Genomic DNA, 57,332 nt, shown 5'->3' with positions numbered 1-57,332 from the left:
TGGGTGATCCAGCCGATCGAGGCCGGGCCGGCCAGACCGCAGACACTCGCCAGGACTAGGCCGAACAGTGCCAGGAGCAGGGCACCGCGGTGGCGACGCAGCAGTGGCCGCACCACGGCGAATACGGTGCGGACATCGGCCACGGGCAGGAGGGTGGTGGAGGTCATCGCAGTACCGCCTCGAGGTAGCGGGCATTGGAGTCGCCGAGGGAGCCGTGGGTTCCCTCGGTGGGTGCGGTATCGGCGGGTAGGAAAATCACGCGATCACAGCGTGTCAGCCAGGCCGGGGAGGAGGTGAAGACCGCCGTGCCTCGGCCCGCGCGCAGGCTCGCCACCCGCTCGGCAATGGTCTGCTCGGTTGCCGCATCCACCGCGGTGGTGGGATCGTGCAGCACCAGGAGGTCGGGGTCGGCGGCGAGAGCCCGGGCGAGCGCGAGTCGCTGGCGTTGCCCACCGGAGAGGGCCCCGCCGCGCTCGCCGATATCGCTGTCCCATCCGGTCGGGGCCTGCGCGGCAACCTCCTCGACGTGTGCGGCGTGCGCGGCACGGGTCGCGAACGTCGCGGGGGAGTCGTGGACGGCGGGCTCGGCGGCGGGCTCAGCCTCGGATTTGGGAGCAGACTCGGCAGCATCAGCATCAGCATCAGCATCAGCATCAGCATCAGCATCGGCGGCGGACTCGGCCGCGGGGTAAGGCTCTCGGGTGGCCGCATCAGCGGCAGCGGCAGCGATACCGGCAGAGGCAGAGGCAGAGGCAGAGGCAGGGGCGGCGGCCTCGGTGAGGGCGGCGCGCAGCGAACCGGCAAACAGTGCTGCATCGTGCGGTGACACCAGGACGCGACGCCTGAGGAGGCGGGCATCCAGATCGGGGAAGGGGATGCCGCCCAGCCGAATGCTCCCGGACTCGGGATCGCTTTCCCGCGCCAGCAGTGCGATCAGTGCGTGGGCCGTGCGTGGATCCTCGGTAACGATCCCGGTGAGTTTTTGGGTATCGAGTCGCAGGCTCAGCGGGGTTGTGCGCCCCGGAAGTGGGCCTACCTGGATCAGGTCTAGGACGGGGTCGGATCCCGCATCCGCGCTGCCTAAGTTTTCGTGGGCGACGGGTGTGTTCAGGATCGCGGCGACCCGCTCGGCCGAGGCGCGGGCACGGGCAATCGCGGTCCCGGTGAAGGCCAGCGTGTCCATCGGGCCGATGACAAAGCGGGCGAGACCCAGGGCGGCGACCAGCTCTCCCGGGGTGAGGCTGCCGGTCAGCGCGAGGTAGCCACCCAGAACCGTGATCAGCGCCAGATAGGTTCCGGTGAGTGCGGCTCCGACGGCGGTCAGGCTTGCCGCCCCGGCCGTCGCATGCAGGGTCGTCTGGAGGGCCCGGGCGCTAGCCTCGGCATACTGCCGAGCACCGGCACCGCTGGCCCCGAGGCCGCGCAGCACACGCAGTCCACGTACGAGGTCTTCGGCCAGGACGATCACCCGGCCGCGATCGTCCTGTTCGATCCGGCTGCGTCGCTGCACCGGACGCGAGGCGAGACCCAGCGCGATCAGCAGCAGCACGGTGCCCACCATAATCACGATCCCCAGCGGTAGCGAGGCGATCAGCAGCATGATGGTGCTGGCGATCAACACCAGGGCGGCGGCGATGCAGGTTGCGAGCATCCCGGCAAAGGCACCGATGCGGCCGGCATCCGAATCTGCGCGGGCCAGGAGGTCTCCGGGGGCCTGATCCACCCCGCCGGCCGGATCCAACACGCGTGCACTCAGCATCATGCGTACCGAGTGTTCGCCGTGCTGCTTCGCGCGCATGCTGGCTCGGGCCCCGAGCCGGTAGGAGAAGGAGAGCAGGAGGAAGTCCGCGGCGAGAATGCCGATCCACATCAGCAGGGCACCCGGATCGGCGGCCGAGATTGCGGCACCGATCGTGGCACCGATGATCACCGGGACCAGGGCTTCGCCCAGTTGATGCAGTCCGTAGAGGATGGTCGCCAGGACAAGATCGGTTCGTCTGATGGCGAGGGTCTGGCGGATGAGGGATTGGGGTGAAACGGATGACGCGGGCACTAGATCAGATTAGGATAACCTTAGTTCTGTCGTAAAGATGGCAGCGCGCCAACCTCTGTCGTGGATCGGCCACGTCGCGGATTGGCACCGGAAATCGACGGGCGAATGGGAGCCAGAGTGGGTGCAGCAAGCGTGATCGGGCTGGAGCGATTCGAAATGGATCGTGGCCAAAAATTCCGCACCCACGTACACCGCTACCACCAGCTGGCCTGGGCCAGCTCGGGGGTGCTGATGGTTGATGTCGAGGATCACTACTGGGTGCTGCCGCCGAGCCTGGCGCTGTGGATCCCCGCGGGCACCTGGCATGCCGCCGCCGCGCTGCAGCGTTCGGTGATGGAGGGGATCTACCTGGACCCCGCGGGATGTCCCCTCGCCTGGGCGCAGCCCACGGTTCTCGAGGTGTCGCCCCTGGCCGCCCAGCTCATCGGATACCTGGCCGGGGACCTTGCCGAGGATGCGCGGATTAGTGCCGAAACCGTGCTGCTTCAGGTGCTGGCCCCGGTGGATAAGGCGACCATTGAACTCCCGCTGCCCGTGGATCCACGGGCGCGAGAGGTGGCCGCGATCCTGCTGGCCGATCCTGGGGATCAGCGCGGTTTGGACGCGCTCGCCCGGCAGGTGGGATCCAGCTCGCGTACCCTGCTGCGCCTGTTTGTCGCCGAGACCGGGTTGACCTTCACGCAGTGGCGGGTCAACGCCCGATTGCAGGCGGCGATGGCCTATCTGGCGGCGGGGGAGCCGGTGGGACGCGTGGCCGACCGGGTGGGATACGCGACCGCGAGTGCGTTTGTGGCCGCGTTTCGCCGGGTCACCGGGCATACGCCCGCCGCCTACTTTGCCGCGGCCAGCGGGGGACGCCGCGAGGGCGCCGGTGCGGCGACGGCTGAACCCGGCACCGTAGACAGCGAACGGGTGATCGACGCAGCCTAGGTGTTGTGCTCGGCGTCGATTTCCTCAGCGTCGATTTCCTCGGCGTCGATTTCACCAGGGGTGATCGGGGTGAGCAGCACGGCGCCCGCGCCCTGAGCCGCCAGAGCGTCGTTGGGGTTGATTACGCGGCAGGAGCCGAGCGACACGCAGCCACACCCAATGCACTGGTTCATCTCGGTTTCCAGGCGCTCCAGTTCCAGCTGGCGTGCGGCAAGCTGCCCGCGCCAGGACGCGTTGAGGCGGTTCCAGTCGCGCAGTGAGGGCATTCGATCCTCGGGGAGGGCCTCGAACTGTTCGGCAACTTCGGTGAGTGGGATGCCCAGCCGTTTGGCGGTCTGGATGATCGCGATGCGCCGCTCCACATGGCGCGGATACAGCCGGTGGCCGCCCGAGCTTCGCTCGGAATGGATCAGGCCGCGACGCTCATAGAAGTGCAGTGCCGAGGCCGCGACCCCGGTTCGGCGCACAATCTCACCGATCGATAGCAGATCGGTGGGGCTGCGGCGGGGTTCATCCGGCGACGCGGATTTGATCTCAACCATGGTTGAGATTTTACCCTGAAGTAATGCATACCGAGACTTCCGAAGAACACGGCACCTGGGCGGACCTTTTCCGCGGCGGCGCCGGCCCCATCTCCCTGGTTCTAGCCGGCGGCGTCGCCCTCTATGCGGTGACCGTGTACGTCACCGGCGCGTTGCTGCCCGCCCTCAGCGCCGAACTTCACGGGGTGGAGCTGTATGCGTGGGTGAACACCGCGTACCTGACCGCGTCGGTCCTGGCCTCGGCCCTGTCCGGCCGTGCGTCGACTCGGTTGGGCACACGCGGGGCGTACCTGATCGGGTTTGGCCTATTTGCACTGGGGTCGCTGATCATCATGCTGGCACCGTCGATGCTGGTGGTGGTGGCCGGACGGCTTGTGCAGGGTCTCGGCGGCGGCTTCCTCGCCGCGCTCGCCTACGTATCTATCAGTGCGCTGTTGCCGCGGCGAGTGTGGACTCGGGCAACCGTGCTGATCACCGCGATGTGGGCCATCGGTGGGATCGCCGGTCCCGCGCTCGGTGGGGCGTTTGCCTCGGCGGGGGTCTGGCGTGAAGCCTTCCTGATCCTCACCATTGCCTCGATTCTGCTCGGTGTGATGGCGCTGATTGTGATTCGCGCACCCCGCCCCGAGGGAGCCGGTGCGCCGGGCCTGGCCGTGGGCTCGCTGGTGCTGGTGGTGATCGCCGCGGTGCTCTTTAGCATCGCGACCGTGGTCACCGGCGGCTGGCAGATTTTCGCCGTGGCCCTGGGAGTGCTTGCCCTGGTGCTGTTTGTTGTGGTGGAAAAGCGTGCCGGGTCGCCCCTGCTCCCGGCGATGACGTTCCGCCGCGGCTCCAACCTCAAGTGGGTCTACCTGGTCGCGGGTATGATCGGTGGCTCGGTCATGATCGAGTCGTTTGTGCCGCTCTTCGCGCAGGAGATCGGGAACGTGCCCGCCCTCCCCGCGGGCTACCTGGGGGCCGTGCCGTCGCTGGGATGGACGGTCGCCGAGATCTTCAGTGCGATGATCGTCGGGACCCGCGCGCGACTGCGGGCACGCACCATCGCACCGTTTATCACCGTGGCCGGGCTGGCCGGGTTCGCGCTGGTGTCGGGCACGTTGGATGGGATCGGCGTACTGATTGGTTGGATCGTGACCCTGTCCCTGATCGGCATCGGCGTGGGCATCGGATTCCCGCACCTGAGTGTCGCGGCAATGTCCTCGGTGGAGGGCGAGGAGGAGCAGGCGGCGGCCGCCTCGGGCGTGGCCACCGTGCAGCTGCTGAGTAACGCGATCGTGACCGCGCTGGCCGGAATCCTGCTGGGAACCTCGGTTGCCGGACTCACCTCGGCGCAGGTCGTGTCGGGCGGATTGGCCATTCTGGTGGCCGTGTCGATCCCCGCCGCCCTGGTGGTGGCCCGCCGACTCCGGACTCGGTGATTCCGCTCGCGGTAATACCGGTTTGGCACATTGTTAACCATTCTTTCGAATGATGTGAATGATGCGTGGGATGGATGATTTTCACGGATCCGGACCCTAACGTAGGAGCATGACACGTATTCCCGCTCGGATTTTGGCCCTCGCCGGTGCCGCTTTGGCCCTGTCGATCACGGTCACCGGCTGTGCCGGTTTTGACGAGATGGTCACCCGCACCAAGGCCGCGAGCTTTCAGGACCGTGACGCCCTGATCAAATCGGGCATCACCGCCGACTGGGTTCCCGCCGATGCGCACCGTATCCGCGGGGCGCGTTCGCTGGACAACGCCGACATGTCGGTACTGATCAGTTCGAAAACCAAGCTGGATCCGCGTAAGTGCCCGCGCAAGCAGCGCCAGTCCACACCCTCGTTTGTCCTGGCCGGTGCGCCCAACGCGTATGCGGCCAAGGAGGTGTACGCCTGTGGCGAGTGGAGCGTCATTCCCACGCGTAACGGGTGGTTTGGGTGGACCCCGAACCACCCGCAGGAATCCGGGAAGAAGGATGGCCCCCGCCTGGGTCACCACCCGGTCCTGCGCACCGAATAGCGGCTACTCCGGTAGGTTTTCGGCGATCCCCAGTGGCAGCACGAGCGGGGTTTGTGGTCCCTGGATGCCGCCCCGCACATAACCCACGCGCAGGGTGATCGCCCGATCCAGGTCCGAGTAGCGCACCAGGACGGTTCCCCGCCCGCTCGCATCCAGGGTGCCGGTGAGTCCCAGTTTTGACTTCGAGGTGTCCCAGGTAGCGCCGGGCCAGCCGCGGAGGCTCCACTCGACCCCGCGCAGGGTTAGTCGCGGCGTTCCCGCCACCACCGGCGCGAAAGAGGCGTCGGTGGAAACCGGTGTGGGCGCGGATTCGCGACCGTCGGCGAGTCGCTCGGTCACGGTGATGGTGATGCCCACCGGCGTCATTCCGGCCAGCGCGGAGCTCTCCCAGGAGCCGTCGGCGGCGACCCGGGCGCTGGCAAGCAGTGTGGGGGAGACCCGCTGGAAGGTTCGCAGGGAGGCGGCATAGGAGCCGTGAACGAGGATGTCGGCACCGGGGGTGGCCGCGGTGCCGGACAGGCTCAGGCTGCCGGCCGCGGTGTCAAAGTGTGCGTCCGGCGCGGTCGGTGGCTGCGGATCCTCCGGGGTCGGCGTGGGATCCGGTGTCGGTGTGGGGTCCGGGGTCGGAGTGGGGTCCGGGGTGGGCGTGGGGTCCGGAGTGGGAGTGGGCTCGGGGGTTGGTGTGGGATCCGGAGTGGGTGTGGGTGTGGGGGTAGGTGCCGGAGTGGGCCGGGTGGGCTGCGTCGGTATCTGCGCGGGGACGTCCACAGCCGGTGCCGCGGGCACCTCCGGTGCCGGAGTCGAAACCGGGGCCTGCGCGTCGGGCCGCGTGATCCTCAGCGGAACAAAGGAGGCCTGGACTCCGAGGTGCGTGGATCCGGAGCCCGGGTCTGTCGCGGGCGCATCCGCTTCGGGATCCGGAGTCGAGGCCGACGGAGTCTCCTCATCGCGTGAGTCTTCGGTCGAGGAGCCCGGGTCTTGTGATGCCGCCGGCGACGCCGCAGGCAGAACAACCAGCCCCACCGCGAGGGCGGCCCCGGCAACGGCCACCCCGGCGCCGGCACCCGCGATCACCTGCGTGGTTTTGGAGGGGAACAGCTTGCGGGGCACCAGGGTGATCAGCCCGGTGAGTGCGAGCCCCACCGAGGCCGCCTGAATACCAAACAGGAACCACTGCTCGCGGCAGCGCTCGCACCCATCGATATGGCCGAGCAGTCCGCCGCGAATCGGGTCGGGGATCTCCGACCAGCGCAGATCCGCGAATCTTCCCACGGTCTGAGCGCAGGTGTCATCGATCACGGGGCCGGTAAACGCGGCCACGACCCAGGCCTTGCGCAGTCGGGTGCGGGCGCGGTGCAGCGCGACCCGGGACTGACCGGGATTCATCCCCTGGACGGCACCGGCGTCGGCCACGGAGGATCCGTTGATCTCCACGGCGGTGATCAGCTCGCGATCGCGTTCGGACAGGGCGCCCAGGGCATCGGCCAGGTGTGTGCGGGTTGCCAGGTCACCCAGATGGTCGCCGGGTTCCACCCGCAAGCCGGGCAGATCCTCCGCCTCGGCCACGAGGACTTGACGTCCCGCGGAACTCCAGGCCGATCGCACGGTGTTCTGGATGGTGCGGGTTAAATACCCGCGGAACTCGCCGGTGGGTCCGCCGCCCGCACGCAGCGCATCGTAGATCTTGCTGAAGGCATCGGACACGGCGTCCTCGGCGAGGTCCTGATCCATCGACCGGGCCAGGCGGAGGGCGAACTCGTGATGGCGCTGCCACAGCGTACCGATGGCCTCGGCTTGACCGGCGCGCACCTGATCACACAGGGTGCTATCGGGTACGACGGACATAGACTGCGGCCTTTCGGGTGGCGCGCACCCCCGATCTCGGTGAGGGTGCACCGAAAGGGGGACGGGTTGTGGGTGTTTCGGGCTGGGTGGGCCCGGGCTGTGGGAAAGCCGCCGTCTAGCTTACCCCAGGGGTATCTGCGGTGCGGGTTCCGCATCGTCGCGGCGGATTCGGGTCGCGCCGCGACGATGCATCCGAGCGCGCGAGAGGGTAGCTCGCCTGGCTCGGCGGGTAAGACCGGGAGGTAAATCCCGGCTGGGGGGAGGGTATGCCCACACCATGACCACTGCCCACCCCTGCCGGGTGTTACACGACGCGCCGAAACTTTTTAGTTTGTGTTCCGGAACCGATCGAGCGCCGCCGCGGCATCCTCATCCACCAGGTGTGCGTTGGCCACGGCACCGGCCCGGACCCCGGCGGCCGCCGCGGCACCGACCTGCGCACCCAGATCGGTCGCGTTGCCGGCGACCCAGACGCCGAGAACGCTCGCCTGACCGGTGGCGTCGGTCTCGATGGCACGGCCCATCGGGTTCTCGGTGATCGCGAGGTTGAGGCTCGCTACCGGATCCAGGTTCGCCACCATATGGGGTGCCACCACAACCGCCGTGCGTGGAATGAGTGTGCCATCGCTCAGTCGGATGCCGCGCAGCGTGTCCGCGTCGATATCCAGCCCGGCCACGGCACCCTCGATGATCCGGATGCCCAGTGCCGCAAACTCCTCCCGGGTGTCCGCGGCCAGTTCGGTCTCGTTGGTGAAGAAGGTGAGATCGCGACTCCACTGGTGAAACAGGCGCGCCTGGTGGACCGAGCCCGGACCGCTGGCCAGGACGCCGATGGGCTGATCGCGCACCTCCCACCCGTGGCAGTACGGGCAGTGCAGCACCTCGCGGCCCCAGCGCTCGCGGACCCCGGGGAGATCGGGGAGCTCGTCGGTCAGGCCGGTGGCGATGATGATGCGGCGGGCGCGCAGGGTCGAGGGTTCCCCCGCCGAATCGGGGGTGACGTGCACGGTAAACCCGATGCCCGTGGGGTCCGCCACCACATCGGTGACGCTGCCGAGCAGCAGTTCGCCGCCGTATCCGGCCAGTTCGGACCGGCCGCGCGCAACCAGCTCCAGCGGCGGGATTCCCTCGAGTCCCAGCAGGTTGTGGGCGCCCTCGGCGGGGGCGTTGCGCGGGACACCGGCGTCGATGACCAGGGTACGGCGGCGTGCCCGGCTGAGGGTTACGCCCGCGCCGAGGCCGGCCGCGCCGCCGCCGATGATGATCACGTCGTAGGGGGTGGTGGTGGGGTTCATGAAGGCTCCGTCTCGTGGATGTTGATTCCATCCTGAAGCGCAGCGCAATAAAACAGCAAAGAGTTTTGCTGAATGGAAAATTCACGGGTGGTGTGTAGCCACCGGCGGCCGGTCTGGTGTCAGACTGGAGCCATGACCGATGCCCGACACACCCTCGATGCCCTCGGTGCGCGACTCAACCGCCTGCGCACCGGGCGTGACCTGACCCTCGCCGAGCTCTCCGAACTCACGGACATCTCGATCAGCACCCTCTCCCGGCTGGAGAGCGGCGTGCGACGCCCGAGCCTGGAACAGCTGCTCCCGCTGGCCCGTGCCTACGGGATGACCCTGGACGAGCTGGTGGACGCCCCCGAAACCGGGGATCCGCGCATCCACGTCAAGCCTCACGTGCACCGGGACGGAACCAAAACCATTCCGCTGACGCGGCGTCCCGGCGGGATCCAGGCGTTCAAGATGGTGCTGCCGCCGGCGCGCTGCACGCCGCCCAAATCGCTCATGGTGCATGAAGGGTACGAGTGGGTGTACGTACTCTCGGGCCGGCTCAGGCTCCTGCTGGGGGAGCGCGACATGGTGTTGGAACCGGGGGAGGCGGCCGAGTTTGATACCCGGACTCCGCACTGGTTTGGTCCGGTGGCCGGGGGCACGGTGGAACTCCTCAGCCTGTTTGGCAAGCAGGGGGAGCGGGCGCACACCAAACTGGCCCCGGGACGTGAGTCCCCGGGCCAGGAGGCGGGTAATGCGTAGGGCGTTTTAGGCGGTGACGCCGGGGTTTGCGAGGACCGCACGCGAGCGCAGCGCCCCGTCGGCCAGCGAGCTCAGCACCTCGGTGGCGCGTGCCATCTCGAAGCTGTCCACCACGGTGCGGATCTTGCCCGCGGCCGCCAGTTCCAGAACCTCACGCATCTGCTCCCGGGTGCCGATCACCGAGGCCTGGATGGTCTGAGCCTTGTTGAACGGGAACTCGGCCAGGGTCAGCGGCACGCCGTTGACCAGGGTGCCACCCCACTTGAGCACGCCGAAGGCCTGCTCGGTGACCACGTCGGCCGGGGCGAAGGTGATGACCGCATCGGCCGAGTCGGCAATCGCGGCCAGGGCCTCGGGGTCGCGGGAGTCTACGGTGTCGGCGGCGCCGAGCTCGCGGGCCACCTCGAGGTGTTCGGGGGTGCGACCCACCGCGATCACCCGGGCGCCGGTGAGCGCGGCAAACTGCACGGCCATGTGGCCCACGCCGCCGAGGCCGAAGATCGCTACGGTGTCGCCGGGGCCCACAGTGAGCTTGTCCACCGCGGCAAAGGCGGTGATGCCCGGGCAGAACAGCGGCGCGCTCTCGACCAGGTCGAGGGAGGCGGGAACCGGGTAGGTGTGGGCGGCGGTCGCGATCATATATTCCGCATAACCGCCGTTGACGTGCTCGCCGGTGATCTTGCGATCGTGGCAGAGGTTTTCGCGTCCACTGGTACAGAACTCGCAGGTCTCGCAGGAGGACCACAGCGGCTGAACGCCCACCGGGTCGCCCACCTGGAAGTCGGTGACACCTTCGCCCAGGGCGCTGACGTAGCCGGTAACCTCGTGGCCGGGGATGATCGGGCTGATTGCAGGCACGCCGCCATCCACCCAGTCACCCTCGATCATGTGCAGGTTCGAGCGGCACACGCCACAGGCCACCACGTGGATTTCCAGCTGGCCCGCGGCGGGGGCGGGACGCGCGGTTTCGCGCCAGGTCAGGGGTGCCTGCGCGATCGGCGCGGGCTGGTCAAGTTCTTGTGCAAACATCGAAGTCATGTCTCAACGCTAAAACCGGACCTGAGAGCGCGTCCAATAAGAGATCCGTATGGATGGGTTTTAGCGGCCCAGCGCGGCGGCGAGTTCCCCGCGCGTGGTTTCGATCTGCGGGGTCCCCACAAAGGTCTCGGCAAACGCGCGGGCGGTCTCATCCGCGGTGTCGGAGAGGACCAGGCGGATCTCCCAGCCGAGGGAGTCATCCTCGATGATCGCGCGGGGAAGCTCCGCCGCCTCGAGCTTCGCCGCCATCGACTCGGGCACAATCGCGACCCCGCCGCCGCGGGCGACCAGGCGGATCAGCATGTGCACGTCTTCCAGGGTCATCACGCTCTGCCGGGTGATGCCCCGGCGCGCCCACGCCTCATCCAGGATGCGCCGCGCCGCCCAGGTGTCGGCGAAGTCGATCGTCGCGACCCCGTCCAGTTCCTCGGGACGAAGACTCTCGCGGGTGGCCAGCGGGTGTCCCTCCGGGCCGAGCAGTACAAAGGATTCCCGGCGCAGCGGGATCGAGGTTGCCGAGACCTCCTCGGTCAGGCCGTTGGCAAGCAGCGCCAGGTCGATCTCGCCGGTATCCAGCTGGGAGTGCAGCGACTGGGTCGAAGCCTGGGTGAAGTGCATGCTGGTGTGCGGATGGGCGCTGCCAAAGGCGGTGATCAGATCCACCAGGTCCACAAAGTCGCCCAGGCACTGTTCGGCACCGATCCGGGTGGTGCGCGGGCTCGCGCTCGCCGCGCGCAGCAGTGCCTCCTGAGCCCGGCGCGCCTCGCCCAGCAGTAGCGCCGCACGTGGACGGAACGCGTCGCCCGAGGCGGTGAGGGTGGCACCCCCGCGTCCGCGGGTGAACAGGCTCACGCCGAGTTCGCGTTCGAGCGCGCGAATCGAGGAGGACAGGCCCGGCTGGCTGACAAAGGAGCGCTCGGCGGCGCGGGTGAAGTTCTCCTCGGCGGCCACGGCCAGGAAGAATTCAAGCTGACGCAGATCCATTAGCGGGGCTCCTCGGTGGACATGGCGGTGGCGGTGGCGGTGTTGGGGCCGGCGGCGGTGGCCGTGCCGGGCGCGGCGGGCCAGTGCGAGAGGGCACCGTCTAAGACGTCGATCAGGCGCTGCCAGGACGCGGCGGTTTCGGGGTCCGAATGGGAAAACCCGCCGGTGTCATCGAGTCCGATGAACCCGCCGATGCTTGATCCGATGATTCGCACCGCGTGTGGAACCTCGGACGCCGGAAGCCCGTAGCCGCGGATCACCCCGCCCAGGATCGCCGAGACCCGCCGACCGGCGGCCACAAACTCCTCACCGGCGAAGTGTGCCCGGCTGGCCTGCCAGAGCCCCGGGTGTCGGCGGGACATCTCAAGCATCGCCTCGGCAGCCGCGGCGAGGGCTGCGCGCGTGTGTAGCCCGGCGGTCGCGCGGGTGAGGTCGGCGGCCAGCACCGCGTGGGCGCGGGTTCCGATGATCTCACGCAGCGCATCGAGCCCGCGCACGTGGGCGTAGAGGCTCGCGGGCTTGACGCCGAGTTCGCGGGCGAGGGCCGACACGGTGACCCGGTTAAAGCCGAGACGGTCGGCAAGCTCGGAGGCAACGGTGCCCACGTGTTCGAGGGTAAGCCCAACGGTCGCGGCCATGATCTCCTCGCGTTTGGTAACGGTGTCCTCTCTGGATTATAGGCGTCGGTGGCGGCCCAACGGGTGGGCCGGGCCGCCGCCGCACGCCGGGGTTTGCTAGTGGGTAGCTTCGCCCGCGGCTTCGGACACGAGGGCGGAGATGGCCGTGACCTCGTCCTTGCCGAGGACCACATCGAGGGCCGCCATGTTTTCCCGGAGGTGTGCACGGCTCGTTGTGCCGGGGATGGGAAGGATACGGTCATCGAGGTGCAGGAGCCAGGCGAGTGCCAGCTGTCCGGTCGTGATGCCATGCTCGGCGGCGATCGGGTCCAGCACCGCATAAATCGGCGTCGCATCGTCGATGCTCTTGCGCAGGCTCATCGGCCACCAGGGGGAGAAGACGCCGCCATCGGCAAGGGTCGCCCGCATGAGTGCGCCGCCGGTGCGGTTGGCGGCGTTGTACATCGCGGTGGTGGCGGCAATCGGGGCGATCTCCCGGGCGATGGCATACTGCTCGGCAGTGACGTTGGAGAGTCCGATGTTTTGGATGAGTCCCTCGTCGCGAAGATCCCGTAGCGCTCCCACCTGATCCTCAAACGGGGCATCGGTGGCATAACCATTGTGGAGGTAGTACAGCGGGAGAGAATCCAGGCCGAGTCTTCTTGCGCTCATGACCGCGCTCTGGCGCAGGTAGATCGGATTGCCGACCCATCCCAGGGTGTCGTAGTCGAAGCCTCCGCGAACAAAGCCTCCCTTGGAGGCGATGGTCAGCTCGGGGTAGGGGTGCAGGGCCTCGCGGATCAGGGTTTCATTGTGGTGTGGACCATAGACATCGGCGGTGTCGATGAAGTCCACCCCCTCTTCGCGCAGGGCGCGAAGCAGGGCCAGGCCGCCCGCATGGTCGGGGTAGGGTCCCCATACCTGTTCGCCGGTGAGCTGCATGGCACCAAAGCCAATCCGGGTCACCGTGTGGGAGGAGCCAATGGTGAGTGTTCTGCTGGTCATTGAAGCGGCTTTCTCGTAAAATGGGGAGCATCCCCGTAAAAGTGGGGAGTGTCCCCGATTCTATCTGGGGAGTGTCCCCGTTTTCAAGCGAGAGTAGTGAAATGACCGATCCACTGGTATCCAAGCGGCCGGCGCGAGCCGATGCCGCAAGAAATTTTGATGCGATCGTCGCCGCCGCTCGCGAGGTGTTTGAGCGCTCGGGTTCCCAGTCGAGCATGGATGAAATTGCGCGGATTGCCGGGGTGGGAAGCGCCACGCTCTACCGGCATTTTCCTCGCCGAGACGATCTCGTGGAGGCGCTCTATGCGCGTGAGGTCGCCCTGGTCTGTGAATATGCCGAGAGCGTCACGGGGGAGGGTGATCCCTTTGAGGCGTTGACGCTCTGGCTGCGTCGCCTGATCGTGGCAATGGGGACCAAGCGCCTCCTCATGGAGGGCTTGGCATTCGAGCCCAGTCGTTACCCCACGCTGATTGAGGCGCTGTATGCGGCCGGGCGCGTGGTTTTGGAGCCGGCCAAGGAGGCGGGTGCCGTCGCGTCCGACCTTGAGGCCGATGATGTGATGCGCCTGGCCATCGCGGTGAGCGCGGCCGTCTATCGGGATGATGCGCAACGGGAGCGCGTTTTTGCCGCCGCGCTGCGGGGTCTGCGGCCCGCGAACTGAGCGGGAATTGGGAAACGCCCCGAGGGAAATCCTCGGGGCGTTTTTGCTGCCCTCAGCAAAATGTTTGCACTGATATCAATCTAGTGTTATCGTTGCTATCAGTTCGAGGGAATCGACGATCACCACCCGGTCGCCTCCTCGACACAGACTCAATCGGGAGACATCATGACCAGCACTTCGAACACCACAGCCTCGGCGAACACCGCCACCCAGGGCCGCGTTGCCCTCGTGACCGGCGGATCCGGCGGCATCGGCCGCGCCACCGTCGAACGCCTCGTCGCCGACGGCTACTCGGTGGCCGTGCACTACTCGGGCAACCGCGCCGCCGCCGAGGAGACCGTGGCCGCCGTGACCGCCGCCGGTGGATCCGCGATTGTGGTGGGCGGGGACGTCGCCGATGAAACTGCGATGGCCACCGCGTTTGACCAGACCGAGGCGGCCTTTGGCGGGATCGACGTGGTGGTCAACACCGCCGGCATCATGATCCTCGGTCCCATCGCCACCCTGAACCTCGATGACCTCGACCGCATGCACCGCACAAACATCCGCGGCACCTTCGTGATCTCGCAGCTGGCCGCGAACCGCCTGCGCTCGGGCGGCGCGCTGATCAACTTCTCCACCTCGGTGTCCCGTACCAAGTTCCCGACCTACGGCGCCTATGTGGCCAGCAAGGCCGCGGTCGAGTCGATCAGCCTGATCCTGGCCCGCGAGCTGCGGGGCAAAAACATCACCGTGAACGTGGTGGCCCCCGGCCCCACCGCAACCCCGCTGTTCCTCAACGGTAAGGACGAGCAGACCATCGAAAACCTCTCCAAGGCCGTCCCGCTGGAGCGTCTGGGTCAGCCCGAGGACATCGCCGAAACCGTGGCCTTCCTCGCCGGTCCGGCTCGCTGGGTCAACGGCCAGGTCATCTACACCAACGGTGGACTCGCCTAAGCGCGGCCCACGGAAACACAGGGAAAAATCATGACCACCATCGTCTTGATCACCGGTGCCTCGAGCGGTTTTGGGGCACTCACCGCACGCGCACTCGCCAGCGCCGGACACACCGTCTATGCGGGCATGCGCGAAACCACCGGCCGCAACGCCCCGCAGGTTCAGGCGGCCGCGGACTTCTCCGCCGAGCACGGGGCCGATCTGCGCGCCATCGAACTCGACGTCAACAGCCAGGACTCGGTGGATGCCGCCGTGGCTCAGATTCACGCCGAGCACGGTCGGATCGACGTGCTCATCCATAACGCCGGCCACATGGTCACCGGACCCACCGAGGCGTTCACCCCCGAACAGCTGGCCGAGCTGTACAACGTCAACGTGCTCTCGACCCAGCGGGTCAACCGGGCCGCGCTGCCAAATATGCGTCATCGCGGCAACGGACTGGTAATCTGGGTATCCAGCACCTCGGTGCTCGGTGGGACCCCGCCCTACCTGGCCCCGTACTTTGCGGCCAAGGCGGGCATGGACTCGCTCGCGGTGTCCTATGCCGCCGAGCTCTCGCGCTGGGGTGTGGAGACCTCGATCGTGGTCCCCGGATCGTTCACCAACGGAACCAACCACTTTGCACACTCGGGTCGCCCGGCCGATCAGGAAACCGTGGCCGAGTATGAGACCCGCTATGCGGGGCTGATGGAGCAGGTGTCACAGAAGCTGGCCGAGCTCTCCCCACCGGATGCGAATGCCTCGATGGTCTCCGACGAGATTGCCCGCATCGTGGCGCTGCCCGCCGGGACGCGTCCGTACCGGGTTCACATCGACCCGGCAAACGATGGATCCGAGGCGGTCGCGGCACTTTCGGATGCCAATCAGCAAGCATTCCTCAACCGTGTGGGCCTCGGTGACCTGCTCACGGTGACCCCGCGGGCCTAGTTTCCCTCGAATCGAACGGAGTAGTCATGACCCCCACCCTTCCGGAACCGATTGCTCGGTTCATCGACACCACCAACGCCCAGGACTCCGCCGGCTTTGTGGCGGCCTTCACCGAGGACGCCCTGCTGGATGACTGGGGGCGCGTCTTCCGCGGGGCCGGCGGCATCGCCGACTGGAACCGCACCGACAACATCGGGGTCAACGCGCACTTCGATCTGGTGAGTGTCGAGCAGGCACCCGCCGGGGAGGAGTGGATCGTGACACTCAGGGTCAGCGGCGATGGCTATAACGGCACCGGCCCGATGCGCTTCCAACTCGCGGGCGACCGGATTTCTCGCCTGCGGATCACACCCAACTAGGTTCTAGCACAACGGGGCCCCTTCTCCCGCGGGAGAAGGGGCCCCGTTGTGTTGTTGAGCCTGCGTGTGCCGGGTACGGATCTAGCGGGCGCCGAGTTCGGCGACCAGGCCGGTGATGCGGGCGAGTAGCGCCGGTTCCTCCGTGAGCGCGGGGTCGAGAGCGCTCAGGATCTCGGGCAGGGTGCGTTCGGCGGCAGCCTCGGCGGCAGCCTCGGCGTCCGGTGCGGCGGCCGGGGCGGCGAGTTCGAAGGCTGCCCAGGCGGCCACGGCGCGGGCGGCGGCCTCGCCGGTGCGCCCGGCCTCGCGTTCGGCGCGCAGGACCGGGAGGATGCGCAGCCGGATCTTGGTCACGTTATCCAGCGCGATCTGCGCCAGGTTATGCCGGATGCGCGGGTTCTCGAATCGCTCGATCAGCTGTGCACGGTAGCGGGGGAGTTCCAGCTCGGGGGCCGTGAGGTGGCGGGCAGCCTCGTCCCAGAATGCCTCAACCCAGCCGCGGCAGGCGGGATCCGCCAGTGCCTCGGCGACGGTCTCGTGTCCGCGCAGGCGTCCGGCCGAGGCGAGCAGGGTGTGCGCGCCGTTGAGCAGCCACAGCTTGCGTGCCTCGAAGGGCTCGATGTCCTCCACGAAGCGGGCACCCGCGTGTTCCCAGGCGGGGCGTCCGGCGGGGAAGTCTCCGCTGAGAACCCAGTCGAAGAACGGCTCGGTAACCACCGGGGATGCATCAGCGAACCCGGTCAGCTCGGCGGCGGTCTCGACATCCTCGGGGGTCGTGCGCGGGGTGATCCGGTCGATTGAGGTCGAGACGCTCGACACGTGGGCGGCGATCCACTCGGCCAGGCCCGGGTCCACCGCGGCGGCGAAGTCGGCGAGCATCGCCCGCACCAGCTCGCCGTTTCCGGGCAGGTTATCGCAGGAAACGATGGCGATCGGCCCGGCACCCGCGGCTCGGCGCGCTGCCAGGCCGTGCACCAGGCGGCCGGGAGCGGTTTCGGGATCGCGGTGCCCGAAACCCTCAATGTCCGCGCGGACCGCGGGATCGGAGGTATCCAGCGCGCCATCGGCACCCAGCCGGTAGCCCGCCTCGGTAATGGTCAGGGTGATCAGGACCGTGGTATCGGCGGCAACCAGGGCACTCCAGGTCGGGATATCCGACCCCGGATACACCGCCACGATGCTGTCCACGATCTCGGCCCGGTCGCCCTCGGCGGCGCGGGTGATCAGCGTATACAGCCCGCCCTGCGGTGCCAGCTCATCGGCCACGGTGGTACTGCGCCCGGTGAAGGCGGCGATACCCCACTCGCCTGCGGTATCGGCCAGGCCGGTGAGCCACGCCTGGTGGGCGCGGGCAAACGCGCCGATGCCCAGGTGGACGATGCGCACCGGCGCCGCGGTGCCGGGGTCGCGGGTCAGACGGGGAGCGGTAGTCGTGGACACTAGAGGGCCTCCTCGGAAGACTTGGATGAGGCGGTCGAAGCGGCGGAGTCAGTCCCAGCCCCCGAGCTCTCACCCGTCTCAGCGCTCAGGCGCAGCAGCACCTTGCTGCTGCCGGTGGAGCGATCCGCGGCGGTTTCGAACGCGGCCAGGGCATCGTCGAGATCGAACTCATGGGTGAGCAGCGGCTCGACGTTCAGCCCGCCTGCCAGCAGCTCGATCGCCCGATCAAACTCCCCGGCAAAGCGGTAGGTCCCGCGGTAGTCGATCTCGCGGCTGACCAGCGCCCCGAGTCCCACCGATACGTTGCCGGTGGGCAGGTTGCCCACCTGGACCACGATGCCGCCGCGCGCGGTCGCGCCGAGCACATCGCCCACGGTGGCCGGAACCCCGGACGCCTCGAAGGCAACGTCCACATCCTCGGGCAGTGCCTCGCCCTGGGCGCGATTGATGAGCACGTGGGCACCCATCGCGCCGGCGATCTCCAGTGAGGAGGCCGCCACATCCGAGGCATAGACCGTGGCCGCGCCGGCGGAAACCGCGGCGGCCACCACCAGGGCACCGATCGGCCCGGCACCGTTGACCAGAACCCGCTTGCCCGCGAGGGAACCGGCCCGGGTGATCGCGTGCAGGGCGACCCCCAGTGGCTCGGCCACCGAGGCGGTCCGGGTGGACACGCCCGCGGGCAGCGCCCGCAGCTGATCCACCCGGACCACGCGCAGGGTCGAGAACCCACCCTGGGTGTGTGGGGTAAACGCGGCCGAACCGAAGTAGCGCACCTTCGAGTGCAGGTTGTCGCGGCCCGCGAGTTCGGGGGCCAGGGTCGATCCCTCGGCGATGCTCGCCGGGTGGATGGTGACCGGTGTACCCACGGGGATCGAGGATCCACCATCGCCAAAGGCGACCACGGTTCCGGCCACCTCATGGCCGAGAATCAGTGGTTCGGTCAGCACCGCGGTCCCCGAGATTCCCGAGCGCCAGTAGGCGATATCCGACCCGCAGATCCCGCCCCACTCCAGTCGGACCAGGGCTTCGCCCGGTCCGGGAACGGGGTCGGGCACGGTGTCGATCCGGAGGTCTCCGGCGGCGTGAACGGTAACGGCTTTCATGCTGATTCCTTGTGTAGGGCGATGGTGGATCGAGGGATCCGGGTTAGGCGGCGTCGCGCAGATCGGTCAGGTCGCGGCCACGCGTCTCGGGGGAGACGATGGCGGCAACCAGGGCCACCACCGAGTAGCCGATCATCATGGCGGCAATCGGCCACCAGGATTCGGTGAGCGCGACCAGCCAGGCGGCCACAACCGGACCGATACCGGCGGCGATGATGCCACCGAACTCCTTGGCCAGGGCCAGCTGGGTGTAGCGGTTGCGAGCACCGAACAGCTCGGGCAGGAACGAGGACTGGACCGAGAACATACCCAGCACCGACACCGAGAGGCCGATGATCAGGGCGAGCGAGATCAGGAAGGTGTCACCGGTGTTGATCATCAGCATCGCCGGGACCGCAAACAGGGCCTGGAAGATGGTGACCGCGATGTAGATCGGGCGGCGGCCGAAGCGGTCGCCGAGCCAGCCGAACAGCGGGACGGTCGCGAAACCAATGACCGAACCGATCATGATCGCGGTGGTGCCCACGGCGCGATCCACCAGGATTGCGGTGGCGATGTAACCGATCAGGTAGGTCTGGATGATGCCGGAGTTGCCCGACTCACCAAAGCGCAGACCCATCGCGATCAGGAACGAGCGGCCCTTCTTGGAGTGCAGGGCCTCACCCAGGACGTTGCGGTGTGCGGGCTCAGCCTTGAGCTCGGCCTTGGACAGGGCGACGCCATCAACCACGTCTGCGCGGCCCTCGAAGACCGGGCTTTCCTTGAGCTTGAGGCGGATCCACAGGGCGAAGAACATCACCAGGAACGAGGCGATGAAGGGGACGCGCCAGCCCCAGTCGAAGAGCATGTCCTCGGGCATGAACGCGACCAGCGCGGCCCAGATACCCGAGGCGAGCAGGGTTCCCGAGTTGGTGCCCAGGGCTACCAGCGAGGACACCAGTCCTCGACGCGAGGTGGGCGCGTACTCGGCCAGCATGACCGAGGCTCCGGCGATCTCGGCACCGGCACCGAATCCCTGTGCCAGTCGCAGGATAACCAGCATGATCGGGGCCCAGATGCCGATCACGGCATAGGTGGGCAGGAAGCCGATCAGGGTGGTGGCACCACCCATCAGGGCGATCGTGATGACCAGGACCTTGGTGCGACCGATCCGGTCACCCATCCGGCCGAAGTACCAGGCGCCCAGCGGGCGGGCGACATAGCCCACCGCGTAGGTCCCGAGGCTGGCGATCAGGGCGACGGCGGGGGAGGCGTCGGGGAAGAAGATCTTGTTAAAGACGAGGGCGGCGGCGAGGGAGTAGAGCTGGAAGTCCATGAACTCCAGTGCGGTTCCGAGCCAGCCGGAGACGGCTGCGCGACGGAGATCCGCGAAGGACCGCTTCGCCGGGGCGGCGACGGTGTGTGCCATAACGACACTCCTTACTTCGTTGTAGGGCGCTAATACGTTGGGGGTTCCACGTTGAAACCCTGCGCAGACACTAAGGTAACACAAACCTGTCAACCTGTCATATAGGTTGGATGAACAGGAGAATCAACGGCGTGTCTGCCGGGGTGGTGTGGACGGGCCGCGCCGTGTTTCGCGGGGGCGAGAATCGGCCGTTAGGCGAGACCCGGTCGTGCCTCGAGCGAGGTCACCAGCGCCATCGTCGACGCCATATGCGCCTCCATGGCCGTGCGCGCGGCGGCCGGGTCGTGGGCGCGGATCGCGTTCACGATGCCGCGGTGCTGATCCTGCTCGGAGCCCACCAGGCGGTTCTGTTCGCGATAGCTGCGCACCTCCACCATGGTCTCGAACAGCTTGGCGCCCACCGATTCGGTGAACCAGGTGAGCGCGCTGTTATTGGCGGCGCGAGCGATTTCTAGGTGCAGTAGGGCGTCCAGGCGCGGATACAGGTCGGTGTCGCCGAGGGCGAGTTCCATCCGCTCGATTAGGGCTCCGAGGATCGCGATGCTCTCCTCGCTGGCGCGCTCGGCGGCGAGGCTCGCGGCCTGCACCTCGAGCGGGACCCGCACCTCCATCAGGGCGGTCAACGGGGCGGCCTCGCGCTGCAGGGCGCGGCCGAGAAAGAGCGAGATCAGGTGACCATCCAGCTCGCGGACCACCGCGTTGCGGCCGCTGGCGATCTCCACCAGACCGATCGCCTCAAGCGCGCTCAGCGCCTCCCGAACCACCGGTCGGCTGGCCCCAAACTGCTCACCCAGCGCCGCGGTGGAGGGCAGCGAGTCGCCGGGGTTCAGCTCGTTACGCGAGATGTACAGCACCAGGGCGTCGAACATCTGCAGGCTGAGCTTATTGCGCGACACGGGTTCGAGCATGGGGGCCTCCTGGGTGCGAGGGTGCGGGGATGCGCGTGCACGGGGTACGCAGCGCCGAGAATCCGGGCCGCGGCGGTGTCCCGAGTCTATCGCCGGGGCACCGCCGGGCGGCGCAGGAGGGGCGCGTGCCGTGCGGATCTGCGCGGGTTCGCCCGGGTTAGCTGGTCGACAGAGCTTCCGTCGGGGGGAGCCGGGCGGCGCGAATCGAGGGGTAGACGCCGGCCACCGCGCCCACCAGCACCGCGCCGACCAGTCCGCCGGCCACCGACTCCGGGGGGATGACCACGGGCCAGCCCTGCAGCAGCGTATAGCCGAGTGTTCCGGCGAGCCCCAGCAGCGTCCCGATCACCCCACCGGCCCCGGCCAGGAACACGGCCTCGATCAGGAACTGCACACGAATCTGCCCGCGCGCGGCCCCCAGGGCGCGGCGCAGACCGATCTCGCGGCGGCGCTCCAACACCGAGACGATCATCGTGTTGGCCACGCCGATTCCGCCCACCACCAGGGCGACCCCGGCGAGCCCGAGAAACAGGCCCGAGAAGGTGTTCTGGGTGTGCCGCTTGGCCAGCAGGGCCTCCGAGGGGCTGCTCACCTGAATCAGTCCGGGCGTCTGCGGATCGAGGGTTGCCGGGAGGACCGCGCGTACAGCCTCGATCTGTGACTCCTCGGCGGTCAGGTACACCACGCTGGATCGGCCGTCGAACCCGAAGGTGCTGCGGGCCGCATCCCAGCCGATGAACACCGCCTGTTCCAGCTCGGGGGTCACCGGCATCGCGGCCAGGATGCCGATCACCGCAAAGCGGGTGCCGCCCACATCGATCAGCCGCGCGGGCCGATTCGGGTCCACCTCGGCGATGCCCAGCCAGCGAGCCGCCTGCGATCCCAGCACCACGGTGGGATGGGCGGCAGCGGAGGGATCGAGGAAGCGTCCCGAGGCGATCCTCCCGTGCACGGTGGTCAGCAGGTTATCGGGGGCGGCGAGGGTGGTGATGCCGGTGCTCAGGGTGTCTCCGACGTACTCGGTCCGGCGCACGGTCTGGTGCACGTTGGCCACCGCCGAGACGTGTTCCACCGGCCCGATCCGCCCGGCCATCGCCGGGGCCCCGGGGTCCAGGGTGATCGGATTATCCGGCGAGGAAGCGGGCTGCGCCACCAGAATATTGGTGCCCAGCGCCGAGATATCGTCCAGCAGTTTTTGCTGTCCGGACGCGGGAATCGCGGTCACCAGGACCAGGGTCGCGATGCCGATCGCGATCCCCAGCCCCGAGAGTGCCGCACGCCCGAGACGTCCGCGTACCCCCTCCAAGCCGAGGCTCAGCACGTCGAGCGGACTCAGCCGGGCGCGCGGACTCAGGCGGGCGCGCGGACTCGGGCGGGCGGGCGCGGCGCTCATGCGGCCACCCGCTCGCTCAGCCGGCCGTCGTGGATTTCGACCCGGCGGGGCAGCTCGGCGGCGATCTGCCGATCGTGGGTAATCAGCGCGATCGTGGCACCCTCGCGGTTGAGCTCAAGGAACAGGTCGAGAATCCGGCGCCCGGTGACCGAGTCCAGCGCGCCGGTGGGTTCATCGGCGAGGATCAGCGCGGGGGAGTTGACCAGGGCCCGGGCGATGCCCACCCGTTGCCGCTCCCCGCCGGAGAGCTCGTGGGGGCGGTGGGTAAAACGGTCGGCGAGGCCCACCCGATCCAGGGCCTCGCGGGCCAGGGCCGGACGCTGGCGACGCGGGACGCCGGCATAGAGCAGGCCCGTCGCCACGTTGTCCACGGCGGAGAGACGCTCGTTGAGGTGCGACTGCTGGAACACAAACCCCAGGGTGCTTGCCCGCAGCGTCGAGAGCTCACGGTCGTTCATCCGGGGAACCGAGCGGCCCTGCAGCAGCACCTCGCCCGAGGTCGGGCGATCCAGGGTGCCACAGATGTTGAGGAGTGTGGACTTGCCCGATCCCGAGGGGCCCACGATCGCCAGACACTCGCCCGCGTGGATGTCGAGGGAGACCCGATCCAGCGAGGTCACCCCACCCGCATAGCGCTTGGTGACCTCGCTCAGGGAGAGGACCGCAGTCGGACGTTCCGGCTGAGGCTGTCGCCGGGACTCTGCGGTCACGAGGCCACCACCACCCGGAGACCCTCAGTGACGCCGTCGCCGGAGATCTCCACGTTTCCATCGGCAAAGAGGCCGGTGGTCACGGCGATGAGTTTCCCGGCCGGGGTCTCGATGGCCTGCGCCCCACCCTGCACGGTGATCAGCGCGGTCACCGGGACGATCAGCACGCCGGGGTGAGTCTGCCCGATGAAGCGCACCCGGGCACCCCCGGTTCCCGCGGCGGTGAGCTTTTCGGCGTCGGCGGCCTCGGTGGTCAGGGTGACGGTGATGCTGGGGGTGCCGCCGCCCGAATCCCCGGCGGGCGGGTTCTGGAGTGCGGAAATGGTGCCGGTGAGGGTCGAGCCATCAGGCAGCGTGACCGGAGCCTGTGCTCCCACGGCGATCCCACCCGCGCTGCCCGCGGGTACCGGGACGGTGATGACCCGGGTGGTGTCGGTCACGGTGAGGACCGGCCCGGAGGCGGGGTCGCCCACCCGCGCGCTGATCGCGTTGATCCGCAGCGGACCGGGGTTCACCAGGAAGCGTTCGGGACTGATGATCCCGGTCTGGTCGAGCCCCTGCTTTTTCTGCCAGCGCTTAATGGCCGCCGAAAGCGCCGGGGTGAACACGCGATCCTCGCCGCCGCGCTGGGGTCCCACCGTGTAGCCCAGGGCCGCTAAATTATCGGCGACCACGGCCACGTCCTTGCCGTGCGGCGGACGCGGCGGGGTGGGGGGAGTCTGCGGCGGTGTCGCCGGGGGAGCACTCGGGTCGTCGGAGTTGCCCGTGTTGCCGGAATCGCCGGTATTAGCCGTGCCGCCGCCGGTCGTCCCTCCACTGCTGCCGCCGCCGGTCGTCCCTCCACCGCCGGAAGGCGTCCCAGCGAGCGAGAGCTCGCGGTAGAGCGGCGTGGTCCCGATCAGCAGCGTGACCGGCTCATCGTTGACCCGATACAGCTGGTCGCCCTGGTTGATCACGGTGCCGGCGGCCGGCAGCAGGGTGATGATCCCGGTGCCGGGACCGGTGACCGGATGAGCCGCCCCGAAATCGATTGTGGCCGGATAGTCGGTTCCGGTGGCAATATCGCCGCGGGTCACGGTCGCGGTGGGTCGGTGATCCACCTTCGCGGGCGGCGGCGCAGTGGGGGCCAGGGTCAGCGCGAGCCCCGTGGTCGCGGTGCCCACCAGCACAACCGCGATCCCGGAAATCCAGAGGGTGCGTTTGCCCGGGCGAAAGCGCCGCGTCACTTGCCGCTCCCGAACGCCTGCAGGGTGCACTTCTGGTCGATGTCCCCGGCGTTATCGGGGATCGAGGTCATACTGTCGTCGTAGTTGGCATCGAGGTTTTGCGCGTTCAGCAGGTGCATAAAGATTCCGTGATCGCGCAGGCAGGAGATCCACGCCACCGACTGATCGCGGAACTTCGGATTGGTGGCGGCCTCCAGCTCCTTCGGCATCAGCGGGAGGAGGTTCGTGCACGCGGCCTTGGCGGTGTCGGGCACCGGATCGGCGGCCCGCGGATAGGTGTCGGACTTGGTGCCCGACTGCCCGGCGGCCCCCGGTGCGTTGCGGCCGTTATCGGCGGTCGCACCGTGGGCGATCAGGCAGGCGTTCCACGCACCGATCAGCTGGTCGCGCCGCTCGGGGGAGTCGTCCAAACGCATCTGCGGGCGGCCCGAGCCCTCGCCATCCGCGGTGTTCCCGGTGGGTGCATTCGAGGTTCCCGCATCGGTCCCGGCACTCGAGGAGACACGCGGAAGCTCGGCGACCCGGGTGATCCCGGTGTCCGGGTCCTGGGCGCAGCCGCTGAGGACCGCGGCAAGAATCAGTGCCGGGACCAGCAGGATCCGCGGCGTCAAAAACGATCGTGAAACAGTCATGGCGGCCACGCTAGGCACATAATGTCAGGCAAATGTTAGGAACGTGTGTGCGTTTGCCCCAACGAGCGTGATCCGCCGGTTTTCCGCGGATTCCCGGGCTTAGACTACCGTCATGGCCGAACTGTTAATTGCCGAGGATGACCCCGCGCAGGCCGAGCTGATCCGGCTCTATGCGCAGAATGAGGGGCACCACGTGACCGTGGTCCCCGATGGGCGTGCGGCCCTCGACGAGGTGCGCCGGAAGACCCCGGATCTGCTGATCCTCGACGTGATGATGCCCCGGTTGGACGGCCTGGACGTGTGCCGCATCCTGCGTGCCGAATCCGCGGTCCCGATTCTCATGGTCACCGCCAAAACCTCCGAGGATGACCTGCTGCTGGGCCTCGATCTCGGCGCCGACGACTACCTCACCAAGCCCTACAGCCCGCGCGAGCTGATGGCCCGGGTCCGCGCGCTGCTGCGCCGCGACGCCCGGGGAACGGTGGCACAGGTGATCCGCGTGGGGGCGCTGGAGATTGATCCGGGCCGCCATGAGGCGCGGCTCGGGGGCACGGTTTTGGACCTGACCCCCGGTGAGTTTGCGTTTCTCGCCCAGCTCGCGCAGGCCCCGGGCCAGGTCTTTACCCGTGAGCAGTTGATCCGCAACCTGCACGGGGTGGACCGCTATATCTCCCGGCGGACAATCGATGTCCACGTGTCCAATGTGCGCAAGAAGGTTGAGCAGAACCCCGCTCATCCGCTGCTGATTCGCACGATTTACGGGGTGGGTTATAAGCTGCTGGATCCCGATGCGTAGGCCGGTGGATCCCGGCCACCGGGTGCCGTGGCCGCGCAGCCTGGTGGTGCCGCTGTTTGTGATGACCGCGGCAATCGTGGCGGTGTCCGTGGCCGCGGCCGTCTGGATGACCGTGTCGGCCACCGCGACCGCCGTGGAGCAGAAGCGCGATCAGACGGTCACCACCGATACCGCCGTCTATAACGACCTGGTGGGCTACGCGGCGACCCACACCCATTGGGATGCCGTCGGCCCGGTGCTCAGGCGACTGGCGAGCGAGAACGAGGTGACCCTGACCCTGATGGATGAGTCGGGGGACCTGATCGCCACAACCGCTAAAAAGTCGGCCCAGCTGCCCCGGCCCGACCTGGCACGCGCGATCCTCAACCCGCTGGCGCTGGATCCCTCCCTTGCCCCCTCGGCGCGGATCACCGCCCCGGAACCGGATGAGGACCCCGATCCGGGCGAGTCTGCGGCACCCAGTTCGGCCCCCACCTCGGAACCCTCCGAGAAGCCCGGGCAGGCATCCGGGGGCGCGTTCCCCGCGCCCTCCCGCGACGGGACGACGGCCGGCGGGCCGCCGAGCTTCTCGGTCATCGACCCGCGGGCGGTCGGCCCGTTCCGGCTGAACGATGAGGAACGGGATCAGAAGATCGCCGAGGCGAAAACCCTGGTCGCCTGCCTGAGTACCAACGGCGTGCCCGACGTGCTGAGCGATACCGCCCCCAATGGACGCCCGCTCGTCCAGCTGCCCACGGGCACCCAGACCCCGCGCCCCTGCCTCGAGGACGAGGGTCTTCTGCGCAAGCCCACCCAGAGCGAATACACCGCCCTCCAGGCGCTGGACACCCTGGTCAACGACTGCTTGGCCCGCTCCGGTGAGGATCCGATCATCCTGGACACCGACCTGAGCTGGACCTCGGTGGACAGCGACCGGGAATCCAACCGGGGCGTGAGCGGCTGCATCGAAACCTCGCGTCAGGAACAGCTGGCCTCGAGCGTGGCCGAACCCGCGCGCCTGTTTATTCAGGGACAGGATCCCACGGCCCGCGTGTTTTGGGACTTCTCCGGGGAGAATCAGCTGCGCCTGACCCTGCTGATCGCCGGACTCCTGGTGCTGACCCTGGGCCTCAGTCTGTACGGTGGACTGCGGCTGACCCGTCCGCTGCGCACCCTGGCGGCCGCGGCCGCCCGCGCCAGCGACGGTGATCTGCGGGCCCGTGCCGACGTGCGCCGTCGCGACGAGGTGGGCGCCGTGGCCACGGCCTTCAATACGATGGCCGAGCGCCGGGAAACCCTGGAATCCTCGCGGAACGCGATGATGAGCGACATCTCCCACGAGCTGCGCACCCCGATCGCCACGATGCGCGGATGGGTCGAGGCCGCCGAAGACAACCTGGTGACCCCGGACGCCGCGTTCCTGGCCACCCTGCACCGGGAAACCCTGGTGCTGCAGCGCCTGGTGGATGATCTGCACCAGCTCTCGCTGGCCGAGGCGGGGGAGCTGTCCCTGGAAATCGAAGATATTCCGCTGCGGGAATTCCTCGATCAGTTCGAGGCCACGGCGCGTGGACTCAGCGATCCGGCGGGCATCACCCTGACCGCAATCGCCGACCCGGCTTTGCCCGCCGACGCGGTTGTGCGCGCGGACCCCTTCCGCCTGCGTCAGGCCCTGCTCAACCTGGTGTCCAACGCGGTGCGGCACACCCCGGAGGGCGGCCGCATCACGATCTCCGCCGAGCGCCGCAGCGACGCAACGCTGGGAGAGGATCGCAGTGCCGAAGCGCGGTCGAGGGATGAGCGCCGCAGCGAGGTCCGAACGAGGGATGAGCGCCCGGGCAACGAGGTTTCGGGTGGCGTGCCCGACGGTATCGCGTTCACCGTGACCGACACCGGTTCGGGCATCCCCGCCGAGGAGGTCCCGTTCGTCTTCGACCGGTTCCGCCGCGCCGATAAGTCACGCACCCGCGCCACCGGCGGCAGCGGCCTGGGCCTGGCCATCGTGCGCGAAATCCTGCGCCTCCACGGCGGCGCCGCGACCCTGTCCAGCACCCAGGGCACCGGCACCGCGGTCACCCTCTGGTTCCCCGACGCGCCGCCCCTCTCGGACCTGGGCGTCAGGCCATCCGGATGAACCCAGGGGCCGGGCACCCACGGGCCTTTACGGAGGTGGGTCGTTTTGACACGTCAATTACGTGTCAAAACGACCCTTCGCGAAAAAGCGAGTACCCGCCAGGCCGTGCCATCTCCAGCACGCACGCTCCCGGCATTGGCATTGGAACCGAACAGCGAAAAACAGGCGGCACCCACTCACTTGAGTGGGTGCCGCCTGTTGTATCGCCCGGCACGAGGCCGGAGAGTGACTAGCGCTAGCGCCTAGTGGCGGGGCTTGCGGTCGAAGCCGCGGTCTCCGCGGTCGCCACGATCCTCGCGCGGGGCGCGGTCGCGGTTCCAGCTGCCACCGCGGTCGCCACGGTCCTCACGGTTGTCGCGCTCGAAGCGGTTCTCCCGGCGGGCGGGGGCACCGCGGTCGGCGCGGATCTCGATCAGCTGACCGCTGATGCGGGTGTTTGCCAGGCGGTCCAGGGTGTCCGCGGGCATCGAGGCGGGCAGCTCCACCAGGGAGAAGTCCGGACGGATCTGGATCGCGCCGAAGTCCTCGCGGTTCAGTCCACCCTCGTTGGCCAGGGCACCGACGATCTGACGCGGCTCGACGCGGTGACGACGACCCACGGCGATGCGGTAGGTGGTCATCGGCGCGCCCGAGTTACGCGGGCGGCGCTCCTCGCGGTCAAAGCGGTTGCCACGGTCTCCGCGGTCGTCCCGGTCAAAACGCGATCCGCCACGGGTGTCACGGTCGCGACCGCCACGCTCGTCCCGGCTGAACTCGCGTGCCTCACGCTCGCGACGACGGGCGTCACGCTCGTCCTCGGCGTTGAGCAGCAGCGGGGTCTCACCCTGGGCAACCACGGCGAGGGCCGCGGCAACGTCTGCCTCGGGAACGTCGTGGTGCTCAACGTAGTGGGCGATGATGTCGCGGAAGCGATCGATCCGGCTGGTCTGCTCGAGCGCCGCGGTGATCGAGTCATCGAAGCGGCTCAGGCGGGTGGTGTTCACATCGTCCACGCTGGGCAGCGACATCTGGGTCAGCGGCTGGCGGGTGGCCCGCTCAATCGCGGTCAGCAGACGACGCTCGCGCGGGGTGACAAACGAGATCGCGTCACCGGTACGACCGGCACGGCCGGTGCGGCCGATGCGGTGCACGTAGGACTCGGTGTCCACCGGGATGTCGAAGTTGATGACGTGGCTGATGCGCTCCACGTCCAGGCCTCGTGCGGCCACATCGGTGGCAACCAGGATGTCGAGCTTGCCCGACTTCAGCTGGTTCACGGTGCGTTCACGCTGAGCCTGAGCAATGTCACCGTTGATCGCGGCGGCGGAGAATCCGCGAGCCCGCAGCTTCTCGGCCAGGGTCTCGGTCTCGTTCTTGGTGCGGGTGAAGATGATCATGCCCTCGAAGTTCTCGGTTTCGAGAATTCGGGTCAGGGCGTCAACCTTCTGGGCGTAGGACACCACCATGTAGCGCTGGGTGATGTTGGCAGACGTGGTGGTCTTGCCCTTGATGGTGACCTCTTGGGGATCGTTCAGGTACTGTGCCGAGATGCGGCGGATTGCCTGGGGCATGGTGGCCGAGAACAGGGCCACCTGCTTGGAATCCGGAGTGTCCGCGAGGATCGTTTCCACGTCCTCGGCAAAACCCATCTTCAGCATCTCGTCGGCCTCATCGAGCACGAGGAATCGCAGCTCGGAGAGATCCAGGGTGCCCTTGTTGAGGTGATCCATGATCCGACCCGGGGTACCCACAACAACCTGTACACCGCGACGCAGCGCGGAGAGCTGAACGCCGTAGCCCTGGCCACCGTAAACGGGGAGGACGCGGACGCCGCGCTGGTGGGCGGCGTACTTTTCGAACGCCTCACACACCTGCAGCGCGAGCTCACGGGTCGGCGCAAGCACGAGTGCCTGCGGGGTTTTCTGGTCCGGGTCGAGCCGGGAAAGGATCGGCAGCGCGAACGCTGCGGTCTTTCCGGTTCCGGTCTGGGCAAGGCCTACGACGTCGCGGCCCTCGAGCAGCGGGGGAATCGTGGCGGCCTGAATTGCGGAGGGGGTTTCGTACCCGACGTCCTTCAGGGCCTTCAGGACCGAGTCACTCAGTCCGAGTTCGGAGAAGGGAATGGTATCGGAGTCGGGGGAAGTCATAACTTCCAGAGTACCCGTTTTTGCCCGTGTTAGTTGACCGAAGTTTGAACGCGTGTTAGCGTTCCGGGGTGATAATCGACGAGATCGACAGGGCCTAGCCTCCGCTTCGGTGGTCGCATGTGCGCGCAGCCCCAGGGTTGATCCCCTTTTTCTGAGGGATCCCCGGGCTCATCATCCGCGCCCGTTTGAGAATTCCAACGGGTGCGCACTCTAGGGAGTGTCGCGGGGTTTTACCCACGCTAGGGCTCCTCTTTCTCTTCTGCTGCCCGGGCGCTGTGTGTGCGCTCGGGCAAACCGAAAGGACAACGTATGTCCCAGCACCCTCAACCCGCCATCTCGCTGTTCGATCTGAACCTGACCCGGCCCGATGGGACGGTGACCCTCGACGGACTCTCGGGCACCATCGGAGTCGGCCGCACCGGGCTGATCGGCGCCAATGGGTCGGGAAAATCCACCCTGCTTCGGCTCATCGCCGGGGAACTGACCCCGACCCGGGGTCGGGTGGTGACCGGGGGAGCGGTGGGATACCTGCCGCAATCCCTGACCCTGGATACCGACGCGACTCTGGCCGACGTCCTGGGGATCGGGCCGCAGCTGCGAGCCTTCCGCGCGATCGAATCCGGGGATGTGGATCCCCACCACTTCGACATCCTCGGCGACCGCTGGGATGTTGAGGCCCAGGGTGCCCGCGCCCTGACCGAGTGTGGACTGCCCGAGACCGACCTGGACCGGAGGATTGGCACGGTGTCCGGAGGCGAGGCCATGCTCGTCGCGATTGCCGGGCTGCGCCTGGCCCGGGCCCCGATCACGCTGCTCGATGAACCCAGCAACAACTTAGACCGTGATGCCCGGCACACCCTCTATCGGATGGTCGAAACCTGGCCGGGCACCCTCGTGGTGGTCAGCCACGACACCGTGCTGCTGGATCGGATGGAGCAGACCGCCGAACTCTTCGCCGGTTCCCTCACCGTGTTTGGCGGACCCTATTCGGCCTGGCGGGCACACCATGAACAGGAGCAGGCGGCCGCGATCCAGGCCGAGCGCAGCGCCGACCTGGCGGTCAAAAAGGAGCGGCGTCAACGTCAGGAGGCCGAAACCCTGCTGGCCCGACGGCTCCGTGCGGGTAAGAAGGCCAGCGAGCAGCGCCGCGGCGACAAGATTGTGATGAATCAGCGCGCCTCCGAGGCGCAGGAGTCGGCGGGCAAGCTGCGCGGTAACCTGGAAAACCGAGTGGAGGCCGCCACCGAGGCGCGCGACCGGGCGGCCGAGCGGGTGCGCCGGGAGGAGAGCATCCACCTGGAGCTGCCCGACCCCCGGGTGGCACGGTCGCGGCGGATTGCCGAGTTCGAGCTGTCCGGGCGCACCCGGGTCATCCAGGGACCCGAGCGGGTTGCGCTGATCGGCGGCAACGGGGTGGGGAAAACCACCCTGCTGCGCGAGCTCCTGGATTCCGGTATCCGAGTCGATCCGCACGCCGCGGGCCCGCATGGCTCGGTGTCGACCGGGGTGACAGCGCCGGGGGAGCGGGCACGTCTCCTCACCGATCGCGTGGGATATCTGGCTCAGCGTCTCGACGGCCTCACCGAGGGGGCGAGCGCGCTGGAGAACCTGCGTCAGGCGGCCCCCGAGACTCCGGACGGGGAGATTCGCGGCATCCTGGCCCGGATGCTCCTGCGCGGGGACGCGGTACATCGTCCGGTGTCCACCCTCTCGGGAGGGGAACGCTTTCGCGTCTCGCTGGCGCGGCTGCTGTTTGCCGAGCCTCCCGCCCAGCTGCTGATCCTCGATGAGCCCACCAACAATCTCGATCTCGCGAGCGTGGATCGACTGGTCGAGGCGCTGAGCGAGTATCGCGGGGCGCTGCTGGTGGTGAGTCACGATGACGCCTTCCTGGCGCGGATCCACTGCGATCGGGTCTGGGAGCTGACGACCGAGGGCGAGCTGAATGAGCGGGGAGATCTCTTCGCCGACGAACCGGGAGATTTGGGATTACCCCTTGTGCGAGAGGACTGAGTCGCGTAGGCTGATCTATTGCTGCGTTATGTGAACGCGATCTACGCCCCCTCTAGCGTGATCGGCTCCATCCGGCCGGAGTCCCGTTGCAGGATCCCGCCGACGCTTTCGGATCGTGAACATTCCGATCAATCGAAATACCCGATGTATTTCCGATTGCTCCACATCCGATATCGCGAGTATTCACACCCGGCAGGCGATCCCCGACGTGATCCGCCCGACGCCGCAGCCACCGCCATTCGGCCAGCCCGCCCCCGCGAGGCTCCGCCCCGGCACACACAAATTCGGGAGGGTGCGTTGTCGCACGCCCGGCACAGACATAAAGGAAGTAATCATGAACACCAACACCCGTATTCACCAGAGCCCGCCGACCGCGTTTTTCCTGGACGGATTCCACGCGGCCACCCGTGCCCGCAGCGTTCGTCCCGGCCACTTCGCCGCTACCCGCGCCGCCGCACTGCTGGACTGGCGTAACACCCACCTGCACCTCGGTTACCCCGAGCAGACCCGCGGCCTCGCCGAGGTTCGCCGTGGTTGGGACACCGCCGTATCCCTGGGATCCGACGTCGCCCTAGCCGCCTAGACATGCAGAGCTAAAGGCCCCGTACACGCCGTACGGGGCCTTTGTTGTACCCGGGCCTAGGACTAGGCCGCGGGCACGGTCTGGATGGTCACCCGATCCTGGTTGATGACCTCGCCGGCATCGTTGACATAGGCCACATGCACGGCCTCATGGGTGTCGGTGGTGACGTTTTCCAGGGTACGGCCGGCGGGGATCGGCAGGTATTCGGTGCCCCACTCGACCAGTGCCGAGAGCACCGGGAGTAGGGCCATTCCCGCGGGGGTCAGGTGGTAGTCGTCGCGGGCGCGTTCACCGGCCTCGCGGTAGGGGCGACGCTCCATCACGCCGGCGTCCACCAGGGAGGTGAGGCGCTTGGTGAGGATGTCGCTGGGGATGCCGATCGCGCGGAAGTCGGCAAAGCGGGTTGCCCCGGCCACGGCCTCGCGGACGATCATGAGTGACCATTTTTGTCCCAGCAGATCCAGGCTGCGGGCAATCGGACACAGGCTTTCGGGGTACAGGCCGGTCGGATTCATGACTCCAGAATACATCACGGTTTGATTTTCCAACACAGCATGCTAGGTTTGGTTTTCCAAGTGAGCGAGATGGTCTCGCCCTGATGTATCGGAGAACCCCATGACCACCCTGACCAATGCCGTAGTTCTCGTGACCGGCGCCAACGGAGGCCTCGGCATCCACTTTGTTGAGCAGGCCCTCGCCCGCGGCGCCGCCAAGGTCTATGCCACCGCCCGTACCCCGCGCACCTGGGACGACGCCCGCGTGGTGCCGCTGCGTTTGGACGTGACCGATCCCGCCTCGATCGCCGACGTGCTCGCGCAGACCGGAGACACCACCGTGCTGATCAACAACGCAGGAATCGAGAAGTTCGGCACACTGCTCACCACCAGCCCCGAGGACGTTCGCGCCATTTACGAAACCAACGTGTTCGGTCCGATCGCCCTGGTCCAGGCCTATGCGCCGGTGCTCGCCGGCCACGGCGGCGGCGCGATCATCAACGTGCACTCGGCGCTGAGCTTCTTCAGCATCCCGGGCGTCTACTCGTCTACCAAGTCGGCTTTCTGGGGTGCCACCAACTCACTCCGGGTGGAGCTGGCGAGCCAGGGAACCCAGGTTCTGGGCGCGCACCTGGGCTACACCGACACCCCGATGATCCAGGCGCTGGACGTGCCCAAGGGTGACCCGCGCGACGTGGTCAACAACATCTACACGGATCTGGAGGCCGGTGCTCACGAGTCCCTTGCCGACGAGATTGCCCGTGGCGCGCACGCCAGCCTGAGTGCTCCGATCCATGAGCGCTACGCCGCTCAGGGGATCACCGCGGCCTAGGTTCGTACCCGTGCCCGGGGTGGGGCCGCGCTGGAGTCACCCCGGGCACGCTCGTGTGCTCGTGGACCGTCAAACCTGCGGGAGAATGGGGGAATGCGCAAGAACCGTTCCGAGCTGTCCCGATCCGATGCCGCCACTCGAATCTCCGCCTATGTCTACGGAAACCTGCTGGTTCTAGCCGCGCTGGTGAGCCAGCATCCCGACGAGGTTGCGCACGGACGGGCGGCGGTCATCGTGCTGGCCACCGGATTCACCACCTACCTCGCGCACACCTTTGCCGAATCGCTCGGCGAGCGGGTGCGCTACGACGCCAAACCCAGCCGCGAGATGGTTCGGCACGAGCTGCGCAACGCCCTGCCCATCGTCTCGGCGACCACAACCCCCGCACTGCTGCTTGCGGCCGCGGCCTGGGGCTGGATCTCGGCGCCGCTGGCGCTTGGTCTGGCGATCGCAGTGACCGTGGTGCGGATGGGCTTCCTCGGCCTGGTGTTGGGGCACCTCCGTAATAAGAAGGCGTCGCTGCGCTCGCTGCTGACCGGGATCGGACTCGCGGTCGCGTGTGCGGGGATCGCGATCCTCAAGGCCGTGCTGCTGCACTAGCCCGCGTGCCGAGCGGTCGGCACGGTAGTCACCTTGGGCGTCGAACCGCAGGGTCGGAACTCGCCCCGCGTGCCTCACCGCCGGCCCGACCCTAGCCCCGCGTGCCGCGGAGCCGCGCGGGGGAGTGTCCCGTCCAGCGCACGCACGCACGGCGCAGCGAGCGCTCATCCGCGAACCCCAGCTCCGCGCTGATCTGGATCAGCGGAAGCACGTTTTCCTCCAGCAGGTGCAGCGCGCGTTCGCGGCGCACCCCGTCGACAATCTCCGCGAAGGTGGTGCCGAGCTCGGCGAGTCGACGCCGAAGGGTCCGCTCGGTCAGGTGGAGCGCGCGGGCGGCCGCGCCGATTGCCGGAATGTCCGGCAGTGCGCGGGCGATTCGGGCTTCCAGGAGTCGATAGAGTTCCTGTCGATCTCCGATGCGGGTGGTCAGCTCGCTCAGCAGGGCGCGCATCTGGGCATGGACCCAGGGATCGGCACCGGGGAGCGCGCGCGAGGACCATCCGGCGGGCAGCGTCCACTCGGTGTGGGGCGCGTCGAAGGTCACCGGACAGCGAAAGAGCGCGCGATACTCGGCGGCATACGGGGGCTGTGCACAGGCAAAGCTCACCCGGGCCGGATGGAAACCGGGGTCGAGAGCCGTGCGCACCATTCGGGTGATGTTGGCGATGCCCTCCTCGATCAGAAAGCGGCCCACCGGATCGTCCGCCGAGACCGCCGTGAGCTCGGCCCGGACGTGGGTGTAGGTCCCGTCTTCGCGCACACTCCACACCACCATCGATCCGGCCAGGTTTTGAAACTCGATACCCAGCCGGATCGCGTCGATCAGCGTGGGGGCCGTCATCATCCCAAACCCCACAGGTCCCGAGGCGGCGATGTGCTGCGCGGTGCCCACCAGGAGGCCCAGGTCCGCGCGTGGGCTGCGCGTAAGCGCCGCGCGAATGACCGCGTCCCCCTGGCGAAAGGAAACCCGTAGCTCGGGACTGTCTAGGAGGTCCGGGGTGAGGCCGACGCGGTCCAGGGCGTCACCGAGGGTGACGCCGAGCTCCCCGGACACCCGAGCCAGATAGCGCAGGATATTGGGCGCGATGGCGGCCGAGATCGCGCCTGCGGGTGGGGTTGGCGTGGTGCCCCTGGAGATCAAATCGGCCATGAACAGACAATAGCACTGGCCGCTAGAGTCCGCTATTGGTCCGTCGGGGCCCGCGAAATCGAGGCATCGCGGCGATAGCGTGGCTGCAGGCGTCCACGAGGACGTGGCCGCCGGTCCGATTGGAGTCACGATGAGCACCGCAGCCCTCCCCAAGAATCTGCATAACACCTGCGTGATCGGCGCGGGCCCGGCCGGCCTGGCGGTCGCCCGGGCCCTCGCCCAGCACGGGCTCCCGTATACACAGATCGAGCGCCATACCGCCACCGGTGGGGTCTGGGATATCGATGCCCCGGGCACCCCCATGTACGAGTCGGCGCACTTTATCTCCAGCCGTACCCTCTCCGGGTTCGACGGTTTTCCGATGCCCAACACCTATGCCGACTATCCGCCCCACCGCGACATCCTCGCCTACCTGCGCGCCTTCGCCGACGCGTACGGGCTGACCGAGAGGATCGAGTTTGGGGTGACGGTGAAAAACATCACCAAGCTGGAGGACGGATCCTGGCTGGTCGAGCGCGCCGACGGCACCGCGACCAGACACGACAACGTGGTCTCCTGCACCGGTGCCCAGTGGTTCCCTAATGAGCCCGAGATCCCCGGCACCTTCAGCGGCGAGGTGCGTCACACGCTGACCTACCGCAGCCCGCACGAGTTCGAGGGCAAGCGGGTGCTGGTGGTGGGCGCGGGTAACTCCGGCTGCGATATCGCCTGCGATGCCGCCCGCAGCGCCGACCGAGCGGTGATCAGTATGCGCCGGGGCTACTGGTTTATCCCCAAGCACATCTTTGGCCAGCCGGTGGACGTGTTTGCCGAAAACGGACCGCACCTGCCCAAGCGGGTCGAGCAGGCGGTGTTTGGCACGATGCTGCGCCTGCTGATGGGCAAGCCCGAGCGGCTGGGCCTGCAAAAGCCCGACCACCGGCTGTTTGAAACCCATCCGGTGCTCAACTCGATGCTCTGGCACCACCTGCAGCACGGGGATATCGAGGCGCGGCCGGGGATCAAAACCACCGCGGGCAAAACCGTGACCTTCACCGATGGGCGCAGCGAGGACTTCGACCTGATCCTGCTGGCCACCGGCTACCGCCACCTGGTCCCGCACGGGCAGGAGTATTTTGGTGATCCCCAGCACCCCGACCTCTACCTCAGCTCGTTCTCGCGCGAGCACGCCGGGCTCTTCGGGGTCGGGTATGTGGAGACCAACAGCGGTGCCTACCAGGTGTTTGACCTGCAGGCCCAGCTGATCGCCAACTATCTGGCCGCCCGGGCGAACGGGGCCGACAGCGCCGCCCGCTTCGCGTTCCTGATCCGCACCGAACGGCCCGATCTGAGTGGCGGGGTGAAGTTTGACCGGTCCCCGCGCCACCGCGGCTATGTGGACTCCCACGCGCTGACCTCGCACCTGCGCAAGCTCTTCACCCAGATGGGATGGGACCCGAGGGCGACGACCCCGACCGGCGGATCCGCGGCGAAATCGGGGCGAACGGCCCGGGAGCAATCGGCCCGGGAACGGGTGCGCTGAGATGGCCTATAACTATGCGGGCAAGGTGATCGTGATCACCGGTGGAGCCGGGGACATCGGCATGTCCCTGGCACGCCGAATCGCGCCGCTGGGGGCCCGGGTGGTCCTGGTGGATATTCGAGCTGAACGCGCGGTGACTCAGGCGGCCACCCTCCCCGTGCATCCGGCCGCCGGGGGTACCCACGTGGGACTCGGCTGTGACCTGACCAAGCGGGACCTGGTGGAGGAGCTGATCGCGCACATCGAGGCTACCTTTGGCCGCATCGACGTGCTGGTCAACAACGCCGGGATGACCTCCTCGGAGCGCTTTGCCGAGCGCAGCGTGGAGAGCATCGAGCGCGAGCTCACCGTAAACCTCACCGCACCGCTGGTGCTCACCCGGCTGGCCATCCCGCTGCTGGAGCGTGCGGGCGACCCGCGGATCATCTCCACGGTGTCGCTCGGCGGAGTCTTCCCGCTCGGGGAAACCCCGATCTATACGGCCTCGAAGTTTGGATTGCGCGGGGCAATGCTCTCGATCGGCCTCGACCTGGCTGCCCGCGGGATCCGGGTCGGCTCGGTGCTGCCCTCGGCCACCGACACCCGGATGCTGCGCCAGGAGGCGATCGAGGGGGGCAACTCGCTCCAGTTCCAGGATCCACCCCAGCCGCCCGAACGCGTAGCCCAGGCCATGATGAGCCTGCTGGATCGGCCGCGGCTCGAAGCCTATCCGCGGATCGGTGAATCGCGACTGCTGCGCGCGGTCATGACGATGCCCAACGTGCTGCCGCGCCTGCTGCCGATGTTCCGCAAGCGCGGGGATCGGGGCATGGCCAAATTTGTCCGGGAGCTCGCCGCCCGCGGTGACATCGTCCAGACCGAGACCGGCTGGCGGCTCGCCGAGGGCGAGGCTCACCCCGAACTCACCCAGCCGTAGCGTCAGCCCGGCACCCGCACCGGCGCCCGCATCCGCACCCGTTACCCAGCCCCGGCCCGCTCCCACCAACCCGAAGGACCCCTCCGTGACTCAGCCCGCCATCCTGCCCCTTCTGCGCCCCCGCGACGGATCGACCGGCGATACCCCGATCCCCGCGGTCTCGGCCGCCGAAGTTTCCGAGCATGCCCGCGACGCCGAGCGCGTCTATGCCTCCGGAGTTTGGTCGGGCCTGGAACCTCGGGACCGGGCGGCGGTGCTGCTGCGCCTGGCCGACCTCATGCAGCGCGACGCAGACGTGCTGGCCCGGCTCGAGTGTGAGGACGCGGGCAAGCCGATCCGCGAATGCGTGGAAAACGACGTCCCCGGGGCGATCGAATCGATCCGCTGGTTCGCCGAGGCCGTGGACAAGCTCACCGGTCAGACCACCCCGGCGGGCCCGGGCGTCATCGCCCTGACCGAGCGCGAACCCTTCGGCGTGGTCGCCGCGATCCTGCCCTGGAACTATCCGTTGGCGATGGCCGCCTGGAAGATCGCCCCGGCGCTCGCGGTGGGCAACTCCCTGATCCTGAAGCCCGCCGACACCACGCCGCGCTCGGTGCTGCACGTGGAAAGGCTCGCGCTCGAGGCGGGGATCCCCGCCGGTGTGCTGCGGGTACTGCCGGGAACCGGGGCCGAAACGGGGGCGGCGCTTGCCCGGGATCCGCGCATCGGCGCGCTCTCCTTCACCGGGTCGACCCGCACCGGTCGGGTGATCCTCGCCGCGGCCGCCGAAACCAACCTCAAACGGGTCTCGCTGGAGATGGGAGGCAAGAGTCCGCAGGTTATCTTCGCCGATGCGCTGGGCTACGGGGAGGACCTGATTTCCCAGGCCATTGAGTGTGCGTTTGTGACCGCCGGGCAGAACTGCACGGCCGGATCGCGGATCCTGGTGGAGGCGTCGGTTGCCGAGGAGTTCACCCGCCGGTTTGTCGCCGCCGCGCGTGCGCTGCGGGTCGGCGACCCCGAGGACCCGAACACCGATATCGGTCCGGTGATCAACGGCGATGCCGCCCGGCGGATGCTCGCGGTGATTGAGGAGGCCCGGGCGGGCGGTGCCCGTGTGCTGCTCGGCGGCGAGGAGGTCCAGGTGATTCCGGGTGGGCATTATGTAACCCCCACCGTCTTGGACCAGGTTCCCGCGGATGCCCGCATCCTGAGTGAGGAGCTGTTCGGGCCGATCGTCACGGTCCAGACCTTCACCACCGAGGCCGAGGCGATCGCGCTGGCCAATCACACTCCCTACGGCCTGGCCGCGTCGGTCTGGTCCTCGAACATCGACCGGGCCCTGGGCGTGGCCCGCTCGATCCGCGCCGGTGTGGTCTCGATTAACTCCTACAGCGAGGGGGACCTCACCAGCCCGTTCGGTGGCTGGGGCGAGTCTGGCTTCGGCGGGGTCGAGAAGTCGCTGCGCGCGTTTGAACAGTGGACCCGGGAGAAGGCGATCTGGGTGCAGCTGCACCGCTAGCGGTCCCCTCGGCCCAGCCGCGCCGGTCGCTCACGCCCGCCGTGCAGCTTGGCTCGAACTTCCCGGCTGGCCGAGCAGCCCCTAGCGGATGCTCTTCAGCCGGGTGATCATCCACACCCCGCCGAGCGCGAACACCGCCGTGGCCGCGAACAGCAGGGTGTAGCCGCCGCTGGTGGTGATCAGGATCGCCGCGATCAGCGGCGCAATCGTGGTGGGCACCACCAGGCCGATGTTCATGATGCCCAGGTCCTTGGCCCGGTTCTCGGCGTCGGGGAGTACGCGGGTCACCACCGCCTGGCCCACCGACATCGACGCTCCGAAGCCGCCGCCGATAAACGCGGCGGCGATGATCGCCATCACAAAGCTCGGGGCGAAGACCAGCAGCGCCGCCGCGAGGGCCTGGGCCAGGCCGGCGATGATCAGGACCCCGCGTTGGCGTCCGGTCCGGTCCGAGTAGAGTCCGGCCAGGTAGGTGAAGGCGAGGGCGGCGGCCAGATACACCAGGGTCACGATGAGCAGGGCGTCCTCGGGGCTGTCCAGCTGCAGGCCGTCGGTGAGGAAAAACAGCATGTAGCAGGTGCCCAGCGAGTTGGCGAGGTTGACCAGCGTGCGGCTCCCGAACGCCCAGGCAAACTCGGGGTGCCGACGCGGGTTGACCCAGAGTCCCGAGGCGATCGCCGAGAGGGTCAGCGGGGGTGTGCGCATGCCGCGGCGCTCGCGGTGTATCCAGACAAACGGGATCGCGCACAGCACCAGGGCGATCCCCAGCAGCTGATACGCGGTGCGCAGCTGCAGGGCAAACAGGGTCACGGCGGCGATGCCGATCACCACGCCGAGGGCCTGCGGTCCATAGATCGCACTCGAGAGGATGCCGCGCTGGCGCTCGGGCACCCGGTCGGCGATGACCGCGGTGAGACCGCCCATCATCGCACTGGCCCCCGCGGTGGCCACCGCCCACCACAGGACCACCCCGCCGGTGCTCGTCTGCTCGCCCACCAGGGCCACGGCCAGGGCACCCACAAACGCGCCTCCGGCGATCCACAGGCGGCGCCGGCCAAAGCGCGAGATGGTGCGGTCGCATAGCGCTCCAAAAACCGGCAGGGTCACCAGGGCCACGACCCCGGCTACGCCGTTGGTGATGGCCAGATCGCGGACCTTGTCACCGGGGTTCAGGGCCTGAAACTGGCTGGGGAGCAGGAGCTGAAGCGGCACCAGGCTGGCCATCCAGTATCCGAACCAGGCCAGCGTGAACGCGGCGATCCATCGCCTGGAGACCGGGGCCTCGGGGATGAGTGCGCCGGGATCCGGGGCGGTGATGGGGGGATGGGGCATCATCGTCTCGCAATCGTCTTGAGCCATCTCACCGCGCGGGCGAGACCCGGTCAAGACCCCAACCGGGTGCCTACCAATTGGGGGACACCCCCGGCTAGGCCTGCACGGTGGCCAGCGCGAACTGGATCAGCAGCATCGTGATCACAAACCCGGTGAACTGATTGAGCAGCAGGAAGCGTCGCCAGCCACGGTTGGCGCTCTCGGCGGTGGCATCGGTGATGTTCCAGGAGGGCAGGGTCACGATCAGATACGGGATCACCAGGAGCGCCGAGAGCCGGCCCCAACCGGGAATGCCGAGGGCCGCGATCCCCGCCGCGAGATAGAGCAGCACGGACACCCGCGCCGCCGCCCGGGCACCCCAGGCGGTGGCCGAGGAGGAGATCCCGGCGGCGCGGTCAGCCTCCACATCCTGGACGGCCCCAAACAGGTGGCTGGCGGCCCCCCAGAGGAAAAACGCCACCAGGAGGCAGATCAGCGCCGGGGTCCACTGGGCACCGGCGAGGGCCAGACCCACGATCGCCGGGCCCACAAAGTGCAGGCTTGAGGTCACCGAGTCGGCGACCGCCCGCTCCTTGGTGCGCAGCGGCGGCACCGAGTAGGCGAGCACGCCGGCCACACACAGGATCAGGAGCAGCCCCGAGAGGGGACTGCCCACCGCGAGCAGGTACACAAAGCCCGGCAGCGCGAGCAGCGCGCCGGTCCACAGAACCGGCCGGTGTAGTCGGCGCTCGAGCACCGCGCCCTCGATGCCACCCTTGCGCGGATTACGCAGGTCGGACTCATAGTCGAAGACGTCGTTGACCCCGTACATCAGCAGGTTGTAGGGGATCAGGAAAAACAGGGTGCCCACGATGAGTTCGCCATCCACGGTGCCGCGGGTGATCAGCATGGCCGCCGCAAACGGATAGGCAGTGTTGATCCAGGACACCGGGCGGGAGGATCGCAGGATCGTGCGCCAGTCGGCGTTGCTGAGCTTTCCCAGTGCAAGCCAGACCCCGGGCAGGATCAGCAGCGCGAGCAGCGGATAGGTGAAGTCCTCGATCGGGGCGTTGCCGATGTTGAGACCGAGCAGGGTGTCCCGGTCATAGTCGAAGAGGCCCAGCGCGATCATGATGTTGTCAAAAACCGCGGTCGCCACTGTCAGCCCGGCCAGGGAAATGGCCGCCGCACCGAGTGAGACTCGGGCACCTCCGGATCGGGTGAGGGCAAACACCCCCAAGCCACCGGCCAACACGATCGCGCAGATCTGCCAGTACATCATGCGGCCGCGCTCCGACGGGTGCGGATGCGGGTGAGCAGTCTTGCGCCCAGGGTGTAGAGGATCATCGCCGAATAGCACAGCAGGGTGAGGAACAGGATCTCCTCGACCGGGAACTCGGGGGCAAGGTTCCAGTGCAGCAGCAGTGGGCTGTCACCACGGAAGAAGATGCCCGCGTGGATCGCCCACAGATCCCAGGCGATGAACGCGACCAGACCGGCGGTCAGGGTCAGCGCGGCGCGAATCGGGGAGGCCCAGAAAAACAGTTTGTGGCGCAGGTCGATCAGGGCGAGGCCGCCGATCGAGATCAGCAGCGCGAGGGCATAGCCGCCGGTCATGCGGTGTCACGATCGCCAAGTGCGGGGGCAGGCTCGGGCAGCGGGGCACTGCTACGGTCCCCGCGCAGGCGCTTGAGGACCAGCTCGGCACTGATCAGGCACATCGGCAACCCGATGCCCGGAACCGTGGTGGCGCCGGCGTAGTAGAGTCCGGAGACCTTCGAGGACACGTTTTTGCCGCGGAAGAACGCACTCTGCGCGGTGGTGTGGGCAAGGCCCAGGGCGGTTCCGCGCCACGCGTTGAAGTCCCGTTCGAAATCGCGCGGACCGATGCTGCGGCGTACCACGATTCGCTCACGCAGATCGGGGATCTTTGCCCAGGCGGCGATCTGATCGATGGCCGCATCGGTGATCCGCTCAACCTCCGCGTCGCCCTCGCCGCCCAGATCGGGATTGGAAGGCGCGGGCACCAGCACAAACAGGTTGCTGTGTCCGGGCGGTGCCACGCTCGCATCCGAGGCCGAGGGATGACACACATACAGCGAGGTCTGATCGGGCAGCCAGGGCTCCCCGGGCGCGGGTGCCGGGGCGTCGATGCGTTGGAAGTTACCCTCCCAGTCCTCGGTGAACAGCAGGGTGTGGTGCGGCAGCTCGGGAATCTCCCCGCGGATCCCGAGGAACACCAGGACCGTGCCGGGACCGGGCACCGTGCGCTTCCAGGAGCGTTCGGGTCGAGACTGCAGTGCAGGCGGGAGAAGTCGGGTTTCGGTGTGGTGCAGGTCCGCCGCCGAGACCACGATGTCCGCCTCGATCCGGGAGGTCACGCCGCAGCGCTCGGTGATCACCCCGGTCGCGCGAGCCCGGCGTCCGGCAGATTCGGTGGTGATTTCCTGCACCCGGGTTTCGGTGAGGATCGTGACTCCGGCCGAATCCGCCAGCCGGGCGAGCGCCTGCACCAGCTCGGTGAACCCGCCGCGCGGATACTGCACTCCGCCGTTCAGATCCAGGCCGCTCATCAGGTGATAGATCGCCGGGGCCCGAAACGGCGAGGACCCGAGGAACACCGCCGGGTATCCGAGGATTCGCAGGATCCGCGAGTCGGTGAAGTGGTCGCGCGCAAACGCGTGCAGGGATCGGGTCAGCAGGTGCACGAGTGTGCCCGCGCGCGCGATCACCGCGCGGCTGGAAAAGGCCGAGAGGTTTTCGAAGTTGGTATAGAGGAAGGAGCGCGTGGCGAGGTCCAGGGTTTGCTCTGCCGAGGCCAGATAGCGGTCAAACGCGGGGCCGGATCCCGGTTCCAGCTGCTCAAACAGTGCCCGGTTGGCCTCGCGTTGGGCGCGAATGTCCACGGCCTCGTGATCCTTTTCGAAGATCACCCGATAACCCGGGTCCAGGGTTTCCAGGTCGAGCTCGGCGGCGGTGCTGGACCCCATCATCGCGAAGAAGTGATCAAACACCTCGGGCATCAGATACCAGGAGGGCCCGGTGTCAAAGCGGAATCCCTCGCTGCTCCACGATCCGGCGCGTCCACCCACCTCGGGATTTTGCTCGACCAGGGTGACCCTGTAGCCGTCACGGGCCAGCAGCCCCGCGGTGGCCAACCCGGCCACGCCACCCCCGATCACCACGGCATGCTGGGGGTGCCCTGCGGAGGTGTCGGGCTGTGCGGTCTCGGACAAGAACGGATCCAATCGTTGGGTGGTGGCGGATGGCCGAGGGAAGGGGAGCGGACGGCCGCAGGGATGCCGGGCCCCGGGTACCGTGCTCGGGGCGGATGCGGCGCAACCGAGCGCCGGGGCTACCGCCCGCCGCGGGAGGGCAGGAACCTGCCGACGATCAGCGCGCGCAGGGCAATCACCACCTTGTGGGGGGTGCTCACTCGGATGCGACGGCGCAGCAGCTCCCGCGCGGGAATGGCTCCCATCTTGCGGGTCAGGGTGGCAAACAGCTCGGTCGCGCAGATCACCGCCGGGCGGCTCACCCGCGGGAGCAGGCCAATGCCCGCCCGCGCGCGGGCCAGGTCGCCATCGATATCGGCGATGATGGTGTCACGATCCCGCGCTGTCAGCAGAGCCACATTGATCCCCGGGAAATAGTTACGCCCCAGCGCGTCCAGATCACTGCCCAGATCGCGCAGGAAGTTGATCTTCTGGAAGGCAGAACCCAGCGCGCGGGCGGCATCCACAATTTCGGGGCGCTGCGGATCCACTCGGGAGTCCTGACAGAATACCGCCGTGCACATCAGCCCGATGACCTCGGCCGAACCATAAATGTAGGCATCGATACTCGCCTGATCGTGCACGTTTTGTTCCAGGTCCATGCGCATCGAGGCGAAGAACGGTCGGGTTAGTTCGGTCCCGAACCCGGCCGCGCGGGCGGTCTGGGCAAACGCGTGTACCACCAGGTTGCTGGAGAATCCGGTGGCCAGGGCGTGTTCGGTCTCGGCCTCCAGGGCGTCCAGGGTCTGCGCACACTCGGCTGTGCTGAGTCCGGCGCTCTCGCCGGGACCGTCCACAATCTCATCGGCCACCCGCACCAGCGCATAGATCGCGGCAATCCGGGTGCGCATGCGACCCGGAAGGAGAAGGCTCGCGGCACCGAAGGAGCTTGAGTAGCGGCTGAGGAGGTGCACACTGTTCTCGGTCGCGACCCGGTTGTAGAGGTCGAGCCCCGTCTCTGGGGCGCGCGCGGGCACGGACGGACGGCGGCTTCGCGGTGCCGCGGTCGAGGTCGCTGCGGGCTGAGGGCCGCTATCTGAGTGTTCGGAGGTGGGGGTCACGGGCTCAATCTGGGTGGGAACGGGCGCTGTTGCCAGGAGTCGCAGACTAAACATCACGTCCCCCGAGCTCGATAATGACGGATGTAAGGTAACTGCGCAACCGTGGCGGTAACGCGGGGGAGAGGGTTGCGGCATGGGCCCGTCGGGTGGCATCGGCCACCAGCGCATCATGACGCTCGCGCACGCCGGTGCGCACTAGCTCGGAACGCACGTGCTCCCACTGGGCGGCGCTCGCCGATTCGGGGGCGTGTTGCAGGGCGACAATCAGTGGCCAGGCGGTGCTGTCACGGGCGAGCGAGACCAGCGCGGTGTTCTTGCCCGAGGACAGATCGGCGGTGATGCTCTTGCCGGTGCGGGCGCTCTCCCCAAACACCCCGAGGTGATCATCCTGCAGCTGGAAGGCCAGGCCGAGGGCCCGCGCGACCTCATCCAGTGCGCCCAGCAGGTTTTCATCGGCCCCGGCGAGCACGGCCCCGGCCCGGAGCGGCACCGAGAAGGTGTAGCTGGCGGTCTTGTGCTCGGTCATGCTGAGGATGCGGGTGATGGTTGGGGAGCCGGATTCCAGCGCGGCGAGGCTCACATCGGCGTGCTCCCCGCCGGCGGTGATGTGTACGGCCTCGTCAAACAGATCGAGCAGGCGGTGCCGGATCCGGGTGTCCACGTCGAGGAGCGCGATGTGTCGCTGGGCGGCGCTGAGCAGTAAATCTCCGCCGATGATGGCCGAGGACTCGGCGTCGCGCCGGGCCCGCGCCGGATCGGACTCGCGCAGCGGATGCTCGGCGAGGATGGCACCGGTCAGGTTGGGCTTGCCGCGCCGCAGCAGATCGCCGTCGATGATGTCGTCATGCACCACAAATGCCCCGTGCAGCAGTTCCTGCGCGGCGGCCGTCGCCACCAGGGCGCTCAGCAGCGAGTCGGTGGCAGTGGCAGTGGCAGCGGCAGTTGCAGCGGCAGCGGCAGTGGCGGTGGCAGTGGCAGCGGCTGTGCTGGCGGCCGCGGGCCGTGTCTGGGTTGGGTCGCCGGCGACGCCGGTCTGGTGTGCTGGTTCGGCGCCCTCCGACACGGCGTCCTCTGCGGCCAGAGCCAGATAGGCACCGAGGACCAGGCGCGGGCGGATGCGCTTGCCCCCGGTGAGCGCCTGGGTGAGCCCCGCCCAGAGCGGAGGATAGGAGACGTCCATCCGGCGACTCTTGGCCAGACCATCCTGCAGGAAGGCCGAAAGAGTGGTTTCCACGCGGCGGCTCAGCTCGCTCACCCGTGGCGGGATGTCGCAGGTGCAGGCGCTGTCGAGCCCGTCCTGATCGTAGCCGGCGTCGAGCAGCGCACCCAGCTCGGAGTCCGAGGGGAGCGCGTGCTCGACGCGTGCTGCGCCATCGGTGATGGCGGTCTGGGGGGAGGGGATTCCACCGTCCACGGAAACGAGCAGTGCACGTTCATCGTGATTCTGGATCGCGCCCCCGGGGAGGTGGCTGTGTCCATGACGTACATTCGGGTCGCCAGTCACGGACCTAATCCGGGCGAGTCGATGCCGTTCGCGCGCGGACGACGCGGCGGTTGACTCCTCCTCCGTGGACGATGCCGTGGGTGCGGCCGTCCCGGCGGGTGTTGCTCGAACGAGGGTGTGACCTAGCGGTGCATTCATCGTTGTGCCTCCCGGATTAAATAACTAGCTAGGCTAGCTAATGAGTTGACGGTATCATGTGATCAGTGCATCTCGCATCCCGTCCCCAAAACTTTTGGACATCATGAACGCCCCCTACTGGTACCTGCCGGACGAGGATTCCGGTGCGCCCGGGACGGAGTCTGCGGCGACCGCCTCCGATCTGGAGATCGCGCTGGCGGCCTCGGATCTGGAGCCCGTACTGTCCCTCTCCGAGGTGGGTGCCGGTACGAATGCGGATGGGGCGGAGATCGCGCTGGCGGCCTCGGATGTGGAGGTCCGGGGGAGCGCAGCCGGGACTGATGCTCTCCCGCAGGATCAGGATGTGGAGCATCGGTCGGATGGCCCCGGCGTTGCGCCGGGAAGCCCGAGAGGCGCAGACGCGGCACACTCGTCGGAGGTGGGGCCCGTTGCGGTCCTGCGGGCGTTGCGCCGCTGGCGAGAACGGGACGAGGCGATGCGGCGAGAAACCCGACGCGAAATGGGGATGGGGGAGACCGATATGGCGGCTCTGCGATTCCTGATCGCCGCGGCCGGCCGCGATGAGCCCGTGACGGGCAAGCGCTTGGCCGATCACCTGGGGATTTCCTCCGCCTCAACCACCAAGCTCACCGACCGGCTGGTAGCCTCGGGGCATCTGCGCCGGCTGCCGCATCCGGTGGATGGCCGGGCGATCCTTCTGCAGGCGAGCCCTCAAACCCATCGTGAGGTGCGCGGTACCCTGAGCGGCCGGCATGAACGCATGCTCGCCGCCGCAGAGTCATTGAACGCCTCTGAGCGTGCAGCTGTGGTGAGCTTTCTCGATCGAATCGGGGAGAGCATTGGCCCCGATGTGACTGCGGTGGCCGCAGATGCTTTACCTGACGGCGCTGTCACTTCGACTGACAGGGCTGCGCGGAATACCGGGTTTCCTCGGCACCGTTAGTCGGCGAGGAGACCCTGGTGTTCGGGATGGTTGGCAAACCACCCGCGGACGTATCCGCAGGTCGGGGTGATCTTATGGGTGGGGTCCTGGCTGATGTCTTCGATCGCAAACTCGACCAGTTTGGCGGCGAGCCCGCGACCGCGCTGTGTGGGCTCGGTATAGCTGTAGGTCAGGAGTGTCACGCCGTTGCGCTCGGTGAAGGCAAGGGTGGCGTGCACCTCTCCTTCTTCGCGGAGTTCGTAGCGGGAATGCTCGTTTGATCGGGTGATCTCCATGCCCTCAGCCTAGACCCTGTGCGCACATCGATCAACGGGTTCGGGGCCTGAAATCCGGCATCTCGGCTCAGGAAGAAGTGCCGTGCAGCTGGTCCAGATAACGCATGATGACTCCCTCGCGCAGGGCCCAGGGTGAGACCTCGAGGGCGGATGCTCCCATGGTCCCCATGGCCTCGCGCAGCACGATTCCTCCGGCGGCAATTTGGAAGGCACGGTCCTCGGTAATGCCGGGAAGTGCGTGTCTTGCGCTGGCCGGGATCATCGCCAGGCGCGGGACCCAGTCGGTGAGTCGCTTGAGACTGAGTCGGGTGCGCCCGTCGGTGTTGTCGCCGCTGCTGCCGGCCAGTTTGGCCAGGGAACGAATGGTTTTTGACGAGCCAACGATGTGGTCGGGCGCTCCCTGCTCGGAAAACAACGGGAGGGCCTCGCCGAGAATCCGGCGTGCGTGGGCGGCCAGCTCCTCGGTCTGTTCGAGGGTGGGTGGGTCGTCATGAAGGTGGGAGACGGTGGTGCGTCCGGCGCCCAGAGGCAGGCTCACGGCCACATCGGGCATCTCATCGGACCCCTGTGAGATTTCCAGGGAGCCGCCACCGATGTCAAAGACCAAAATATTGCCCGCGGACCACCCGTACCAGCGGCGAATCGCCAGGAAGGTGAGTCGGGATTCCTCCTCCCCGCTGAGTACTTGAAGGTCCACGCCGGTGTGGGCGCGAATGAGCTCGAGGGTCTCGGGCCCGTTGGCAGCCTCACGTATGGCGGATGTGGCCATGGGCAAAAAGGCGTCCAGCCCCGCCGCATCGGCGATCCGCGCTGCCGCGCTCACCGCGTCGATCAGGGCGGCGACGCCCTCATCGCTGATGCGCCCCTCCGCGTCGATGTAGCGCATCAGGCGCAGCACCGATTTGTGATCGGTCATCGGGATGGGACCCGCGCCGGGGTGAGCATCCACCACGAGAAGATGGACGGTATTTGAGCCAACATCGAGTACACCGAGACGCATGTGATCACAGTAACCGATTTGGCCCCACTCACCAACGATCGCGGACCACTCACCTCGGCCATCGTGATGTCCTCGGTATTCCGTATAGTGCGACAGAGGCTGTGAACATCAGCCAAATGATGGACGCTAAATCGACCTAAACCGCGTTAGCATGAGTGCTCAGCGGGTTGCGTCCGCTAGAAGCTCTCTTGTTTACACTCCATACCAGGATGGATCCCATGCTCTTACGGCTCTTACTGCGATATTCGCGCCCGTATGTTCGGTGGATCGTGGCCGTTGTTATTTTGCAACTGATCGCGACTCTTGCCGCTCTTTATCTGCCCAGCCTGAACGCCCAGATCATTGATCAGGGCGTGGCTAAGGGCGACGTCAACTTCATCTGGGCCACCGGTGCCACCATGCTGTGGGTGTGCCTGGTCCAGGTCGCCGCCGCGATCGGCGGCGTTTATTTTGGTGCCAAAACCGCAATGGCCGTGGGTCGCGACCTGCGTCGCAGCGTCTACGGTCGTGTTTCTAACTTCCGCGCTCAGGAGCTGGGCCGCTTTGGTGCACCGACGCTGATTACCCGCGGAACCAATGACGTTCAGCAGGTGCAGATGCTCCTGCTGATGACCCTGAACTTTATGGTGTCTACCCCGATCATGTGCGTGGGTGGCATCGTGATGGCCCTGCGCGAAGATGCGGGCCTGTCCTGGCTGGTGTGGGTCTCGGTGCCCCTGCTGATTGCCGTTGTTGGTTACCTGGTCACCCTGTTGATGCCGCTGTTCCGGTCGATGCAGGACAAGATTGACGGTATCAACGGCGTGCTGCGTGAGCAGATCATCGGCATCCGCGTGGTGCGAGCCTTTGTGCGTGAGGATTTTGAAACCCAGCGCTTTGGCGATGCGAACCATGCGCTGACCAAGGTTTCGCTGAAGGTCGGCTCGATCTTTGTGCTGATGTTCCCGCTGATTGGAATGATCCTGCACCTGGCCACGGCCGCCGTGCTGTGGTTTGGCGGTCACCGGGTTGATACCGGTGACATGCAGGTGGGCTCGCTGACGGCATTCCTGCAGTACCTGCTGCAGATTCTGGCGGCGGTCATGATGGGGACCTTTATGGTCATGATGATTCCGCGTGCCGTGGTGTGTGCCGAGCGAATCGGTGAGGTTCTTGATGTGGAGCCGACCATGGCCGAGCCCGAGGAACCGGTGGAGGTTACCAACCCGCGCGGTGTGGTGGAGTTCCGCAACGTCGGCTTTGGCTATCCGGGTGCCGAGAACCAGGTTTTGGAAGGGCTTTCGTTTACCGCGGAGCCCGGGAAAACCACGGCCATCATCGGCTCGACCGGATCCGGTAAGTCGACCCTGCTGAACCTGATCCCGCGCCTCTACGACGCGGGCGAGGGCGAGGTTCTCCTGGACGGAGTTCCGGTTTCGCACTACACCCGCGCACAGCTTTCGGATCGGGTGGGAATGGTTCCTCAGCGTCCGTTCCTGTTCTCGGGCACGGTGGGCAGCAATCTTCGTTTCGGCGATCAGCATGCCGAAGATGACAAGCTCTGGCAGGCTCTGACGGTGGCACAGGGTGCCGGCTTTGTTCGGGAGAAGGAACACGGGCTGGATAGCCCGATCTCGCAGGGTGGCACGAACGTCTCCGGTGGACAGCGTCAGCGTTTGTGTATCGCGCGCACCCTGGTGGCAGAGCCCAAGGTGTACCTGTTTGATGACTCGTTCTCCGCCCTGGATGTGACCACGGATGCCAAACTCCGTGCGGCTCTCAAGGACGAAATCCGTGATGCCACGGTGATCATCGTGGCCCAGCGGGTCTCCACAATCACCGATGCGGATCAGATTCTGGTCATGGACGACGGCAAAATTGTGGGACGGGGCACCCATGAGGAGCTGCTTGAGTCCAACGAAACCTATCTGGAAATTGTGAATTCCCAGCTCAGTGCATCGGAGGTGGCGTAACTCATGGCGCGCAAGAAAAACGATTCCCTGGAATCTGAAACCCCCGAAGCCGTTCTGGAATTTGACGAGCGTGAGCTGGCGGCGGGTTCCAATGACGACATGTTCGGCGGCGGGGCACCGCCCAAGAAGGCTAAGGCTTTCTGGCCCTCGGCCAAGCGCCTGATGGGTCTGCTGGCACCCGAGCGGGTAGGCGTATCCATCGTTGTGGCGATGGTTGTGGTCTCCGTTGTTCTGGGCGTGATCGCACCCAAGATTCTGGGCCAGGCCATGGACGTGATCTTCGGTGGGGCCATCGGCGCAGGCATGCCCGCCGGGGCCACCAAGGAGCAGGTCATCGCTGGACTGGTCGCCTCGGGTGATCAGTCGCGTGCGGACATGCTCGAGAAGATCAACTTCACCCCCGGGCAGGGAATTGATTTCGTCAATCTGAGCCGACTGATCTTTATCGTGCTGGCCATGTATCTCATTTCCTCGTTCTTCATGTGGGCCCAGGGCTACATCCTGAACAAGCTGGTGATGAAGGTTGTGTACAACCTGCGTCGGGACATCGAAACCAAGCTCAACCGTCTGCCGCTGAACTACTTTGATACCCGTCAGCGTGGCGACCTGCTCTCGCGGGTGACCAACGACGTGGATAACATCCAAAACGCCCTCCAACAGGCGTTTGCGCAGATGATCCAGGCGGTGCTGACCATCATCGGCATCGTGGTAATGATGTTCATCGTGTCCTGGCAACTCGCGCTGATCGCGCTGATCGCCCTGCCGCTTTCGGCAATTGTGGCCGGCGTGATCGGCTCGCGCTCGCAGAAGCTGTTCGCCGCTCAGTGGAAAAACACCGGTGTGCTGAATGGGCACATTGAGGAGTCGTTCTCCGGCCACGATCTGGTAACCCTGTTCGGCCGTCAGAAGGACATGCTGGAGGGCTTCGACGAGCGCAACCAGGGGCTGTTTAAGGCATCGTTTGGTGCGCAGTTCATCTCCGGCATCATTATGCCGGCGATGCAGTTTGTGTCGTATCTCTCGTATGTCGGCATCGCGGTTGTGGGCGGGCTGCGTGTGGCCACCGGGTCGATGACCCTGGGTGATGCCACCGCGTTCATTCAGTACTCGCGTGAGTTCACCAGCCCGATCGGCCAGCTGGCCGGCATGGCAAACATGCTGCAGTCGGGTGTGGCCTCGGCCGAGCGGACCTTTGAGCTGCTCGACGCCGAGGAACAGAGCGAGGATGACACCACCGGTGCCCTGCCCGCTCACACCGATGGGCACGTGGAGTTTGAGCACGTGACCTTCTCCTACAACGAGGAGACGTCGCTGATCGAGGATCTGTCCTTCGAGGCAGAACCCGGACACACGGTGGCCATTGTGGGGCCCACCGGGGCGGGTAAATCCACCCTGGTGAACCTCGTCATGCGCTTCTACGAGCTTCAGGGTGGACGCATTCTGCTGGACGGCACGGACATCACCACGGTTCCGCGTCAGGAGCTGCGCTCCAAGGTGGGCATGGTGTTGCAGGATGCGTGGCTCTTCGAGGGCACGATTCGTGACAACATCCGCTACGGACGCCTTGATGCCACCGATGAGGAGGTCATCGCCGCGGCTCAGGCCACGTTCGTGGATCGTTTCGTGCGTCAGCTCCCCGACGGTTATGACACCATTCTGGACGATGCCGGATCCAACGTCTCGGCCGGCGAGAAGCAGCTGATCACGATTGCACGGGCATTCCTGGCATCCCCGTCGCTGCTGATTCTGGATGAGGCCACCTCCTCGGTGGATACCCGCACCGAGCTGTTGGTCCAGCAGGCGATGGCCGCGCTGCGCACCGACCGTACCTCGTTTGTGATTGCGCATCGACTCTCCACGATTCGTGATGCCAACACGATCCTGGTGATGGAGTCGGGCCGAATTGTTGAGCAGGGCTCGCATGAGTCGCTGCTCAAGCAGCGGGGCGCGTACTACAACCTGTACATGTCCCAGTTCTCGGGCGGTCATGAGCTGGAGGAGTCCTCGGACCCGCTGGCCTTTGACGCCACCGGGGCGATTCCCACTCAGCCCACCAGCTAGGAGTCGGGCTACGGTTCGTGTTTCCGGGGCCGCATGGTGTGTTTCGCACACCATGCGGCCCCTCGCCGTCTGCCCGTTCATTCGTCAAACACCCCCTCATGCGTGAGGAGGGCATGTTTGACCCAGGTCCCGGCAATATGGCCGCCCAGGCTCCCATCGGCGTGGATAACCCGATGGCAGGGAAAGATGATCGGCACCGGGTTGAGGGCACACGCGGCGCCGACCGCGCGCATGGCCAGCGGGCGCCCGGTTGCCGAGGCCACCTCGCCGTAGCTGACCGTGTGGCCGTAACGTAATCGAGGGAGAAACCCGAGTACCTCTCGATGGTAAAGCCCAAACGGCCCGAGATCGATCGGGAGATCGAAACGCCGCCGCTGATGCGCGATGTACTCGCGTAGTTGTTCGAGTGCTAGTCCAACGTGGGCACGCGAGCGCTCGGGCGCGATACGCAGACCCGCCGCCAGGTGAGCGAGCGCACCGCTGGTGCCGCCGGCTTCGGCGAAGGTAAGTCGTACCACCCCGGCGGCCGAGGCGAGCACGGTTAGGGTTCCCCAGGGCGATGGGAGCGAGGCCTCGTATGCGTCCAAAACCGTCCCCTGGCGGGCCCGCGCGGGATGCGCAGCCCGTGAGCTAATGGCCGTGGGTATACGCGGGAGTGTCGATCCCTGAGCTCCGGCAAAACCCACCGGCAGCGGACCCGGCGGGGCTGGCTCGGCCGGCGGGAATCGCACGGGGGAGCGCGAGCGCTCCCGAAACCGCACATCGCGGATCAACCGGTGGAGAACCGTGCTGTCGGGGAGATCGGTGAGCTCGGCATGCGTCCCAATCCCGGCGACATGTGCTGCCGCCCCCGCCCTCGGCACCGCTTGCGGAGGCCCCGTGGGCACAGATTCCGAGGCCGGTGCCCCGGGGTGACCGCGATCAGCGGGTGTGGGTTTCATGGCGTGCTCCCTGCTTCTGGGGGAGGCACCGGTGCACGGATGCGAGTGGTATGCGCGAGCCGACGCGTGTGACGTCGCCGTTCGGAGCCTTCCCTGGATCTGATTGGTTGGTTTCTCAGTCCATCAGGGGTACGGATTTGACGCCGTCGAGGGTTTCAAATTGTGGAGAACGTTGCGCCTCTTTGAGGCTGTGGGCAACTTCTAGGAACGGGAGTCGCGCTCCGATTCTGCATTCGGATTATCGTCCTCACGGGCGAGGCGCTCGGCGTGTGCCAGCCCGGCGGCGTGCGCCTGCTCATACTCGTCGGCGCTCAGTGCGCCCACGACCGAGTGCGAGCGGGAATACACCAGGTACCAGATCACGCCGATGATCATCCAGATCACAAAGACGATCCAGGTGTTGCTACCCAGGCTCACCATCAGCCCCACACAGCACAGGAACCCCAGGATGGGGACCACCGGGTAGAGCGGAACCCGGAAGGCGCGTGGCGCGGTGGGGCGGGTGCGGCGCAGGTAGATCACCGCGAGGTTGACCAGGGCAAAGGCGAAGAGCGTCCCGATGCTGGTGGCGTCGGCGAGCTCACCCAGTGGAATCAGTGCGGCGGTGATCGCGACGGCGATCCCGATGATCAGCGTGCCGGCCACCGGGGTGTGGCTCTTGGCGGAGATGCGCTGGAACACCCGGGGCACCATGCCATCCCGGGACATACTCATCAGGATTCGCGTCTGACCGTAGAGCACCGTGAGCACCACGCTGGCGATGGCGATAACCGCACCGATGGCCATGACCAGGGTGATCCAGGGGGTGTGGGTGATCTCATCCAGAATGGCCGCGAGCGTGGGGCCGTTCTCGGTGAACTCGGTCCAGGGGTGGGCACCGAGGGCGGCGATGGCCACCAGGATGTAGATCACGGTGACGATTCCGAGGGAGAGCAGGATCGCCCGGGGCAGATCCCGGCGCGGATTGAGCGCCTCCTCGCCCGCGGTGGAGGCCGCATCAAAGCCGATATAGGAGAAGAACAGGCGCGAGGCCGCGGCGGCGATGCCCGCGGTCCCCATCGGGGCCAGCGGCTCGAGGTTTCCGGCCTGGAATGCGGTGAATGCGATCACGATGAACAGCAGCATGGTGGCAATCTTGAGGATCACCATGATGGTGTTGACGGTGATCGATTCGCTGGTGCCGCGCACGAGCAGGAACATCGCGATCAACACCAGCGCGGCCGCGGGCAGGTTGACGATGCCACCGGCATCGGGCCCGGCCACCAGCTCGCGGGGAAGTTCAAGCCCGAACACACCCAGCGCGTCGTTCACGTATTCGCCCGCGCCGACGGCCACCGCGGCCACCGAGACCGCATATTCAAGAATCAGACACCAGCCACAGACCCAGGCGAGCCCCTCACCCAGCGTCGCGTAGGCGTAGGAGTAGCTGGATCCGGAAACCGGGACGCTGCCGGCCATCTCGGCATAGGACAGGGCGGAGAGCATCGCGGTGATTCCGGCCACGATGAAGGCGATCCAGACGGCGGGACCGGCCATCGGCACGGCGGTCCCCAGCACCACAAAGACCCCGGTTCCCAGGGTCGCACCGATGCTGATCATGGTGAGCTGCCAGAGGCCGAGACTGCGGCGCAGGGCGGGCTGGGATCCATCCGTGAGCGGGACGTCGATGGGTCGGCGGCGGGTCAGCTGAGCGGCCAGGCCGAGGGTGGGACGGGGTGTAGAACTCACAGATGTTTCCAAGCGATGAATGAATACGAAGAGGATAAGTCTCGCAGACAACGCCCCTGCGCGTGTTATTCAGTCCGACCGGGTGCGGCCGATGTGTTCGGAAACGAGCCAAAAAACACGCATCGCGTGGACATCTGAGATGTCCACGCGATGCGTGTGTGAGATCGGCGACGGGGTTAGTGGCCCATCGGAGCCCCGCCCTCGGGCATATCCGCGGGCTTACCGATGAAGGGGGCGATCACAATCAGCGCGGTGGCGATGCAGGCACCCACCAGGAATGCCTGGGACACACCACCGGCGACCGCCGCACCGGCGGTGGCGCCGCCGGCCAGCAACGCCTGGCTCTGAACCGACAGGATGGTGATAAACAGGGCCGTGCCGATGGCCCCGGCGACCTGCTGCACGGTGCCCACGATCGCACTGGCGTGGGAGTAGAGTGCGGGACGAACCGCACCCAGGCTCACTGTGAACAGCGGGGTGAACAGCAGCGCTAGGCCGAAGCTCATCACGATGTGGGTGCCCAGCAGAACCCAGATCGAGCTGCCGGCGGCGGTGCCCACGGTGGCCAGGAACCACAGAGAACCGGCGACGATAATCGAGCCCGGGATCATCAGCGGACGCGGACCCACCCGGTCAAACAGGCGGCCCACAAACGGTGCCATCAGGCCCATGACCAGCCCGCCGGGGAGCATGAACAACCCGATCTCGATGGTGTCGCGACCCATCACATTGGTCAGGTAGATCGGCAACAGGATGATCGTGCCAAACAGCGCGGCCATGGCCACAACCATCATCAGGATGCCGGCGGTGAAGGTCGGCGACTGGAAGGTACGCAGGTCCAGCAGCGCACGGTCACGACGCGACAGCAGGATCTGACGAATGATGAAGGCTGCGAGACTCAGGGCACCCACAACCAGGGAGACGATCAGCGTGACGCCACCGTCGGTGCTTTCCTCGGAGATACGGCTGATTCCGAAGATGAGTCCACCAAAACCGAGGGCGGAGAGGATCACACTGAAAACATCCAGCGGAACCACGCGCGGTTCGGTGACGTTGGAGATGCTGCGGATGCCGATGATCAGCATGATGATCGCGATCGGGAGCACCAGACCAAACATCCAGCGCCACCCCAGCGAGTGCAGGATCAGGCCCGAAATGGTGGGGCCGATGGCGGGGGCCACCGAGATGACGATGGACACCGAACCCATCATCCGGCCGCGTTTTTCGGCGGGGACGAGGGTCATCAGGGTGGTCATCAGCAGCGGCATCATGATGGCCGTGCCGCTGGCCTGGACGATGCGGCCCAGCAGAAGCAGCACAAATCCGGGTGCCACCGCGGCGATCAGGGTGCCGAGGGAGAACAGTCCCATCGCGGCGATGAAGATGGGGCGGGTATTAAAACGCTGCAGCAGGAACCCGGTAATCGGGATGACCACGGCCATGGTGAGCAGGAAGCCGGTGGTGAGCCACTGGGCTGCGGCAATGGTGATTTCGAGATCATGGGTGAGTGAGGGCAGTGCCACGCTCATGATGGTCTCGTTCAGAATCACCACAAACGCGGCGGCGATCAGCAAGCCGATGACCCGATTATTGCGTCGGGTGGTTGCGACCTCGTCGGAGACGGGTGTGGTGGTAACAGATGACAAAAAGACTCTTCCTCTGGGGACATTCAGGGATAACGTACAGAGAGCTAACGGCGTTGCCCGTGGGTTCATTCCGCAAAAGGGTAAAGCGGG

General features: G+C 67.1%; 51 protein-coding genes (1 of these 51 only partly in view). 20 read left to right on the top strand and 31 right to left on the bottom strand.

From position 1 onward, the window contains the following. Together D9V34_RS06580 and D9V34_RS18245 are read right to left on the bottom strand one after the other, a co-directional pair. Positions 1-167, bottom strand: partial view of an ABC transporter ATP-binding protein gene (locus D9V34_RS06580; RefSeq protein ID WP_121688052.1) — the 5' portion only. The gene continues 1,699 nt to the left of window position 1, outside the view; 167 of the gene's 1,866 nt are visible here — the first part of the coding sequence; its start codon is at positions 165-167; its stop codon lies off the left edge, out of view. Continuing rightward, complete coding sequence (locus D9V34_RS18245) at positions 164-2,053, bottom strand: ABC transporter transmembrane domain-containing protein (protein WP_121688051.1); 1,890 nt, start codon at positions 2,051-2,053, stop codon at positions 164-166. Before D9V34_RS18245 ends, D9V34_RS06580 begins: the two co-directional genes overlap by 4 nt. Positions 2,054-2,170: 117 nt before the next feature. Here D9V34_RS18245 and D9V34_RS06570 point away from each other — a divergent pair, with 117 nt between their 5' ends. Beyond that, positions 2,171-2,983, top strand: coding sequence for an AraC family transcriptional regulator (locus D9V34_RS06570; protein WP_220700550.1), 813 nt, complete (start codon positions 2,171-2,173; stop codon positions 2,981-2,983). Here the strand turns inward: D9V34_RS06570 and soxR are convergent. Further along, positions 2,980-3,525: a redox-sensitive transcriptional activator SoxR gene (gene soxR, locus D9V34_RS06565; RefSeq protein WP_121688050.1), complete on the bottom strand. Its 546-nt coding sequence runs from the start codon at positions 3,523-3,525 to the stop codon at positions 2,980-2,982. The two genes, D9V34_RS06570 and soxR, sit on opposite strands and share 4 nt — an antisense overlap. A 23-nt stretch (positions 3,526-3,548) precedes the next feature. On the opposite strand from soxR, the gene D9V34_RS06560 reads away from it, so the two are divergent. Both D9V34_RS06560 and D9V34_RS06555 read left to right on the top strand, forming a co-directional pair. Then, positions 3,549-4,943 (top strand): MFS transporter, encoded by a 1,395-nt coding sequence (locus D9V34_RS06560; protein ID WP_121688049.1) that lies wholly within the window; start codon positions 3,549-3,551, stop codon positions 4,941-4,943. Between the two features lie 109 nt (positions 4,944-5,052). After that, positions 5,053-5,526, top strand: a complete 474-nt coding sequence (locus D9V34_RS06555; protein ID WP_147441629.1) for a hypothetical protein — start codon at positions 5,053-5,055, stop codon at positions 5,524-5,526. A 3-nt stretch (positions 5,527-5,529) separates the two neighbouring features. Here D9V34_RS06555 and D9V34_RS18240 read toward each other — a convergent pair whose 3' ends face one another. Both D9V34_RS18240 and D9V34_RS06545 read right to left on the bottom strand, forming a co-directional pair. Continuing rightward, entirely contained in the window at positions 5,530-7,371 is a 1,842-nt protein-coding gene (locus D9V34_RS18240) for an RNA polymerase sigma factor (protein WP_121688047.1), read from the bottom strand. Between the two features lie 326 nt (positions 7,372-7,697). Then, positions 7,698-8,666 (bottom strand): NAD(P)/FAD-dependent oxidoreductase, encoded by a 969-nt coding sequence (locus D9V34_RS06545; protein WP_121688046.1) that lies wholly within the window; start codon positions 8,664-8,666, stop codon positions 7,698-7,700. A 132-nt stretch (positions 8,667-8,798) separates the two neighbouring features. Between D9V34_RS06545 and D9V34_RS06540 the strand changes: the two genes are divergently transcribed. Continuing rightward, a complete protein-coding gene (locus D9V34_RS06540) occupies positions 8,799-9,410 on the top strand; it encodes a helix-turn-helix domain-containing protein (protein ID WP_121688045.1) in 612 nt (203 codons plus the stop codon). Positions 9,411-9,416: 6 nt separating this feature from the next. Here the strand turns inward: D9V34_RS06540 and D9V34_RS06535 are convergent, their stop codons facing one another. The 4 genes from D9V34_RS06535 to D9V34_RS06520 form a co-directional block, all read right to left on the bottom strand. Continuing rightward, complete coding sequence (locus D9V34_RS06535; RefSeq protein ID WP_183091882.1) at positions 9,417-10,439, bottom strand: alcohol dehydrogenase catalytic domain-containing protein; 1,023 nt, start codon at positions 10,437-10,439, stop codon at positions 9,417-9,419. A 69-nt stretch (positions 10,440-10,508) separates the two neighbouring features. Then, positions 10,509-11,432, bottom strand: coding sequence for a LysR family transcriptional regulator (locus tag D9V34_RS06530; RefSeq protein WP_121688043.1), 924 nt, complete (start codon positions 11,430-11,432; stop codon positions 10,509-10,511). Further along, positions 11,432-12,070: a TetR/AcrR family transcriptional regulator gene (locus D9V34_RS06525; RefSeq protein WP_121688042.1), complete on the bottom strand. Its 639-nt coding sequence runs from the start codon at positions 12,068-12,070 to the stop codon at positions 11,432-11,434. Before D9V34_RS06525 ends, D9V34_RS06530 begins: the two co-directional genes overlap by 1 nt. Before the next feature lie 96 nt (positions 12,071-12,166). Continuing rightward, the gene (locus D9V34_RS06520; protein ID WP_121688041.1) at positions 12,167-13,054 is read right to left on the bottom strand and encodes an aldo/keto reductase; all 888 of its coding nucleotides are present in this window, start codon (positions 13,052-13,054) and stop codon (positions 12,167-12,169) included. 101 nt (positions 13,055-13,155) lie between these two features. Between D9V34_RS06520 and D9V34_RS06515 the strand changes: the two genes are divergently transcribed. The 4 genes from D9V34_RS06515 (at position 13,156) to D9V34_RS06500 (ending at position 15,938) form a co-directional block, all read left to right on the top strand. Further along, on the top strand, positions 13,156-13,716 hold the full coding sequence (locus D9V34_RS06515; RefSeq protein WP_183091881.1) for a TetR/AcrR family transcriptional regulator: 561 nt from the start codon (positions 13,156-13,158) through the stop codon (positions 13,714-13,716). A 165-nt stretch (positions 13,717-13,881) separates the two neighbouring features. Further along, a complete protein-coding gene (locus D9V34_RS06510) occupies positions 13,882-14,652 on the top strand; it encodes an SDR family oxidoreductase (protein WP_121688039.1) in 771 nt (256 codons plus the stop codon). A 30-nt stretch (positions 14,653-14,682) separates the two neighbouring features. Further along, a complete protein-coding gene (locus D9V34_RS06505; RefSeq protein WP_121688038.1) occupies positions 14,683-15,579 on the top strand; it encodes an SDR family oxidoreductase in 897 nt (298 codons plus the stop codon). A 26-nt stretch (positions 15,580-15,605) separates the two neighbouring features. Next, positions 15,606-15,938, top strand: coding sequence for a nuclear transport factor 2 family protein (locus tag D9V34_RS06500; RefSeq protein ID WP_030143245.1), 333 nt, complete (start codon positions 15,606-15,608; stop codon positions 15,936-15,938). A gap of 81 nt (positions 15,939-16,019) precedes the next feature. Here the strand turns inward: D9V34_RS06500 and D9V34_RS06495 are convergent, their stop codons facing one another. The 8 genes from D9V34_RS06495 to D9V34_RS06460 form a co-directional block, all read right to left on the bottom strand. Beyond that, complete coding sequence (locus D9V34_RS06495; RefSeq protein WP_121688037.1) at positions 16,020-17,375, bottom strand: mannitol dehydrogenase family protein; 1,356 nt, start codon at positions 17,373-17,375, stop codon at positions 16,020-16,022. Further along, positions 17,375-18,481, bottom strand: a complete 1,107-nt coding sequence (locus D9V34_RS06490) for an L-idonate 5-dehydrogenase (RefSeq protein ID WP_121688036.1) — start codon at positions 18,479-18,481, stop codon at positions 17,375-17,377. Before D9V34_RS06490 ends, D9V34_RS06495 begins: the two co-directional genes overlap by 1 nt. Positions 18,482-18,524: 43 nt before the next feature. Further along, entirely contained in the window at positions 18,525-19,889 is a 1,365-nt protein-coding gene (locus tag D9V34_RS06485; protein WP_121688035.1) for an MFS transporter, read from the bottom strand. A 191-nt stretch (positions 19,890-20,080) separates the two neighbouring features. After that, entirely contained in the window at positions 20,081-20,797 is a 717-nt protein-coding gene (locus tag D9V34_RS06480; RefSeq protein WP_121688034.1) for a FadR/GntR family transcriptional regulator, read from the bottom strand. Between the two features lie 157 nt (positions 20,798-20,954). Beyond that, entirely contained in the window at positions 20,955-22,190 is a 1,236-nt protein-coding gene (locus D9V34_RS06475) for an ABC transporter permease (protein ID WP_121688033.1), read from the bottom strand. Then, a complete protein-coding gene (locus D9V34_RS06470; RefSeq protein WP_121688032.1) occupies positions 22,187-22,900 on the bottom strand; it encodes an ABC transporter ATP-binding protein in 714 nt (237 codons plus the stop codon). Before D9V34_RS06470 ends, D9V34_RS06475 begins: the two co-directional genes overlap by 4 nt. Then, a complete protein-coding gene (locus D9V34_RS06465) occupies positions 22,897-24,126 on the bottom strand; it encodes a peptidoglycan-binding protein (protein WP_121688031.1) in 1,230 nt (409 codons plus the stop codon). The genes D9V34_RS06470 and D9V34_RS06465 overlap by 4 nt, the downstream gene beginning before the upstream one ends. Continuing rightward, positions 24,123-24,758 carry a hypothetical protein gene (locus D9V34_RS06460; protein ID WP_147441628.1) on the bottom strand — a complete coding sequence of 212 codons (636 nt, stop codon included), beginning with the start codon at positions 24,756-24,758 and terminating at the stop codon, positions 24,123-24,125. The genes D9V34_RS06465 and D9V34_RS06460 overlap by 4 nt, the downstream gene beginning before the upstream one ends. Before the next feature lie 112 nt (positions 24,759-24,870). Here D9V34_RS06460 and D9V34_RS06455 point away from each other — a divergent pair, with 112 nt between their 5' ends. Together D9V34_RS06455 and D9V34_RS06450 are read left to right on the top strand one after the other, a co-directional pair. Beyond that, entirely contained in the window at positions 24,871-25,554 is a 684-nt protein-coding gene (locus D9V34_RS06455; protein ID WP_220700549.1) for a response regulator transcription factor, read from the top strand. Beyond that, positions 25,547-27,667, top strand: coding sequence for a sensor histidine kinase (locus D9V34_RS06450; RefSeq protein ID WP_121688029.1), 2,121 nt, complete (start codon positions 25,547-25,549; stop codon positions 27,665-27,667). The genes D9V34_RS06455 and D9V34_RS06450 overlap by 8 nt, the downstream gene beginning before the upstream one ends. Before the next feature lie 242 nt (positions 27,668-27,909). Here the strand turns inward: D9V34_RS06450 and D9V34_RS06445 are convergent, their stop codons facing one another. Beyond that, complete coding sequence (locus tag D9V34_RS06445) at positions 27,910-29,793, bottom strand: DEAD/DEAH box helicase (protein ID WP_121688028.1); 1,884 nt, start codon at positions 29,791-29,793, stop codon at positions 27,910-27,912. Between the two features lie 309 nt (positions 29,794-30,102). On the opposite strand from D9V34_RS06445, the gene D9V34_RS06440 reads away from it, so the two are divergent. Next, a complete protein-coding gene (locus D9V34_RS06440) occupies positions 30,103-31,806 on the top strand; it encodes an ABC-F family ATP-binding cassette domain-containing protein (RefSeq protein WP_121688027.1) in 1,704 nt (567 codons plus the stop codon). A 334-nt stretch (positions 31,807-32,140) separates the two neighbouring features. After that, positions 32,141-32,389, top strand: a complete 249-nt coding sequence (locus tag D9V34_RS06435) for a hypothetical protein (protein ID WP_030143254.1) — start codon at positions 32,141-32,143, stop codon at positions 32,387-32,389. 62 nt (positions 32,390-32,451) lie between these two features. Here D9V34_RS06435 and D9V34_RS06430 read toward each other — a convergent pair whose 3' ends face one another. Further along, a complete protein-coding gene (locus D9V34_RS06430) occupies positions 32,452-32,919 on the bottom strand; it encodes a winged helix-turn-helix transcriptional regulator (protein WP_245991972.1) in 468 nt (155 codons plus the stop codon). A gap of 85 nt (positions 32,920-33,004) precedes the next feature. Between D9V34_RS06430 and D9V34_RS06425 the strand changes: the two genes are divergently transcribed. Both D9V34_RS06425 and D9V34_RS06420 read left to right on the top strand, forming a co-directional pair. Next, the gene (locus D9V34_RS06425) at positions 33,005-33,715 is read left to right on the top strand and encodes an SDR family oxidoreductase (protein WP_121688025.1); all 711 of its coding nucleotides are present in this window, start codon (positions 33,005-33,007) and stop codon (positions 33,713-33,715) included. A 93-nt stretch (positions 33,716-33,808) separates the two neighbouring features. Further along, positions 33,809-34,315 (top strand): hypothetical protein, encoded by a 507-nt coding sequence (locus tag D9V34_RS06420; protein ID WP_051701496.1) that lies wholly within the window; start codon positions 33,809-33,811, stop codon positions 34,313-34,315. 91 nt (positions 34,316-34,406) lie between these two features. Here D9V34_RS06420 and D9V34_RS06415 read toward each other — a convergent pair whose 3' ends face one another. Beyond that, on the bottom strand, positions 34,407-35,465 hold the full coding sequence (locus D9V34_RS06415; protein WP_121688024.1) for an AraC family transcriptional regulator: 1,059 nt from the start codon (positions 35,463-35,465) through the stop codon (positions 34,407-34,409). Between the two features lie 79 nt (positions 35,466-35,544). On the opposite strand from D9V34_RS06415, the gene D9V34_RS06410 reads away from it, so the two are divergent. The 3 genes from D9V34_RS06410 to D9V34_RS06400 all read left to right on the top strand — a co-directional run bounded on the left by D9V34_RS06410 (position 35,545) and on the right by D9V34_RS06400 (position 39,407). Further along, positions 35,545-36,987, top strand: coding sequence for a flavin-containing monooxygenase (locus tag D9V34_RS06410; protein WP_245991943.1), 1,443 nt, complete (start codon positions 35,545-35,547; stop codon positions 36,985-36,987). A 1-nt stretch (position 36,988) separates the two neighbouring features. Further along, positions 36,989-37,903, top strand: a complete 915-nt coding sequence (locus D9V34_RS06405) for an SDR family NAD(P)-dependent oxidoreductase (RefSeq protein ID WP_121688023.1) — start codon at positions 36,989-36,991, stop codon at positions 37,901-37,903. An 85-nt stretch (positions 37,904-37,988) separates the two neighbouring features. Next, entirely contained in the window at positions 37,989-39,407 is a 1,419-nt protein-coding gene (locus tag D9V34_RS06400; RefSeq protein ID WP_245991941.1) for an aldehyde dehydrogenase family protein, read from the top strand. 81 nt (positions 39,408-39,488) lie between these two features. On the opposite strand, the gene D9V34_RS06395 is transcribed toward D9V34_RS06400, so the two are convergent. The 6 genes from D9V34_RS06395 to D9V34_RS06370 form a co-directional block, all read right to left on the bottom strand. Next, positions 39,489-40,742: an MFS transporter gene (locus D9V34_RS06395; protein ID WP_220700548.1), complete on the bottom strand. Its 1,254-nt coding sequence runs from the start codon at positions 40,740-40,742 to the stop codon at positions 39,489-39,491. Positions 40,743-40,833: 91 nt separating this feature from the next. Next, the gene (locus D9V34_RS06390) at positions 40,834-42,000 is read right to left on the bottom strand and encodes a prenyltransferase (protein ID WP_121688022.1); all 1,167 of its coding nucleotides are present in this window, start codon (positions 41,998-42,000) and stop codon (positions 40,834-40,836) included. Beyond that, positions 41,997-42,335 carry a lycopene cyclase domain-containing protein gene (locus tag D9V34_RS06385; RefSeq protein ID WP_121688021.1) on the bottom strand — a complete coding sequence of 113 codons (339 nt, stop codon included), beginning with the start codon at positions 42,333-42,335 and terminating at the stop codon, positions 41,997-41,999. The genes D9V34_RS06390 and D9V34_RS06385 overlap by 4 nt, the downstream gene beginning before the upstream one ends. Beyond that, the gene (gene crtI, locus D9V34_RS06380; protein WP_121688020.1) at positions 42,332-43,954 is read right to left on the bottom strand and encodes a phytoene desaturase family protein; all 1,623 of its coding nucleotides are present in this window, start codon (positions 43,952-43,954) and stop codon (positions 42,332-42,334) included. The genes D9V34_RS06385 and crtI overlap by 4 nt, the downstream gene beginning before the upstream one ends. A gap of 119 nt (positions 43,955-44,073) precedes the next feature. Continuing rightward, positions 44,074-45,054 carry a phytoene/squalene synthase family protein gene (locus D9V34_RS06375; RefSeq protein ID WP_245991939.1) on the bottom strand — a complete coding sequence of 327 codons (981 nt, stop codon included), beginning with the start codon at positions 45,052-45,054 and terminating at the stop codon, positions 44,074-44,076. A gap of 46 nt (positions 45,055-45,100) precedes the next feature. Further along, positions 45,101-46,558, bottom strand: coding sequence for a polyprenyl synthetase family protein (locus D9V34_RS06370; protein WP_183091880.1), 1,458 nt, complete (start codon positions 46,556-46,558; stop codon positions 45,101-45,103). 196 nt (positions 46,559-46,754) lie between these two features. Here D9V34_RS06370 and D9V34_RS18100 point away from each other — a divergent pair, with 196 nt between their 5' ends. After that, on the top strand, positions 46,755-47,639 hold the full coding sequence (locus D9V34_RS18100) for a MarR family winged helix-turn-helix transcriptional regulator (protein ID WP_245991938.1): 885 nt from the start codon (positions 46,755-46,757) through the stop codon (positions 47,637-47,639). Here D9V34_RS18100 and D9V34_RS06360 read toward each other — a convergent pair. Then, complete coding sequence (locus D9V34_RS06360; RefSeq protein ID WP_121688017.1) at positions 47,636-47,914, bottom strand: GNAT family N-acetyltransferase; 279 nt, start codon at positions 47,912-47,914, stop codon at positions 47,636-47,638. The two genes, D9V34_RS18100 and D9V34_RS06360, sit on opposite strands and share 4 nt — an antisense overlap. Before the next feature lie 67 nt (positions 47,915-47,981). Beyond that, on the bottom strand, positions 47,982-48,914 hold the full coding sequence (locus D9V34_RS06355) for a Ppx/GppA phosphatase family protein (protein ID WP_121688016.1): 933 nt from the start codon (positions 48,912-48,914) through the stop codon (positions 47,982-47,984). Positions 48,915-49,132: 218 nt separating this feature from the next. On the opposite strand from D9V34_RS06355, the gene D9V34_RS06350 reads away from it, so the two are divergent. Both D9V34_RS06350 and D9V34_RS06345 read left to right on the top strand, forming a co-directional pair. Further along, the gene (locus D9V34_RS06350) at positions 49,133-50,866 is read left to right on the top strand and encodes an ABC transporter ATP-binding protein (protein ID WP_121688015.1); all 1,734 of its coding nucleotides are present in this window, start codon (positions 49,133-49,135) and stop codon (positions 50,864-50,866) included. Between the two features lie 3 nt (positions 50,867-50,869). Then, positions 50,870-52,927 carry an ABC transporter ATP-binding protein gene (locus D9V34_RS06345; RefSeq protein ID WP_121688014.1) on the top strand — a complete coding sequence of 686 codons (2,058 nt, stop codon included), beginning with the start codon at positions 50,870-50,872 and terminating at the stop codon, positions 52,925-52,927. A gap of 77 nt (positions 52,928-53,004) precedes the next feature. Here the strand turns inward: D9V34_RS06345 and D9V34_RS17760 are convergent, their stop codons facing one another. From D9V34_RS17760 to D9V34_RS06330, 3 genes are all read right to left on the bottom strand, one after another. Beyond that, positions 53,005-53,466: a methylated-DNA--[protein]-cysteine S-methyltransferase gene (locus D9V34_RS17760; protein WP_183091878.1), complete on the bottom strand. Its 462-nt coding sequence runs from the start codon at positions 53,464-53,466 to the stop codon at positions 53,005-53,007. Between the two features lie 603 nt (positions 53,467-54,069). After that, positions 54,070-55,596 (bottom strand): APC family permease, encoded by a 1,527-nt coding sequence (locus D9V34_RS06335; protein ID WP_245991936.1) that lies wholly within the window; start codon positions 55,594-55,596, stop codon positions 54,070-54,072. Positions 55,597-55,772: 176 nt separating this feature from the next. After that, complete coding sequence (locus D9V34_RS06330; protein WP_121688012.1) at positions 55,773-57,311, bottom strand: MDR family MFS transporter; 1,539 nt, start codon at positions 57,309-57,311, stop codon at positions 55,773-55,775. Positions 57,312-57,332 lie beyond the last annotated feature (21 nt).

Origin of the sequence: Mycetocola lacteus (assembly GCF_003667575.1) — a bacterium.
GTDB classification, from domain to species: Bacteria; Actinomycetota; Actinomycetes; order Actinomycetales; family Microbacteriaceae; genus Mycetocola; species Mycetocola lacteus.
The sequence above is the reverse complement of the archived record's forward strand: the minus strand, read 5'-3'. Positions and strand labels throughout refer to the sequence as shown.

What these genes read in the sequence shown, in the direction of transcription:
- soxR (WP_121688050.1), bottom strand. Translation starts at nt 3,525, where the DNA reads ATGGTTGAGATCAAATCCGCGTCGCCGGATGAACCCCGCCGCAGCCCC.
- D9V34_RS06560 (WP_121688049.1), top strand. Translation starts at nt 3,549, where the DNA reads ATGCATACCGAGACTTCCGAAGAACACGGCACCTGGGCGGACCTTTTC.
- D9V34_RS06555 (WP_147441629.1), top strand. Translation starts at nt 5,053, where the DNA reads ATGACACGTATTCCCGCTCGGATTTTGGCCCTCGCCGGTGCCGCTTTG.
- D9V34_RS18240 (WP_121688047.1), bottom strand. Translation starts at nt 7,371, where the DNA reads ATGTCCGTCGTACCCGATAGCACCCTGTGTGATCAGGTGCGCGCCGGT.
- D9V34_RS06545 (WP_121688046.1), bottom strand. Translation starts at nt 8,666, where the DNA reads ATGAACCCCACCACCACCCCCTACGACGTGATCATCATCGGCGGCGGC.
- D9V34_RS06540 (WP_121688045.1), top strand. Translation starts at nt 8,799, where the DNA reads ATGACCGATGCCCGACACACCCTCGATGCCCTCGGTGCGCGACTCAAC.
- D9V34_RS06535 (WP_183091882.1), bottom strand. Translation starts at nt 10,439, where the DNA reads ATGTTTGCACAAGAACTTGACCAGCCCGCGCCGATCGCGCAGGCACCC.
- D9V34_RS06530 (WP_121688043.1), bottom strand. Translation starts at nt 11,432, where the DNA reads ATGGATCTGCGTCAGCTTGAATTCTTCCTGGCCGTGGCCGCCGAGGAG.
- D9V34_RS06525 (WP_121688042.1), bottom strand. Translation starts at nt 12,070, where the DNA reads ATGGCCGCGACCGTTGGGCTTACCCTCGAACACGTGGGCACCGTTGCC.
- D9V34_RS06520 (WP_121688041.1), bottom strand. Translation starts at nt 13,054, where the DNA reads ATGACCAGCAGAACACTCACCATTGGCTCCTCCCACACGGTGACCCGG.
- D9V34_RS06515 (WP_183091881.1), top strand. Translation starts at nt 13,156, where the DNA reads ATGACCGATCCACTGGTATCCAAGCGGCCGGCGCGAGCCGATGCCGCA.
- D9V34_RS06510 (WP_121688039.1), top strand. Translation starts at nt 13,882, where the DNA reads ATGACCAGCACTTCGAACACCACAGCCTCGGCGAACACCGCCACCCAG.
- D9V34_RS06505 (WP_121688038.1), top strand. Translation starts at nt 14,683, where the DNA reads ATGACCACCATCGTCTTGATCACCGGTGCCTCGAGCGGTTTTGGGGCA.
- D9V34_RS06500 (WP_030143245.1), top strand. Translation starts at nt 15,606, where the DNA reads ATGACCCCCACCCTTCCGGAACCGATTGCTCGGTTCATCGACACCACC.
- D9V34_RS06490 (WP_121688036.1), bottom strand. Translation starts at nt 18,481, where the DNA reads ATGAAAGCCGTTACCGTTCACGCCGCCGGAGACCTCCGGATCGACACC.
- D9V34_RS06485 (WP_121688035.1), bottom strand. Translation starts at nt 19,889, where the DNA reads ATGGCACACACCGTCGCCGCCCCGGCGAAGCGGTCCTTCGCGGATCTC.
- D9V34_RS06480 (WP_121688034.1), bottom strand. Translation starts at nt 20,797, where the DNA reads ATGCTCGAACCCGTGTCGCGCAATAAGCTCAGCCTGCAGATGTTCGAC.
- D9V34_RS06475 (WP_121688033.1), bottom strand. Translation starts at nt 22,190, where the DNA reads ATGAGCGCCGCGCCCGCCCGCCCGAGTCCGCGCGCCCGCCTGAGTCCG.
- D9V34_RS06460 (WP_147441628.1), bottom strand. Translation starts at nt 24,758, where the DNA reads ATGACTGTTTCACGATCGTTTTTGACGCCGCGGATCCTGCTGGTCCCG.
- D9V34_RS06455 (WP_220700549.1), top strand. Translation starts at nt 24,871, where the DNA reads ATGGCCGAACTGTTAATTGCCGAGGATGACCCCGCGCAGGCCGAGCTG.
- D9V34_RS06450 (WP_121688029.1), top strand. Translation starts at nt 25,547, where the DNA reads ATGCGTAGGCCGGTGGATCCCGGCCACCGGGTGCCGTGGCCGCGCAGC.
- D9V34_RS06445 (WP_121688028.1), bottom strand. Translation starts at nt 29,793, where the DNA reads ATGACTTCCCCCGACTCCGATACCATTCCCTTCTCCGAACTCGGACTG.
- D9V34_RS06440 (WP_121688027.1), top strand. Translation starts at nt 30,103, where the DNA reads ATGTCCCAGCACCCTCAACCCGCCATCTCGCTGTTCGATCTGAACCTG.
- D9V34_RS06435 (WP_030143254.1), top strand. Translation starts at nt 32,141, where the DNA reads ATGAACACCAACACCCGTATTCACCAGAGCCCGCCGACCGCGTTTTTC.
- D9V34_RS06430 (WP_245991972.1), bottom strand. Translation starts at nt 32,919, where the DNA reads ATGTATTCTGGAGTCATGAATCCGACCGGCCTGTACCCCGAAAGCCTG.
- D9V34_RS06425 (WP_121688025.1), top strand. Translation starts at nt 33,005, where the DNA reads ATGACCACCCTGACCAATGCCGTAGTTCTCGTGACCGGCGCCAACGGA.
- D9V34_RS06420 (WP_051701496.1), top strand. Translation starts at nt 33,809, where the DNA reads ATGCGCAAGAACCGTTCCGAGCTGTCCCGATCCGATGCCGCCACTCGA.
- D9V34_RS06415 (WP_121688024.1), bottom strand. Translation starts at nt 35,465, where the DNA reads ATGGCCGATTTGATCTCCAGGGGCACCACGCCAACCCCACCCGCAGGC.
- D9V34_RS06405 (WP_121688023.1), top strand. Translation starts at nt 36,989, where the DNA reads ATGGCCTATAACTATGCGGGCAAGGTGATCGTGATCACCGGTGGAGCC.
- D9V34_RS06395 (WP_220700548.1), bottom strand. Translation starts at nt 40,742, where the DNA reads ATGATGCCCCATCCCCCCATCACCGCCCCGGATCCCGGCGCACTCATC.
- D9V34_RS06390 (WP_121688022.1), bottom strand. Translation starts at nt 42,000, where the DNA reads ATGATGTACTGGCAGATCTGCGCGATCGTGTTGGCCGGTGGCTTGGGG.
- D9V34_RS06385 (WP_121688021.1), bottom strand. Translation starts at nt 42,335, where the DNA reads ATGACCGGCGGCTATGCCCTCGCGCTGCTGATCTCGATCGGCGGCCTC.
- D9V34_RS06360 (WP_121688017.1), bottom strand. Translation starts at nt 47,914, where the DNA reads ATGGAGATCACCCGATCAAACGAGCATTCCCGCTACGAACTCCGCGAA.
- D9V34_RS06355 (WP_121688016.1), bottom strand. Translation starts at nt 48,914, where the DNA reads ATGCGTCTCGGTGTACTCGATGTTGGCTCAAATACCGTCCATCTTCTC.
- D9V34_RS06350 (WP_121688015.1), top strand. Translation starts at nt 49,133, where the DNA reads ATGCTCTTACGGCTCTTACTGCGATATTCGCGCCCGTATGTTCGGTGG.
- D9V34_RS06345 (WP_121688014.1), top strand. Translation starts at nt 50,870, where the DNA reads ATGGCGCGCAAGAAAAACGATTCCCTGGAATCTGAAACCCCCGAAGCC.
- D9V34_RS06330 (WP_121688012.1), bottom strand. Translation starts at nt 57,311, where the DNA reads ATGAACCCACGGGCAACGCCGTTAGCTCTCTGTACGTTATCCCTGAAT.